The organism is Lutispora thermophila DSM 19022 (assembly GCF_900142105.1).
GTDB classification, from domain to species: Bacteria; Bacillota; Clostridia; order Lutisporales; family Lutisporaceae; genus Lutispora; species Lutispora thermophila.
Genome location: NZ_FQZS01000022.1, coordinates 1 through 45709, shown reverse-complemented (window position 1 = coordinate 45709; position 45709 = coordinate 1). Strand labels below are relative to the sequence as shown.

Here is a 45709-nt window from a genome sequence, read left to right as displayed (position 1 = left end):
CGCTGAAGGCATCTAAGCGCGAAGCCGACTCCAAGATGAGATTTCCCATACCGTTAAGGTAGTAAGACCCCATGTAGACTACGTGGTAGATAGGTCGGAGGTGTAAGTACAGTGATGTATTTAGCTGACCGATACTAATAGGTCGAGGGCTTGATCTAAACTAAGTCTTAGTATTGTGTAGTTTTGAAGGTGCAGACCTTCGAAAAAAAAATATATATATAGCGAATAATCCGGTGACAATGACGGAGAGGCCACACCTGTTCCCATACCGAACACAGAAGTTAAGCTCTCCAGTGCCGATGGTACTTGGACCGAAGGGTCCTGGGAGAGTAGGTCGTCGCCGGGTTTTTTATTTTTTGCATGTCACAGGTTATTCCTATTGGGTCAATCGCTGGTCACTAACCTCTGATCACTAATTTTTGGGTATTCCTCTGGGGTCTTAATTTAAGAACACGGATTCACTATGTAATACCAGTTATAAGGGAATAGAAATATTATTGCTCAGAAATGCAATAGGCAGAACAATCAATATCTTGATAAAGGCTATATTGTCTAGAATAAAAGTATATGTATTTACACATATGCTTTTTTTATATGCTTGTTATCTAATTAATATCCTTTAGTGGTTTAAAAAACCTCAGAGGAATACCAAGCACGTAGCAAGACGGTATAGGAATACCTCATGTAATTTTACATATTTATTTCCCCATTAAATACTTTGCAAAAGGTGAATCAATAGGGATCACAATAGTTGGTTTATTCATTAATGTTTTCTTGTATGCTTCTAAGGTTCGCATAAACTTATAAAATTCCGGGTCTTTATTATAGCTACTGGCATATATTTGTGCCGCTTCTGCATCAGCTGCCCCTTTAATTCTCTCAGCTTCTGCTTGTGCTTTAGATAATATCATATTTACTTCTTTATCTGTTTCAGACCTTATTCTTGATGCTTCTTTCTCACCTAAATTCAAATATTGGGAAGCAATTATTTCCTTCTCAGATTTTATTCTTGTATATACTGCGTCTTTATTTTCATCTGATAGGTACATATTTCTAAATCTGGCATCAATAACTTTGATTCCGTAAACTTCTAGTTCATCACTGATATATGCTGACAAGATTTTATTTAATTCATTATTATTATTAATGATATCGATAAAACTTTGATTAATAGAACTTATTTTCAAATATGAACTAACAGTATTTTCAATTCTTATTTCCGCATTTACATTTGATTGTAGCGTATGGATAAATAGCTTTGGATCATTTATACTCCAAAGTACAAATGTTTCGATGAAAAGGTTTCTATTATCTTTAGTGATAATCTTTAAAGGCTGAGACTCATAGCAGAATATTTTTTTAGAAATAGTCGATGTAGTATTAATTAAAGGTATTTTAAAATATAAACCTGGCTTATCAATCACTTTGATTGTTTTACCAAAAGTTGACACAAACATTATTTCATCTTCCTGAACTATGTGTGCATTTAAAATAATTATAAGTACAATTACTATTGTAGATATGAGTAAAGCAGCTTTTTTTATGGCAGATATAAGTTTATTATCTCTTTTTTTTATATTAATGTTATTAAAATGATTCATTTATTCTCACCTTTTTCTTCTTCAAAAGTAAAATAATTTAATGTCCCTTTATGCGTATCCATTATGTATATATTCGCTCCAGGCAATACTTCTTCAATTGTTTCTATAAGCATCCGTGATCTTGTTACATCCCTGCTAATTCTATATTCTTTATATAACGAATCAAAGATTTCTGTTTCTGATTTTGCTTTATTTATTCTTTCTTCGTAATAAGCTTCTGCTTCCTTAATAATTCGATCAGCTTCACTTTCTGCAGCAGGTATTTTTTGATTCCTATATTCTTCAGCTTTTTTTATTAGAATATTTTTTTGCTCAATAGCATTTGCTACAGTTTCATATGAAGAAATTATATCTTCAGGAGGTCTTGCATCAACTATTTTTACATTCAAAATTTCTATTCCTAACTCGTAGCTTTTTATATTTTCGTCAACATCTGTTTTTATAGAGTTTTGTATTGATAATTTACCATCAGTTAGTATGTAATCCATTTCTGATTTTCCAATTATATTTTTTACAGATGAGATAACTAAGTTTCTAAGTATATGATCTGGATTCTTTGCACTGAATAGATAATCATATGGATCAGATATTCGCCATTCTATTATTAAATCTGTAAACACAATACCATCATCACTCGTTATAGATTGTGATTCATGGTTGTGATAGTTTTTTGTTGTTTCATTAAGTTCATTGAAACCGATTTCCATTATATTTATCTTGCTTATATTTATCACATCCACTTCTTGTATAGGGTATGGAAACTTTAGATGTAAACCTGGGTCAGTAAAGTCAGTTACTTTTCCGAAGGTTCTTAAAATACCTATTTCTCCATCTTTAACAGTATAAAATGATGAAAATATAAAAAATGCTATAATTAATATAAATAAAGTTGCTAATAATTTTGTGTAAGTGAACATTTTACTTATTTGATAAAACTTATTCATAATAGCCACTCCTTGAAATAAATACTTATTTCTAATAATAGACAAACTGTATGAATTTTATACTGTTAAATAAGCTACTACACTTGACAACGATAGCTATATTACATAATATTTGGATTATTAGAAGTAAAAATTTATACTATTTAGTATAGAGGATGAATTCTTGAGTATTTTATTAAAAGCCTTTTAGAAGATGAAAGTAGAGGTGGAGATCGTAATGGTTGACAATGGTATTAAAAAAAACATTTTGGAAAAACTAGATTCTTTAAAAGGAGAGATATTAGATAATACTTTATTAATATCTTATGAAGCTTTGAGTATTATATGCGATATAACAGGAGAAGCAAATAGAGAAGTAGCAATATTCATTAACAGAAGAGGTGAAATAATTGATGCTGTGATAGGAGATTATAATACAGCAGAACTTAGACAGTATAGTGAGAGAAGATCAGAGGACAGTCTAAGCGGTATAAGATGTATACATACACATCCTAATGGTTATGGCATGCTATCAGATATGGATATTTCAGCATTAAAGGCTTTAAAGCTTGATTTGATAATTGCCATAGGTGTTATAAATGGCATTCCTCAAGAGGCATATTATGCATATTTATCTAAAAAGAACTCCGACTATGACACGGTCTGTAAAGGACCTTTTACAATTAATGACTTTTTAAGTATAAATGCACAAGATCTAATAAGTGAAATAGAGAAAAATTATAAAATAAAAAGAGATAATACTTTTTCTGTAGCTAATGATAAAGAAAAAGCCATTTTAGTCGGCATCAATGGACTTGAAGATTTAGATGAATTAAAGGAGCTATTAGACACTGCTGGTGGAATCGAAGTAGGTAGAATTGCACAGAATAAACATACCGTAGATAATGCATACTTAATTGGGAAAGGAAAACTGAAAGAGCTAAAGATGGAGGTTCAAAAAAAAGAAGCAAATCTTGTTATTTTTGATGAAGAACTGACAGGAATACAAATCAGGAATCTGGAAAGGGAGTTAGATGTAAGGGTTATTGATAGAACTCAGTTAATATTGGACATATTTGCAAAAAGAGCTTCATCAAAAGAAGGTAAACTTCAAGTTGAGTTGGCTCAACTTAAGTATATGATGCCACGTTTAATAGGTTTCGGAGTCCAGATGTCCAGAACGGGTGGTGGAATAGGTACAAGAGGTCCTGGGGAAAAGAAGCTTGAGATTGATAGGCGAAGAATAAGAGAAAGAGTAAGAGAGCTTGAAAGAGACGTTGATGAAATTAAAAAGCATAGAGATTTGATAAGAATCAATAGAGCAGATAGTACATTTCTGGTTTGCTTAGTTGGTTATACCAATGCCGGTAAATCAACATTGTTAAATTCTTTATCTGACTCTCAGGTATATGTAGAAGATAAATTATTTGCAACATTAGATCCAACTGTCAGAAAAGTAAGTTTGAAAAGCGGACAGGATGTGGTAATCAGCGATACTGTTGGTTTCATAAACAAACTTCCTCATGATTTGGTTGCTGCATTCAAATCAACTTTGGAAGAAGTAGTTTATGCGAATCTTCTTATCCATGTAGTTGACGGAAGTAATGAAAATTATGAAGAGCAAATAGAAGTGGTAAATAATGTATTGAAAGATTTAGGTGCTGACAATAAACCAACAATACTGGCAATTAATAAAATTGACAAGAATATGTCTATAAACAGCTTATATAGTCTAGAATTGAGAACCAATTCAGATATCATATTCATATCAGCTAAGAATAAGATAAATCTAGATAAGCTATTAGACAGGATAGAACACTATGTGAACTTGAATAATAAAGTATACGAAATGGTAATTCCATATGCAGAGGGAGCTTTACTGGCATATCTACATGATAATGGAAAGATAATAAAAAAGGAATATAGAGAAAATGGAATATATGTTATGGGTGAGTTTGATTCTATTGCATCAGCAAGGGCAAAAGATTATATATGTCAAAATCAAAAGTAATGTTTCTTCATTATCAGGGTTTCTTTATACCTTTTTTAGAAAATATTTCATAAACACCCATAATAAATAGAAATCCGGAGAAAATTCTTCTTAATATTATTGGATCTAATTTTACTGCCATTTTTGAACCAATAATAGCACCAATTATTCCAGATGAGATTAACGGAATAAGCATATTTTTTTCTATATTCCTGTTTTTGTTATGGATATATACTGCTAAAGAAGCTGCAGGAATGAAGGACAGAAGGTTTATGCTTTGAGCTATCTGTTGCGATAATTGAAGAAAAAATACAAGAGCAGGTATAAGGATGGTCCCGCCTCCGATTCCCATGCCGCCAATAATTCCTGCAGCTATACCTATAATTATTTCAATCATCTTATAATCATCCTTATTGCAGCAATTATCATAAAAATTCCAAACAATTTTCTCAATATACTGATTGAAAGTCTGTTTAGCAACTTTGAACCAATATATGCTCCTATTACAGTACCTATTGTTACCTTAAATGTAGTATTTATATTTATAATTCCTGATTTTGCATATATTAAAGAACTTATAATAGTAAGTGGTAGTATTACAGCTATAGCAGTAGCATGAGCATTATGATCTTTTACCTTTGTAAAAAAAACTAAGGAAGGTACCAATATAGTTCCACCTCCGGAACCACATAGACCATTGAAAATTCCAGCGATAAATCCAATGATCCATAGGCTGGTTTTAGATTTTAAATTCATAATAACGCCTCCTGATCTCCTATACTTTATATATGTTTTGAATTATAGGCAACAATATACGTGAGAATTAATTTACAATATGAAATCACAATGATATCATAAAATATGAAAGTTTTTTTGGAGGGATAAGTATGAAAAATATAGAGAAGCAATGTGAGGAAATATGTTCATGGATTAAAGATACTGTGTCTGCTGCAAAAGCCAATGGTGTAGTATTGGGGCTATCTGGAGGTATAGATTCTGCAGTAGTTGCAGCCTTATGCAAAAGAGTTTATCCAGAAGACACATTATGCTTAATCATGCCTTGTTATAGCAATCCAAAAGATGAAGAGGATGCTAAACTAGTTTCAGAAAAGTTTAATTTAAAAGTAGAGAGAATCGTACTAGATCCAGTTTATGATGCACTTAGAAAGCAAGTTGGATCTTTAGATACAGATTCAAAGCTTTTATTAGGAAATATGAAATCAAGATTAAGAATGATAACATTATATTATTATGCAGGTAAAAACAACTACTTAGTTGCAGGAACCAGCAATAGAAGTGAGCTTACAATAGGTTATTTCACTAAACATGGCGACAGTGGATCAGATATTCTTCCTATTGCTGATTTTGTAAAATCGGAAGTGTATGAGTTAGCAAAATACTTGGGAATCCCTGAGGTAATTATTAATAAGGCGCCTACTGCTGGGCTATGGGAAAATCAAACCGATGAAGGTGAAATGAAAATGACATATAGAGAGTTGGATGATTATATATTATATGGCAAGGCAGATGATCACATAAAGAATAGAGTGGATGATTTGTATAAAGCAAGTGAACATAAGAGAAACATGCCTAAGAAGTATGTTAGATAATTTTACTTTTTTAGATGTTTAGGAGGATGATTTTATGTCAGGACATTCAAAATGGGCAAACATAAAACATAAGAAAGGAAAAGCAGATGCTGCTAGGGGTAAAATTTTTACCAAATTGGGAAAAGAAATATCGATGGCAGCAAAATTCGGCGCTGATCCGGAAACAAACGGTAAACTTAGAGATGCAATAGCAAAAGCTAAAAGCCATAATATGCCTAATGATACTATAAATAGGGCTATAAAGCGAGCTACAGGTGAGTTAGGCAATATAGAATATGAAGAAATTACCTATGAAGGATATGCACCCGGTGGAGTTGCTGTTATTGTTAATACTCTTACCGACAATAGAAACAGAACAGCCAGTGAAATAAGGCATATTTTTGATAAAAATGGTGGGAGCCTAGGAGTTACAGGAGCAGTAAGCTGGATGTTTGATAAGAAAGGTCTTATAATTGTGGAAAGGACTGATGATATAGATGAAGAAGATCTTATGATGAAAGCCTTGGAAGCAGGAGCTGAAGATTTTTCATCAGAAGAGGACTCATATGAAATAATTACTGATCCGGATGATTTTTCAGAAGTAAGGCTAGCACTAGAAAGACATGGTGTGCCAATGGCTTCAGCAGAAGTTACAATGATACCTAAGAACACTGTAGAAGTTACTGACGAAGAAGATGTTAAAAAGATTAATAAAATGTTGGACATGTTTGATGATAATGATGACGTCCAGGATGTATACCATAATGCCGAGTTGCCAGATGATGAAGAATAGAAAACATCAATGGTTCAAAGAGTTATGATATAAATTAAGGGAAAATTGAGTTACTGATAATTCTGAACCCCTTTTTTATGAATAAGAAACATACAAAAAGGGGTTATATTATTTTGTTAGAAAATGAAATGAAATTAAATTTTAATACCAGCAATTGTAGCTTTGGTGTAAGAAATAAGTAAATATAAGCAGTGAGTTATTTTACGAACTAAATTAGTTTGACAATTAGTAATCAATATGTAATAAAATATTATACTTTATAGACTTTCATAATAATTTTTTATTCGATAAGCAATCGAGGATTTAATATTTATACATGTAAATAACTTAATTAAATATACTTTTTGTCTAGTTAATAAGTTTGCAGAACTCGTATGCATATGAAATAATATAAAGTATTATACATAAAATTTTACATAAGAAAGGAAGCCTAACAATGAAAGTAAAGAGAAGATTTTTAGCATGTTTAATACTAAATATTATATTATTTAATTCATTATCATTATTATGTTATGCATATGATGATCAAAACAATGATATAACTTATGGTAAATTATATTATGAACAATACGGAATTTTAAAGTATGAAGGACAATTAAAAGATGGAAAGCCACATGGAATGGGAAAAGGATATGATTGGCATAGTGATAGGGGAGCAGTTTTGAGCTATGAAGGTGAATATAAAAATGGACTGCCAGATGGATATGGAAAAAGCTATGATATTTACGGAAACCTAAATTACATAGGTCAATATAAAAATGGAAAAGAACATGGTTACGGAATAAACATATATAATGGTCTTATTGATTATATAGGCGAACATAAAAACGGAAGGAGGGATGGTTGGGGCATAGAATATTTACATAGCCAATTTGAGTATGAGTGTATAAGAATAAATAATAAAAAATCCATGTTACTAACTAAAGATAGAAATAAGGTTCTAGATCCTATTCCTACTGATTTTTCAATAATAAAAATAAAATTAAATGAAAATGAAGCAAAAGAAGTCTATGGGGAAGTAGTTAATGAAGACAAACTGTTGCAGATTCTTGAAAATCGATCTAATCATCCAAAAGATATAGTAAAACTGACTTTAAGTAGTTTGAAGTACGAAGGAGAAACTCAAAACAATTTACGTAATGGGTATGGAAAGCTATACAACAAAGATGGAGAGATAATTTATGCAGGAAGTTGGAAAAACGATTCTATTAATGGATTTGGAGTCACCTTTTTTAATAATTTAGCATCTTATATAGGCGGTTTTAAAAATAATACGCATGAAGGATTAGGTGTATATGCTAGTGGCGATTTAGGAAATGAAGTTTTCACTGAAATTCAAGATGGAGTTAGTAAAACGACAACTATTCATGGAATGCATAAGTCTAAGTATGTTACAAAAGTACCATTACCATTTCCTAAAATTGAGTGGGATAAAAATAAACAAAGTTACTATGGTAATTTTACTAATGGGAAAATTACCATAGTAGATTTAAATGAAAAAGAACTAAAAAAGATAATTAGAGAATATGATAATTTATATGATGATTTTAAAAGTTACTTTGAAAAGTTTAAGAAAAAAGAATCAGAGAGGTTTATACCTAGTGCTTGATTTAAGTAGAACAGAATAAAATTTCTTTATTCTGTTCTCAGACTGAGCACAAAATATTCTCTATCAAAATATGGCTTTAAGTAATAGTTATGTTTGCATAAAATATAAATAATGGTATTGAATATGTATATCATAATGCTGAGGTCCAGATGAAGAATAGAAAAATAATTCTAAAGTGTATAATAATTAGAATTATGGCAATAATAACCTCCATAAGAGTATGGAGGTTATACTTATGTTTGAAGATAAAAGGAGAGGTAAAAAAAGAATTTCTATTCTTGTTATAGGGCTAATGCTATTAATAGTTTTTGCAATTAGTTACTATATTAATATGGATATTGGTGATGAAGCAAACAGCTTCAACAAAACAAATGAAAATTTAAAAATTCCAGACAGCCTAAAAAAAATAAGTAATGTAGAAACTAGTGATGTCATAAATGGAGACAAGACTGCAGAAGAAGATTTTAAACTGCAGGAGAATCACAAGATTAAATATATAACTCTATTCACCATTTGCAAGCATAAGATAGAGAGAGAAACAGATATACCATCTATTTTCATAGGACTTGATAAAGAAGAGTTTATAGAGAAAAATCCTGGGTGGGATTTTTTAGAGGTAGATGATAGAACTTTGACAGTTGTAAGAGAAATAGATACTTATTGTCCTCGTCATTTCATCATAGGTTTAGAAGGACAATATATTGCTATATATTCTTATGATGAAGATGGAGAAAGAGTATTAAATGAGACAACGGATATCAATATAGAAACCTTGACACCTGAAGATCAATCAATATTAGAAAGCGGAATTGTAGCAGATACAGAAGATGACTTAGAACAAAAATTAGAAGGATTCAGTAATTGAATATAGAGGTAAATATCAAGCTTACATTTGATGGTATATCTTAACTTTCTATGAATACTATGAATAAAAAGGGAAATTCTCAACATTTTTATGCCTATTTATATTAACTGCAGCTAATTGCTGCTTTATTTTTTTTTCCAAAAAGGTTATATTATTCATAGCGAATATATGTTTGGATTGGATGTGTTACTTTTGATAATTATGGGGGTAGATCCGGGAATAGCTATATTAGGTTATGGTTTGCTAAGTATGGAAGGTAACAGATTTTGTGTTATTTCTAAAGGGGCTATTACAACAGAATCTACTATGTCCATGCCTGATAGACTTAGCTATATCTATAATGAGTTAAATTTATTGCTAAAAAAATATAATCCTGATGCTTATGCCATAGAGGAACTATTTTTTAATAAGAATATTAAAACTGCGCTTACTGTTGGGCATGCAAGAGGTGTAGCTATCTTAGCTGCATCAAATAATAAAGTGCCCATTTATGAGTACACTCCGCTACAGGTTAAACAAGCAATTGTGGGCTATGGTAGAGCTGATAAAAAACAGATGCAGCAAATGGTAAAGATGTTATTAAATTTGAATGAAATACCTAAGCCTGATGATGTTGCAGATGCTTTAGCGGTTGCTATATGCCATGGTAATTCTTCTAAATACTCAAATCTATTTAAATTATAAAGGAGCATGAACATGTTTGATTATCTAAATGGTGTTGTTGCTGAAACTGGTGAAGGTTTTATTGTTATTGATATAGGAGGAATTGGCTATAAAGTGTTTAGTTCCTCTAATACTATTTTGCATGTAAAAAATGTTAGTAAAGTAAAATTATACACACATTTGCATGTAAAAGAAGATGATATAGTATTATATGGTTTTTTAAGTAAAAACGAATTGGATCTATTTAAGCTGCTTATATCTGTAACAAGCGTTGGACCGAAAGCTGCTTTGGCAATAATGTCCTGTCTAAAACCAAATGATTTAATAATAGCTATTCAAACAAAAAATATCAAAGCATTGACACAAGCCCCGGGTATAGGCAAAAAAATTGCAGAAAGAATTATATTAGAACTAAGAGATAAGATATGTATTGATACTGATGTTATGCTAAACAACGATGAAAAGGTTACAAGCAGTATGTCAGAAGTTATAGAAGCATTGGTGTCTCTTGGATATAGTTATAATGAAGCAGCTTTAGCATTTTCAAAGATTGAGAATAAAGAAAAATCAATAGATAACCTTATAAAAGAAGCATTAAAACAACTTTCACGTATTTAACGGAGGATAAAAATGGAAGAGAGATTGATAACAGCTAATATTTTAAATGAAGATAACGAGAATGAAGTAAGCTTAAGACCAAAATATTTTGATGAATACATTGGCCAAACTTCAGCCAAAGAAAAGCTCAGAATTTTCATTGAAGCTGCAAAAAAGAGAAATGAATCTCTTGATCATGTTCTACTCTATGGTCCTCCTGGTTTAGGTAAAACTTCATTAGCGAATATTATAGCTAATGAACTTGGCTCAAATATTAGAATTACATCAGGACCTGCAATAGAAAAGCCTGGAGACTTAGCTGCAATATTGACTAATCTCAACAACAATGATGTACTTTTTATAGACGAGATACATCGATTGAATAGAAGCGTAGAAGAAATACTTTATCCTGCTATGGAAGATTATGCTATAGATATAATAATAGGTAAAGGTCCAAGTGCTAGGTCTATAAGGCTTGACATACCAAATTTTACCATGGTAGGAGCTACAACTAGAGCAGGTATGCTTACTTCTCCTCTTAGAGACAGATTTGGGGTTATATGTAGGCTTGATTATTATAGTCAGGAAGAGCTATATAAAATAGTAAAAAGATCTGCTAAAATTCTAAACATTCAAATTGAAGAAGATGGAGCATTAGAAATCGCTAAAAGATCTAGAGGTACACCTAGAATAGCCAATAGATTATTGAAGAGAGTAAGAGACTATGCTCAAGTAAAAGGTAATGGTATAATTTCTAAAGATATAGCAGATGCGGCTCTAAAATTGCTTGAGATAGATGAGATAGGCTTGGACAATATAGATGCAAAGATGTTGCTGACCATTATTAACAAGTTTGGAGGGGGTCCTGTAGGACTAGACACACTAGCGGCATCCATTGGTGAAGAATCTAATACAATTGAAGATGTATACGAACCTTACCTTCTTCAGATAGGTTTTATAAACAGAACACCAAGAGGTAGAATGGTAACCGATCTTGTCTATAAGCATTTTAATATAAGCAGATAAAATGAATTTGGTGTACCAAATGAATTGACTATATTTTGTGGCTCAAGTTTTTTAACTTGAAAAGACCTGTTTAATGAAAAATAAAATATAAGTGTAGTTTATTAATTGAAGGATATAAGAGGCTAATGTAGAATATTGAATATGAAAAACAGAGGAAGAGGTATGTAGCATGAGCAAATATATGAAAAATTTATTGATCATTAACATATTAATATTTTTTTTGATATTACTTCCAGTAAATGTCCATGCTTCTTTTGAAGCCCCTGAAAGGATAAGAGTAGGCTTAAATTATAATGCTACAACTGATATAGTAAATATTAGTTCCACTTCTCCAGCTTATGTTATTATAGATGAAGGTAATCCAGTTTCTCTATCAACATCAAGCCCCATCAAGTTGTCTTTCAGATTGGATGGATATTATAATGTAGTAAAAAATGAAATAAAAAGAATTCAATATGTAAAGGCTGTAAAATATGAAGGAAAGTTGTTTGGCCCTTATCATATACAGATAGGAGATAATTATCCTGATTATGAATCAGCAAGTAAATTTTTGAATCAAGTTAAATCTAGTATTTCTGATTCTTATTTAGCATATGATGGAGAATGGAAGATTTGGACTGGCTTATTCTTAGATGAAAAAGAATGCAAAGAAAAAATGAGTGCTTATCAGAACAAGTATAATTCTTTTACATACAAAATAGTAGAACCGGATTCCAATAGAGTACAAATTATAGATAATAAAGATAATAGTGTGATCATGATATATAAAAATCAAGAAATAAGCATAAAACCTATGGATGATACTAATGGCAATAATTTGCTGGAATTTAACAATGTAAAATATCGTGGTAATATATGTATTAAAACACAAGAAAATGGAAGTTTATCTGTTATTAATGATATTGAATTAGATAAATATTTATATAGTGTTGTAGGAAGTGAGGTAAATCCGACCTGGCATATGGAAGCGTTAAAAGCCCAGGCAGTAGCAGCTAGAAATTATGCATTAATAACTATGGGCAAGCACGATACTGAAGGCTTTCATTTATGCAGCACTACTCATTGCCAGGTATACAAAGGTTATGTAAAGGAACATGAAAGAACAAATCAAGCAGTAGAAGAAACAAAAGGAAAATTACTATACTATGAAGACAAACTTGCATCGACTTTCTATCATTCAAGCAGTGGAGGGCATACTGAAAATTCTGAAAACATATGGAATGATATAGTACCATATATAAGAGGAGTGGAAGATCCTTATTCATTAGGAAGTCCTAATGACAATTGGATTCTCGAATTAAATAAAGCTGAAATAAAAAAGAAATTGGAAGAAAATAATATGAATATAGGCGATATAATTGATATAAACATTATTGAGACTAGTGAGTATGGAAGAGTTAAAAAGATAGATTTTATAGGTACTAAAAATAAAATAACATTAGAAAAAGAGAAAGTTAGATACTTATTTGGTACTTCAAATTTGAAAAGTATATGGTATAGTATAAAAACCGATTCAGACATTAATATTTACGATATCTCTACCAATTCCATTCAAGTAAAAAGACCTGCAGGATTAAATGTTATATCATCAGCAGGGTTAAGCACTATAAAAACAGCAAATGGGAAAATCAATGTAAAAGGGTTGTTTGATGTTAAAAATTATAACATAACTCCCAATACTTATATTTTTAATGGCAAGGGTTGGGGCCATGGCTTAGGCATGAGCCAATATGGAGCTAAAGGGATGGCTGAGCAGGGATATAATTATATTGAAATATTGGAATATTATTATACTGGAACAAAAGTAAAATAAGGAGAAGCATATGAATACATCAGATTTTTATTATAAATTACCAGAAGAATTAATTGCTCAAGAACCAATTTATCCTCGTGATATGTCTCGATTAATGATATTAAATAAAGAAAGTGGATGTATTGAGCATAAGATTTTTAAGGATATAATAAACTACTTAAATCCTGGTGATTGTCTCGTTCTAAATGACACAAGAGTTATACCTGCAAGACTATTTGGAAGTAAAGAAGGAACACAAAGTACGATAGAAATTTTGCTTCTGACAAGGAAATCAAAGGATACATGGGAAGTTATGGTAAGACCAGGGAAAAAGGCTAAACTGGGTGCAAAGATTATATTTGGAGATGGACAACTGGTTGCAGAGATAATTGAAATTTCGGATGGTGGCAATCGTATTATTAAGTTTAGTTATGATGGGATTTTTGAAACCATACTTGAAAACTTAGGCCATATGCCATTACCTCCCTATATTAAAAAGGAACTTGAGGATAAGGAACGATATCAGACTGTTTATTCAAAGCATGAAGGTTCAGCAGCTGCACCTACAGCAGGATTGCACTTTACAGATACTTTGCTTCAGGATATAGAAAATAAAGGTATCAAATTGGCTTATATAACTCTCCATGTAGGTTTAGGTACATTCAGACCTGTGAAAGTAAAGAATATCGAAGAACATAAGATGCACTCCGAGTATTATGATATAAACCAGGAAAGTGCGGACAAAATAAACAGTTCTAGAAAAGAAGGAAAGAGAATAATTTGTGTAGGCACCACTTCCACAAGAACATTAGAATCTGTAGCTGATGAAAATGGTATGGTTAGTGCCAAAAAAGGATGGACCGATATCTTTATATATCCTGGTTATAAGTTTAAATGTACAGACGGATTAATAACTAATTTTCATTTACCCGAGTCAACTCTTTTGATGCTTGTTAGTGCATTAGCAGGTAAAGAAAACATTTTGAGAGCGTATGAAGAAGCTATAAAAAATAAATACAGGTTTTTTAGTTTTGGTGATGCCATGTTAATTATATGATTTTTATGGAGGTATGTTTGTGAGGAAAAATCTTGGGTATTGGAAGCATAAGCTTATCAAATACACTTATTACCTGGAAGTTGTATTGGCTTTTTTTATAATTGCTGCTACAATAGTTGGTATGGTGGATTTAGTTAAATACTTAGCATTGATATTGCGCACCAGTCCACTCGAAACTTATAACATATTTCAAAAGTTCTTGGGGCATGTATTGATGCTGGTTGTTGGAGTAGAGCTTGTAATAATGCTTTTATCCCATACAACCTCAAGTGTTCTGGAAGTTATGCTATATGCCATTGCTAGAAAGCTTCTGATTTTTAGTGATACAACATTAGATATAGCAATTGGTATTATTGCAATAGGGATGATTTTTGCCATAAGGAAATATTTATTTACAAAAGAAATAAAACTAGAAGGACATGGTAATGTTTTCTCTGCAGCTACTTCGGTAGCTGATGCTAATACCATTACTGGTTTAAACATACCTGAACATTTAGGTAATACTATTGGTGGAGTAATAGCAAAAATGGCAGAAAACACAAATAGACCTATATATGAAGGAATTGATTATAGAGTTGGTAATGCAAAACTTAAGGTTATTTCTATGAAAGATGGTTTAATTGAGAAAGTTGTTATAGAGAATTTAGATGAATAGAGAGGGAAATATTGTGGCAATAAGATACGAACTAATAAAAGAATGTAAAGATACTAATGCTAGGTTAGGTAGGGTTTACACACCTCATGGTACAATAGAAACTCCTGCATTTATGCCTGTAGGAACTCAAGCATCTGTAAAAGCTATGAGTCCTGATGAGCTGAAAGAAATTGGATCACAGATTATTCTTAGTAATACATATCATTTATATATTCGTCCGGGGCATAAACTTATTGAAGATTTTGGCGGTCTTCATGGCTTTATGAATTGGGATATACCAATACTTACCGATAGTGGTGGTTTTCAAGTTTTTAGCTTAAATGAATTGAGAAAGATAAGCGAAGAAGGTGTAGAGTTTAAGTCTCATTTAGATGGTTCAAAACATTTTTTTACACCAGAGTTTGTTATGGAAATAGAAGAGTCTCTCGGAGCAGATATAATCATGGCTTTTGATGAATGTATACCATATCCATGTGAAAAAGATTATGCAAGAAAATCTATGGAGAGAACGGTTAGATGGCTTAAAAGGTGTAAAAAAGCTCATACCAAAACAGATAAGCAAGCACTGTTTGGAATTGTACAAGGTGGTACATTTAAAGATTTGAGGATAGAAAGCGCTAAAATGACTGTTGATGTTGATCTTCCGGGGTATGCAGTAGGAGGTCTAAGTGTAGGAGAATCTAAAGAAGAAATGTATGAGGTGCTGGAATATACAGTACCATTACTTCCAAAAGACAAACCAAGGTATCTTATGGGAGTAGGTAGCCCTGATTCACTTATCGATGGTGTCATTAGAGGAATAGATATGTTTGATTGTGTTTTGCCTACAAGAATAGCTAGAAATGGTACTGTTATGACATCAAAAGGAAAGCTAGTTGTGAGAAATGCAGAATATGCTAGAGATTCATTACCTTTAGATGAAAATTGCGATTGCTATGCATGCAGGAATTTTTCAAGAGCTTATATCAGGCATCTAATAAAAGCTGGTGAAATTTTAGGTGCTCGTTTAACAACTATACATAATCTTAGATTTTTACAAAATCTAATGAAAAATATCAGAGACGCAATTAAAGAGGATAGGTTGTTAAATTTTAGAAAAGATTTTTTTGATAGCTATGGTTATGAAAAATAGAAAAAGGATTTTTACTTTTTATATTGAATATACAAATTATTATGGAGGAGGGATACATAATGCCAGCGTGGGTCTCAACAATTCTATTGTATGTTTTAATTTTAGGAGTATTTTATCTTTTACTCATCAGACCACAGAGGAAAAAAGAAAAGCAAATTGAAGAGATGAGAAAAAGCATAAAAGAAGGAGACGAAATCCTAACAATAGGAGGCATCTATGGTAAAGTTCTTAATGCAAAAGAAGACACATTAACCATAGAAGTCGGAGCAGATAAAACTAAGCTGAAGATAGCTAGATGGGCTATTGGGAAAAAGCTTGAGTCTTAAGATAAAAAAGTAACTTGATTATCAAGTTACTTTTTTTAATTATAGAGATTTTAATCATTCCTTATTGAAATTTGGCCTGATACCTTCCTAATACAATCCTTTTGAAAGTATCCATTTTTAGACAGAAATAAAAATGTTAAGAAGCTAGCTTATATATGAATAAAACCGATCACAAAGGAATAATGTTTACTGAATATAAATATTATTAGGAGGTGCAATTATGAGAAGTCTAAAGAGAGATTCAATTAAACTGCACGAAAAACAATATGAAAATAAAATTATAATATTTGCAAAATCGATTATTCTTGCATTAATAATTTCTTTGGTCAGTATAATAATATATGCAATTGTATTATCTTTAACCTCTGTTTCTGATGGTACAATGTCCTTAATAACACAATCAATAACTATGATTAGTATAGTAGCAGCAGCAATATACTGTGGTAGAAAAATAAAGAGCAAGGGTTGGCTATATGGAATGATAGTTGGCATTATTTTCATATTAATGATTCTCCCGTTAAGCATTATATTAGGTCAGGTGCCTGTTTTTGATAAATATTTTATTGGAAAAATAATCATGGCATGTTTAGTAGGTATAGTAGGTGGAATAATTGGTGTAAATCTATGATATTACTACTTTCATAAAACTGATAATTATGATATAATTTACAAGAAAAAATTATTAGGAGGCACAATTATGAAATACATAAAGACTATTAATAAGACAACTTATAATGACAGAGTGTTAAATGGAGGTTGCGGTGAATGCCAGAATTCATGCCAATCCGCATGTAAAACTTCATGTACTGTTGCTAATCAAAAATGCGAAAGTTTAACAAATCTAAGAATTGATAAAAATTTATTATCTAGAATTAAATAAAGATTAAATTTTCATTAGGGCAGTAATATGATTTGCATATTACTGCTCTATTTATAATACTTGGAAAAGTATAAAATCCCTTAATTAATACTTTCCGTTAAAAGCATTTCAAGAAAGGTTTCCTTGATTGTTATAAACGCTTTCAAAGGAATCTTTTCTTATTAGTAATAAAATTAATTACCAATGTCTGGTCTTAGCTAAAAATCTCAAAGAAATCTTTGTTTTTCCTTTTACATTGACTCCAATTAGCAAAAGTAATATAATATCCATTGTGAAATTTTAAAAGGGGGAGTACAGATGAATTCGAAAAACATAGTAAAGTTTATGGCAATAGTCATTATAATTGGAATTCTAAGCTATGTTGCAGCCTATGGACTAGATATCGGAAAGTATGAAATAGTTCCTGTAAAAGAATTAATTAAGCTAGGATTAGATTTGAGGGGAGGAGCAGAAGTTGTTCTTGAAGCTCAAGACAATCCAGACGATCCTGTAACGGATGAAAAAATAGAACGGGCTATTGCTACTATAAGAGAGCGTATTGACTCCCTAGGAGTAACAGAGCCTGTAATAACAAGACAGGGAGACAAAAAAATAAGGGTAAGCTTACCTGAAATTCAGGATACTCAAAGAGCTCTTGAAATAATAGGAAAAACAGCTCAATTAAAGTTTGTTGACGAAGCAGGTAATACAGTATTAACAGGAAATGACATAAAAGATGCCAAGGCGGTATATGGATCACAAAGTGCCACAGGTATTCAACAACCAGTAGTATCTTTAGAGCTGACATCAGAAGGTGCAGAAAAATTTGCTATAGCAACTACCAATAATGTCAATAAAATAATAGCTATATATCTTGATGAAAGCATAATTTCAGCTCCAACAGTTGGAGAACCTATAACAGATGGAAGAGCACAGATTTCAGGTAGTATGACTATGGAAGAAGCTGCGGACCTGGCGATGTTAATCAGAGCAGGTGCTTTACCGGTTGAACTTGAAACATTGCAGGTTACAAGCATAGGTCCTGAGTTAGGAGCAAACTCTTTTGAGAAAAGTTTAACAGCAGGTAAAATAGGTATATTGCTTGTATTCATTTTTATGATTCTTTATTATAGATTACCTGGTTTGGTTGCTGATATTGCATTGGTTTTATATATATGCATAGTTTTGTTTGCTTTGGCTGCAATAAAAGCAACACTTACTCTTCCTGGTATTGCAGGTATTATTCTTTCAGTTGGCATGGCTGTTGATGCTAATGTAATAATTTTTGAAAGAATAAAAGAAGAACTAAAACTAGGTAAAAGCTTGAGAGCAGCTATTGATTCAGGTTTCAGAAGAGCCTTCCTTGCAATAATTGACTCCAATGTAACTACATTGATTGCAGCTATTGTTTTGTTCTATTTCGGTTCAGGTCCTATTAAGGGATTTGCGGTAACATTATCTATTGGTATATTAGCTAGTATGTTTACTGCAATAATAGTGACAAAACAGTTGATGAAGCTCATTTCAGGTATAAAAGCTTTATCCAATACAAAATTATATGGAGCGTAGGAGGGTGAAGTTGATGAAAAATATAAAGTTTGTAGAGTATAAGAAAATATGGTTTTCCATAGCTATAGCGATAATCGTAGCAGGCTTAATCTTCACTTTCATAAATGGTGGATTAAACTACGGTATTGATTTTACTGGTGGTACCACTATACAAGCTCATATAGGCAAAGACTTTGATATTTCAAAGGTAAGAGAATTAATTTCTAAATATGATAGTGAAGCAGTAATAACATATGCAGGAAACGAAAAAGAAGATGTTATTATACGAACCAAGGTTGAATTAGACGATGAAAGCCGTAAAGATATTTTGGATAAGTTTGCTTCAGAATATAATATAACATCTAGTAGTATTAACTTTGAAACAATTGGACCAGCAATAGGTGATGAATTGAAGAAGCAAGCTGTTTTAGCTCTTGTGTTAGCAAATATTGGTATACTAATCTACATCACATTCAGATTTGAATTTACATTCGGATTGACATCTGTTATAGCATTAATACATGATGTTACTGTTATGATAATTCTATATGGAATAATGAGAATTCCAGTAAATAGCTCATTTATAGCTGCTATTTTAACTATAGTTGGTTATTCAATAAACAATACAATAGTTATTTTTGATAGAATAAGAGAAAATATGAAAAATGTTAAGAAGATAGATAAAGTTCAACTTGTTAATGACAGTATAAATCAGACATTGACAAGATCTATTAATACTTCACTTACTACTTTGTTGTCAATAGTAGCACTATATATATTAGGTGTACCATCAATCAAGGAATTTTCTCTTCCATTAATAGTGGGTATTGTGGCAGGAACTTACTCATCAATTTTTATTACTGGTCCTCTTTGGACAATAATAAGTTCGAAGAAAAAGGTTCAGTCTGCTCATTAAACTTAAGGTAACAGTCTAGTGACTGTTACCTTAAGTTTTTATGATGTTTGGTATAGTATATAAATTTCCTTTGCATTAAGTGATGTAAGGGAAACTTATGTTCCCATCTAATGAAGGAGTTCAGAGTATGAAGCATTTTTATCTTTATATTTTTATTTAAATATATTATGCTATGTATATAATCATTGAAAGGAAGTGACTAGTTATGCAATTCATAATTGTTATTTCCATGTTATTTGCTTTATTTATAGCACTTTTTGCAATACAAAATGCAACAGTAATTACTATAAACTTTTTATGGTATAAATTTTATTTATCGCAAGCTGTAGTTATCCTGGGATCTGCTTTATTTGGCATTCTCATAATGTTACCTTTTGATATAGTTAAAAGGATTAAGTTAAATATCAAAATAAATGAGCTAAATAGTAAAATAAAGAAGCTTGATGATGAACTGAGATTGACAAAAGAGAAAATCAGCAAAACTGAAGAGCTTGATTTGAAAAATCAAAATGATATTGATAATGAACAATAGATGTAGGTGATAATTTGATTAAAAAATGGCTTACTTATAATAAAGACTATTCCATGCTTGAGGAAATGAAAGAAGAATTAAAAATATCTGAAATTTTGGCTAGAATACTTATTAACAGAGATATAAATACATTAGAAGATGCGGAAACCTTTTTAAACCCGGACATAGACGAACTAGAGGATCCATTTCTTTTAAAAGGAATGGATGCTGCCATAGAGCGAGTATATAATGCAATAAAAACAGGAGAGAAAATATGTATCTACGGAGATTATGATGTAGATGGTATAACAAGTCTTTCCATTTTATATTTAACATTAAAAAAGCTAGGCGCCAACGTAATTTACTATATACCTAAAAGATTAGAAGAAGGATATGGATTAAACATAGATGCCATAGAAAAAATAATTCAGCAGGATGTCGATTTAATAATTACAGTAGATTGTGGTATTCGCTCTGTTGAAGAAGTAAAGTTTATAAATGATTCTAACAAAGAAATAATAATTACAGATCATCATGAATGTGATGAAGAGATTCCGGAAGCATATTCAGTTATAAATCCTCATCAAATAGACTGTTACTATTCATTTAAAGACTTCGCAGGAGCGGGAGTTGCCTTTAAATTTGTTTGTGCTTTAGCACAAAAGTTTAATAGATATGATCTGCCAGAAGATATAATAGATCTCGCTGCTTTAGGTACAGTTGCAGACGTTGTTCCCTTATTAGGTGAAAATAGAATAATTGTCAAAAACGGGTTAGAGAAAATAAGAAATAATCCAAACCTTGGAATAAAGGCCCTTGCTAAGGTTTCTGGAATAGAATTTAATGCTGTTGATACATATCATATTAGTTTTATGCTCGCACCTAGACTTAATGCTGCCGGAAGAATAAGTGATCCTATATTAGGTGTTAAGTTGCTGATTGCTGAAGATGAGGAGGAAGCATTAAAAATTGCTGAAGAATTAAATAAAGCAAACTCTCAGAGACAATCCATAGAAAATCATATACTTAACTCTGCAATTCAAATCATTGATAAAACCATAGATAAAGAAAATGATAGAATTATTGTTGCTGTTGGTAATAATTGGCATATTGGCGTAATAGGAATTGTTGCATCAAAACTAACCGAGAAATATGGATTACCGGTTGTCCTGATTTCTCTTGAGGGTGGTGTTGGCATAGGTTCAGCGAGAAGCATACCAGGCTTTGATTTATATGAGGCCATGAATAAATGCAGTTTCCTTTTTGAGAAATTCGGTGGTCATCAAATGGCTGCTGGTTTAACTATTAAAGAGGATAACATTGAGAAATTAAAATATATGCTAAATGAAATTGCCTGGGAAATGACGGCAAATAAACAATTTGTTCCAGAAATCTTTATTGATTACAAGATTGACAATATTAGCATGATATCGCAGTTAATAGAAGAATTAGAATTGTTACAACCTTATGGTGAAGGCAATCCAGTCCCAATATTTGTGTTTAGAGGTCTTACTATTGAAGAGATAAAATTACTGGGAAACAATAAACATTTGTCATTGAAACTATATGACGGAAATGATACTATTAGGGGAATTGGTTTTAATATCGGATTTATAATTAATTATATTGCAGTTAATGAAAAGATTGATATAATATGTAGTGTAGAAAAAAATCTTTGGAATGGCACAGAGTTTATTCAATTAAACATCAAAGATATAAAAAAAGCCAAATAAATATGGATTTGGAGGCAGAAAACGTGAATTTAGAAAAATATATTAGAGTTATTGAGGACTTTCCTGTAGAAGGTATAAGTTTTAAGGATGTTACAACCCTATTAAAGGATGGAGAAGCTTTTAAGTACGCAATAAAACTTATGGCTGATAAGATACGAGATAAAGATGTTGATATAGTGGTAGGACCAGAAGCAAGAGGATTTCTATTTGGTGCTCCCATTGCCTATGAGTTAGGAGTAGGTTTTGTACCTGTGAGAAAGCCAGGTAAGCTTCCAGGTGAAACTTTAAAATATGAGTATAAGCTGGAATACGGAACTGATAGCTTAGAAATTCATAAAGATGCTATAAAACCTGGAGATAAGGTGGCTGTTGTAGATGATTTATTAGCTACAGGAGGAACAATATTATCTGCTATTAAACTAATTGAGAACCTTGGGGGTATTGTGGTTCATGTAGGGTTTCTAATTGAATTAGAAGAGTTGATGGGAAGAAATGTACTATCAAAATATAATGTTAGTTCAATAATTAAGTATTAGAACTCTGATGCTCCTGGTTAACCAGCTTTGATTCATGGGTATTTAACCTATTGAATGGGGCTATGTTACTCAGGAGATTTTTATATTAATAATATTATATATATTCTAATCAAAAGATGGTGTTAATATGCTCCAAGAATTAATAGAGAAAATAAAAAAATACAATCCAACAGGGGATTTTGAAATAATATATAAAGCATATGAATTTGCTCTGAATGCACATCAAGGTCAAAAAAGAGTATCTGGTGAAGATTATATTATCCATCCCACTGCTGTAGCTGAAATATTGGCTGATTTAAATATGGATAATCTAACTATTGCTGCAGGTATGCTTCATGATGTAGTTGAGGATACAAAATATGACTATAATGACATAAAATTGTTATTTGGTGACGAAGTTGCCATGCTTGTTGATGGAGTTACAAAGCTTGGTAAACTTGAATATAGAACAAAGGAAGAACAGCAAGCAGAAAATCTTAGAAAAATGTTTATTGCCATGGCCAGAGACATAAGAGTTATTTTAATAAAGTTGGCAGATAGACTCCATAATCTAAGAACACTGAAGTATATGTCGAAGGAAAAACAGTATGAAAAGGCGAAAGAAACATTAGAAATATATGCACCTATAGCACATAGGCTTGGAATTTATAAAATTAAATGGGAAATGGAAGATCTTGCGCTAAGATATATAGACCCTGAAGGATATTATGATTTGGTAGAAAAAGTAGCAAAAAAAAGGAAAGAAAGAGAAGAGTATATTAACTATGTAATAGAAACATTGAAAAACAAGAATAAAGAAATGGGTATAGATGTTCAAATAGAAGGTCGTCCCAAAAATTTTTACAGTATTTATAAGAAAATGTTTCAACAGAATAAAACTTTTGAGCAAATCTTTGATCTTACAGCAATTAGAGTGATAGTAGATACTGTAAAAGATTGTTATGGAGTTTTAGGAATAGTTCATACTTTATGGAAACCTATTCCTGGTAGATTCAAGGACTATATAGCTATGCCTAAGCCAAACATGTACCAGTCTTTGCACACTACAGTAATTGGGCCTGCAGGAGAACCCATCGAGGTTCAGATAAGAACATGGGAAATGCATAGAACCTCTGAATATGGAATAGCAGCACACTGGAAGTACAAAGAAGGACGAACATCTCAGAATGATTTTGATGAAAAGTTAAAATGGTTAAGGCAAATGCTTGAATGGCAGAATGAAGTTAAAGACACAAAAGAGTTCATGGAGACTCTAAAAATTGATTTAGTTATAGATGAAGTATATGTTTTTACACCTAAAGGCGATGTTATAGACTTGCCTGTGGATTCTTCACCCATTGATTTTGCATATAAAATTCACAGTGCTATTGGAAATAAGTGCGTAGGAGCAAAAATTAACGGTAAAATTGTTCCTTTGGATTATAAATTACAGAATGGAGATATAGTAGAAATAATAACATCCGCAAATTCAAATGGTCCGAGCAGAGATTGGCTAAAGATAGTAAAAAGTTCACAGGCTAAAAATAAAATAAGACAATGGTTTAAAAAAGAAAAACGTGAAGAGAATATTCAAAAAGGAAAAGATATACTTGATAAAGAAATAAAAAGATTAGGATCAAGTTTATCAATAGCCATAAAAAGTGAATGGCTGGAGACTGTTTATAAGAAGATAGGACTTAATTCATTAGATGATTTGTATGCATCACTAGGTTACGGAGGACTCACTCTGAACCAAGTAATGATGAGGTTAAAGGAAGAAATTAGAAAGAATCAGAAAATTGATATTAAAGATGAAGAATTATTAGATAAGCAGCTAGAAAAACCAATTAGAAAAAAGAAAAGATTAAATACTGGTGTAAAAGTAAAGGGTGTCGATAATATTCTTGTAAGGTTTTCAAAATGTTGTAACCCTGTTCCAGGTGATGAGATATTAGGTTATATAACGAAGGGAAGAGGTGTTTCAATACACAGAAGAGATTGTCCAAATGCCGCTGATTTGCTTAAAGATACAGATAGGTTGATAGAAGTTGAATGGAATACACAAAGTACGGTATCCTATAATGCTGATGTACAAGTTAGAGCTAATGATAGACAAGGATTGCTTGCAGAAATAACTTCAATCATAAATGAGAGTAAAATCAATATTGTATCCTTTTATTCGAGAACTTCTAAGGATAAAGCTGCAAACATAAATTTTGTATTGGAAATAAATGACATAGATCAATTGAATAGACTAATCAGGAAATTAAGGAGAATAGAAGGAGTCATTGATGTTTTTAGAGCAAAACAATAGGAGGAAAGCTAATGAGAGCAGTTGTACAAAGAGTAAAAAGCAGTCATGTGGAAGTAGATGGTAAAATTACTGGGCAGATAAACAAAGGTCTGATGGTTTTGTTGGGAATAAGCGAAGATGATAATATAGAAGATATAGATTATATGGTTGATAAAATAGCAAATCTAAGGATTTTTGAAGATTCTGAAGGAAAAATGAACCTGTCACTTATGGATGTTGGAGGAGAAATTCTTGTTGTCTCACAATTTACATTATATGGTGATTGCAGAAAAGGAAGGCGCCCAAGTTTTGTTAGAGCAGCTAAACCTGAAGAAGCACAGAAACTCTATAATTTATTCATAAAAAAAATGGAAGAGATGAATATTGTTGTTCAAACAGGGATTTTCCAAGCTGATATGACCGTTTATATAGAAAATGACGGTCCAGTTACTTTAATAGTAGATAGTGAAAAAATCATTTAATAGTTACCGTCTATCAGTTATGAATATTATAATCTTAAAGGGAGATGAGTTATTTGAATTTCAAAAGATTGCCTTTAGGAATATATCAAGCAAATTGTTATATAATATGGGATGAAGGATCCAAGAAAGCAGCTGTTATAGATCCAGGAGGAGATTTTGAAGAGTTAAATGAATTTGTTGAAAGCAATCAACTTTCTGTTCAGTATGTATTGCTTACTCATGGACATGGAGACCATATTGGCGCTGTAGCACAGACAAGAGAAAAATATAAAGCAGAAGTGATGATTCATAAAGATGACTATGATATGTTAAAAAATAAAAATAAAAATTATTCTAACCAAATGGGATATAAAGATATTGAATTAGAAGCTGATAAAAAATTAGAAGATGGGGATGTAATAAATCTCGGATCAATAAAAATGGAGATAATTCATACACCTGGACATACAAAAGGAAGCATATGTATAAAATATGATAATATTGTGTTTTCAGGAGACACGTTATTTGCCGGTTCTATAGGAAGAACAGATCTTGGTGGAGGGTCATTTGAAGATATCATTGACTCTATTACCAACAAATTACTAACTTTACCAGATAATACTGAAATTTATCCAGGTCATGGCCCTTCTACAACTATTGGCGTGGAGAAAAAAAGTAATCCTTTCTTAAAAGATTAAAATTAATTAGATAGAGGATTAAGATGATAATATTAAAATTAATAGGACATGAGTACTTTAATGAAGTTTCAGATATAATAAAACTATTTTATGGTAAAGAGTCAATAAAACTTTATGACAACACAGAAAGTTATGTAACCATGCAAGGCAAAATGCTTACCAGTGAACTTATTATAGGGGATTATATTACATCTTTCATTTCATCTTATAAAGATTTAAATAGCAATAATGTAAAGAGATATAATTTTACTAAGAGCGGCAATGTTTTAGATTCTAAAGAAATTAAAAAATCCTTGAAAGTGTCTATGTTTAAACTGTTATCAGATATAACAGGCTATAATATACCTTGGGGAATATTGACTGGTATAAGGCCGGTAAAGATCGTTCATAAGCTGTTTGAGGAGGGAATGAGCAAAGATCAAATTATTGAACACCTGAAAGAAGAGTATTATGTCACTGAAGATAGAGCTATACTTTCCATTAAAGTTGCTCAAGTTGAAAAGAAGTATATAAGTCAAAAGAATAATAAAAAAGTAGGTATCTATGTTGGAATACCTTTTTGCCCAAGCAGATGTAATTACTGTTCTTTTACTTCAAACACCATAGAAAAAAACAGAAATTTAGTTCAGCCTTATCTTGAAGCATTAATGTTGGAAATTAAAACTGTTTCACAATATCTTAGATCAAAAGGTGTTACAGCTCTGAGTGTTTATATCGGAGGAGGTACTCCTACTTCCATTAATGCTGATGAAATAAGCACTTTAGTGCAATGCATTAATGAATTCTGGGGACAGAATGAAGAATTCACTTGTGAGGCAGGGAGACCTGATACCATAACTATAGATAAACTTAAAGCACTAAAAGAAAATGGAATAACGAGATTAAGCATCAATCCCCAAACAATGGATGATAAGACCTTGGTAAGAATAGGAAGAAAGCACACTTCTGCTCAAGTTGCTGAAAGTTTTTATTTGGCCAGAGAAATAGGTTTTGACAATATAAATATGGATATGATTATAGGGCTTCCTGGTGAAGGTTTGGAACAAGTTGAAAATACTTTGGATTGGATGAATAAATTGAACCCTGAGAATGTTACTGTACATACACTTGCCATTAAAAGAGCATCAGTATATAATGAAGTAAATCTTGATGCTGGAAGCAATAATGATATTGCTTATAAAATGATGGAACTTGCGAGAAAAAAACTAGAAATCAATCAATATTATCCTTATTACTTATATAGACAAAAATATATGGCTCAAAATCTAGAAAATATAGGATTTTGCAAAAAGGATAAAGAATGTGTATATAACATGCAAATAATGGAGGAAAAGCAAAGCATTGTTGCTTTTGGTGCAGATGCTGTTACAAAAGCATACTTTCCTGATAAAGACAGATTAGAAAGACAGCACAACATAAAAGATTTATCACTATATATAAAAAATATAGACAATCAAATCAATAAAAAGATTGATCTACTTAGTAATTTGTATTGACAAAAATATGCAGTAAATATATAATGATAAACATTATAAAAGCGATGAAAGGGCTAGTAGATATCAGACGCTTGACAGGGAGAGGGAGCCATTGATTGAGAGCCCCTTAAAGTAGGAAATATCGAAAGACACCCAAGGAGCTTCCAAATTGAAATAATAGTAGATTTGGACGAATTTCCGCGTTAAGGAATAAAGAGATGGATACTATCCAAGCAGGGTGGCACCGCGAGAAAGACCTCGTCCCTGACATATTTTGTCAGAGATGAGTTTTTTGTTTATATAAAGGAAAGTTTGGAGGGATATACATGAAGATTCAAGGACCTAAAGGTACAAAGGATGTTTTGCCTTCAGAATCGTATAAATGGCAGTACATAGAAGGAAAGATAAGAGAATTATGTTCTATAAACGGATATAAAGAAGTAAGAACACCTGTTTTTGAACATACTGAGCTCTTTCAAAGAGGTGTAGGAGAAACTACAGATGTAGTACAAAAAGAAATGTATACATTTTTAGATAAGGGCGGAAGAAGCATCACATTAAAGCCAGAGGGAACTGCTCCTGTTGTTAGAACTTATATAGAAAATAGCGTATATAATGATATTCAACCAACAAAGATGTACTATATAACACCGTGTTATAGGTATGAGAGACCACAGGCTGGAAGATTGAGGGAATTCCATCAGTTTGGTATTGAAGTTTTCGGAACCCAAGATCCATATATAGATGCGGAAGTAATAAGCATAGGGATGACTCTATTTGAATCCCTTGGAGTAAAGGCTTTAGAACTCAGAATAAACAGTGTTGGTTGCCCAAAATGCAGAAAGGAATATAATGCTAAATTAAAAGCATTTCTTAAACCTAAGTTAGATAAATTATGTAAATACTGTCAAGAAAGATATGAAACTAATCCATTAAGGATTTTGGATTGTAAGGAAGAAAAATGTAAAGAAAATTTAACAGATGTACCATTTATGTTGGATAACCTCTGTGATGACTGCAAGAATCATTTTGATGGATTAAAGAAAGGTTTAGAAATTATAGGATTAAACTATATAGTTGACCCAAGAATTGTAAGAGGATTGGATTACTATACCAAAACAGCATTTGAAATAGTATCTAAAGATATAGGTTCTCAAGGAACCGTATGCGGTGGCGGAAGGTATGACGGTTTAATAGAACAATGCGGAGGTCCAAGCACACCTGGCGTTGGATTCGGACTAGGTCTCGAAAGGCTATTGCTAACTATGGAAAATCAAGGTATTACTATACCTGATACAGAAAAAATGGAGTTATACATAGCTGCTATAGGTGAAAAAGCTAATGATAAAGCAATGGATTTGTTGTTTAAACTAAGAAAATCAGGTATCAGAGCTGAAAAGGATTATTTAAACAGAAGCATTAAAGCTCAAATGAAATATGCAAACAAGATAAATGCCAAATATGTTATTGTAATAGGCGATGAAGAAATAGAGAAGGGTATTGTAAATATTAAAGATATGGAAACAGGAAATGTTATAGATGCTTCACTGAATAATATTGCTGACATTATTATTAAAATAAGGAGGTAAACTTATGGCTAAGTATAAAAGAACGCATATGTGCGGAGAATTATCATTGAATAACCTTGGTGAGGAAGTATCCTTAACTGGATGGGTTCAAAAAAGCAGAGATCTTGGAGGTTTATTATTTATTGATTTAAGAGACAGAACAGGAATTTTACAGGTGGTTTTTAATAAAGATATAGATCCTCAGCTTTTTGAGATCGCTCAAAAAGTTAGAGGAGAATATGTAATACATGTATCCGGTAAAATAGGTGCAAGAGCTGAAAATGCAATTAATAAAAGAATGAAGACTGGATACATTGAGGTATTGGCAAATGACTTAACCATTATCAGTAAAGCAGAGACACCTCCAATATATATTGAAGATGATCTAAATGTATCTGAAAATCTAAGGTTAAAATATAGATACTTGGATTTAAGAAGACCTGTTATGCAGAATATATTCTTTGTCAGACATAGAGTAAACAAGCTTATCAGAGATTACTTTGATAAGAATGGATTTATTGAAGTCGAAACTCCTGTATTGACAAAGACTACTCCTGAAGGAGCCCGTGATTATTTAGTACCTAGCAGGGTTCAACCTGGAAAATTTTATGCCTTGCCCCAATCACCACAACTTTTCAAGCAAATATTGATGGTATCAGGTTTTGATAAGTATTACCAAATAGTAAAATGTTTCAGAGATGAGGATTTAAGAGCAGATAGACAACCGGAGTTTACTCAGCTTGATATGGAAATGTCTTTCGTAGATGCTGATGATGTAATGAATATAATAGAAGGCCTTATGAAAGATGTATTTATAAGTATAAAAAATCAGGACATTTCACTACCATTGCCAAGGATGACATATAAAGAAGCCATGGAACGATATGGTTCAGATAAACCGGATGTAAGGTTTGGACTAGAATTGAAGGATTTAAGCGATATACTAAAAGACAGTGAGTTTAAAGTATTTTCAGATGCTCTAAAAAATGGAGGTTGCGTAAAAGCTATAAATGCAGAAGGTTGTGGTGGTAAGCTTAGCAGAAAAGAGATTGATGCTCTCGGTGAGTTTGTGAAGACATATAGAGCAAAAGGTCTTGCATGGATGAACTTTACGGAAGAAGGGCTTAAATCACCTATAGCCAAGTTTCTAAAAGAAGAAGAAATTAGTTCAATAATTGAAAGGATGAATGCAAAGACTGGAGATATAATATTCATAGTGGCAGATAATAAGAAAGTTGTATATGACTCTTTAGGGCAATTAAGGTTAGAACTGGCCAGAAAATTCAATCTGATAGATGAAAATAAAATTGGCTTGCTATGGGTTACAGAGTTTCCTTTGCTGGAATATGATGAAGAAGAAAAACGATATGTTGCTATGCACCATCCATTCACAAGCCCAATGGATGAAGATATTGAATTGTTGGACACAGAACCTTTAAACGTCCGTGCAAAGGCTTATGATATAGTATTAAATGGTTATGAATTAGGTGGAGGAAGCATTAGAATACACGATAGTGAAATTCAACAGAAAATGTTTAACTTATTGGGATTCTCAAAAGAAGAAGCTTGGAAAAAATTCGGATTCTTACTTGAAGCATTTAAATATGGAACTCCACCACATGGAGGTTTAGCTATCGGAATGGATAGGTTAATAATGCTTTTAACTGGTACTGATAATATAAGAGATGTTATTGCATTTCCCAAGACACAAAGTGCAAGCTGCTTGATGACAGACGCACCATCTATTGCTGATGAAAAGCAGTTGGCAGAGTTAAAATTGAAATTTGAAAAAGAGGAATAATAAATATGCCCTGCTTAGTAGAATAAGCAGGGCAATTTTGGAGGTTAACAATGAGCATGTATGAAAGAACTCAGCTTTTAATAGGAGAAAGAGCTATAGAAAAACTGAAAAATAGCAAAATAGCCATTTTTGGTATTGGTGGAGTGGGGTCCTTTTCTGTAGAAGCCTTGGGAAGGTGTGGAGTTGGAAATCTTGTGCTGATAGACTATGATACAATAAATGACTCAAATATTAATAGACAACTTCATGCAACCACTAAAACAGTAGGTAGATATAAAGTAGATGTTATGAAGGAAAGGCTTCTGGAAATAAACCCTGATATCAATGTTACTGCTATTAACAAGAAATACAACCAAGATATTGCTGATGAATTGATAAAAGAAGACTATGACTATATAATAGACGCAATAGATATGGTTTCTGCAAAAATTCATCTTATTGTAACATCCATAAATAAAGGTATTCCTATTATCAGTTCTATGGGCGCCGGCAATAAGCTTGATCCTACCAAATTTGAAGTAACAGATATATATAAAACAGAAATGTGTCCTCTTGCAAAAGTTTTAAGACATGAACTGAAAAAGCGTGGTGTGAAAAAGCTTAAAGTTGTTTATTCGAAGGAGAAGCCTTCTAAAACGACAATAACGATGCCAGATAATCCGTCTAAAAATGTGCCAGGGAGCATTTCATTTGTACCATCTGTAGCGGGCTTGATACTAGCTTCCGTTGTTGTAAATGATATTATCAATGATAAGATGAAAAATGACTATTGACATAATAAGAACATGTTGTATAATTAAGTATATACTGGTAGGGGGTATAATTTGTAATGTTAAATAAAGAAGAACGAAAGCAAGATATATTGAAAAGGCTTAGAAAGATAGAGGGGCAGGTTAAGGGTATACAAAAGATGGTAGAAGAGGATAAGTGTTGTGGTGATATCATGATCCAAATTTCCGCAATAAGATCAGCCATCAACAAGGTTGGAGGCATCATGTTGGACGGATATGTAAAAGAATGTATACCTGAAGCTTATAAAAACAGCAACTCCTACGATGATAAACTAAATGAGTTAATAGATACTATAGTAAAATATGTTAAATGAAGGTAGGCAAAATGTTAGAATTTGGTAAAATTATTGAAGTTGATAATGGTATAGCAAAAGTATTGATAACAAGACATGCAGCATGTGGTGATTGCGGTGCATGTCAGGTAGGAAGAGAAAATCTAAATATGATTCTTACTGTTGAAAATACTGTTGGTGGAAATCCAGGTGATAAAGTTGAGATAGAACTTAAAACTGAGAATTTTCTATTTGCAACTTTGATAATGTATGGGATTCCTCTACTGGGATTGATTATAGGTTTAGTAGGAGGATATTATGCTGCAAAAGCGCTCGGCTATAATGAAAACTTATCGCAAATGATTGCTGCAGTTGCAGGATTATTAGTTATATCTATGAGTTATATGGCTATAAAAATGAAAGAGTCGGCTATAAAAAACATGAATAAATTTAAACCAGTTCTAATTAGAATAGTTAAGGATTAGTTACATGTGAAATAGAAAGGGGTTTAATTATGAACAAAAAAGTTAATATAGTAAATGAAAGTACATTTGAGCAGGAAGTGCTGAACTCAGATAAACCTGTGTTGGTGGATTTTTGGGCTGCTTGGTGTGGGCCTTGTAGAATGGTTTCTCCCATCATTGATGAACTTGCAGAGGAATATGATGGTAAGTTAAAGGTCGTTAAAGTCAATGTTGATGAAAATCCAAAGTTAGCTTCAGAATTCGAGATAATGAGCATACCTTCAGTATTTTTATTTAAAAATGGTAAAAAGGTAGACGGACTTATTGGTGTAAGGCCTAAGCAAATGTTTGAATCAATGATAAACAACCATATATAAACAAAAATGGCTTTGCGCCATTTTTGTTTATATATGGCAAACATTTTATAAAATTTATATTTTATGCTAGGATAATTATGGTTATAAGTATTATAATATAATCAGAAATACAAAAGGAGGTATATCATGGAACTGGAATTAATTAGAAAAGCCGACAACGAAATTGCTGAAGTAATTGAAAAAGAACTTGAGAGACAAAGAAGAAACATAGAGTTAATCGCATCTGAAAATTTTGTTAGTCCTGCTGTTATGGCTGCTATGGGTACAGTTCTAACAAACAAATATGCAGAAGGTTACCCTGGTCACAGATACTATGGCGGTTGTGAAGAAGTAGATGTAGCAGAAAATATAGCCAGAGAAAGATTAAAAAAGATATTTGATGGAGAACATGCTAATGTACAACCTCATTCTGGAGCTAATGCCAATCTTGCAGTTTACTTTTCCGTTTTAGAGCCAGGTGATGTAGTATTAGGCATGAATCTTTCTCATGGAGGGCATTTAACTCATGGTAGTCCAGTTAATATATCAGGTAAATACTTCAAATTTATTGCATATGGCGTAGATGAAAATACAGGAATGATTGACTATGATAAAGTGCTGGAAATAGCAAAAGAAAACAGACCGAAATTGATTGTAGCAGGTGCTAGTGCTTATCCGAGAATAATCGATTTTAAAAAGTTTAGAGAAATAGCAGATGAAGTAGGAGCTATGCTAATGGTCGATATGGCTCACATAGCTGGCTTAGTGGCTGCAAAACTTCATCCAAATCCAGTTCATTATGCTGATTTTGTAACGACAACAACACATAAAACATTAAGAGGTCCAAGAGGAGGAGCCATAATATGTAAGGAGAAGTATGCTAAAGCTATTGATAAAGCAATTTTTCCAGGAATTCAAGGCGGACCATTGATGCATATAATTGCAGCAAAAGCTGTGTGCTTCAAAGAAGCTATGACTGAAGATTTTGCTAGATACCAGAATCAGGTATTGAAAAATGCACAAGCATTATCTCAGACCTTATTAAAAGAAGGATTTAACCTTGTATCCAATGGCACAGACAATCATCTAATATTAGTTGATCTTAGGAATAAGAATATTACAGGCAAAGAAGCAGAACGTTTATTAGATGAAGTAAGTATAACAGTGAACAAGAATACAATTCCTTTTGATCCACAAAGTCCATTTGTAACAAGCGGTATTAGAATTGGAACGCCTGCTGTAACTACAAGAGGATTCAAGGAAGAAGACATGGTGGAAATCGGAAAAATTATATCTCATATAATTTCAAATCCTGATGATATTGAAGCCACAAAGAAACGGGTAAATGAACTTGCAAATAAATATCCTCTTTATTAAATTGATAAATGAGTTTGTACCATTTGTGAATATTGCTATAATAAGAAATAGGATTATCCTATTTCTTATTTTTATTTGGATGTGAATAAATTTGTTTAATGAGGTGTAATAAATGGCTTTAAATATGCTATATAAGTCCATATTAGAGACCATTATTGATAATATCGATGCTGGTATACATGTTGTTGACCATGAAGGGAAAACTATTTTCTACAATAGGGTAATGGGAGAGCTTGAAGGTTTAGAAATTGAGGAAGTCATGGGTAAAAGTATACTGGAAATATTTCCTAGCCTTAACGAAGACACAAGTACTTTATTGACAGTTATGAAATCCAGAAAGGCTATATATAACAAAAATCAGTCATATCTTAACAGTCATGGTAAACAAATCAATACAGTAAACAGTACAATACCATTTAAAATATCTCCTGATAAATATGGAGCCGTTGAAATTGCTAAGGATGTTACAAAGGTAAAAGAGTTATCCGAGAAAGTACAGATATTACAGCAAGTATTAGCTGGGAGAGATCCTAATAAGGAAGAGATTAAAGGTTACACATTCAAATCCATAATAGGAGAAGAAGATGATTTTTTAAATATTGTTTCTTTAGCCAAAACTGCTGCAAAATCTTCTTCTACAGTATTGATTTATGGAGAAACAGGCACAGGTAAAGAACTATTTGCTCAAAGCATACACTACGAAAGTAATAGATGTAATAAACCTTTTATTGCACAAAACTGTGCTGCAATTCCTGAGTCTTTACTCGAAGGAATACTATTTGGGACTGTAAAAGGAAGCTATACAGGTGCAGTAAACAGGCCTGGACTATTTGAACAAGCTCATGGAGGCACAATATTATTAGACGAGATCAATTCAATGGGTCTTCAACTACAAGCTAAATTGCTAAGAGTGCTTCAAGAGGGGTATATAAGAAGAGTTGGTGGACTTAATGATATACCATGTGATGTTAGAATAATTGCAACAACTAATGAAGAGCCTCAAAAATCTGTTGCTTCAGGTGCGTTAAGAAAAGATTTGTATTATAGATTAAATGTGATATATTTACGAATACCTCCTTTAAGGGAAAGAAAATCAGACATACCTTTATTAGCAGAGTATTTTATAAAAAAGTTCAATACAATATTAAATAAAGATGTTTGGGATATTTCAAATGAAGTAAAAAATGCATTTATGCGTTATGACTGGCCTGGTAATGTGAGAGAATTAGAAAACTCTATAGAAGGTGCTATGAATATGGTAACTAAGGATCACATACTTAAACCCCAACACTTTTCTAATATGAAAGAAATATTTGATAATAGAAGAAATGATAATAATTATAGAGTTTTGATTCATGAAGGAATGAGTCTAGATGAGATTATAGAAAATGTTGAAAAAGAATTAATTATTGAAGCCTTGAAGGAATGCTCATTTAACATAACAAAAAGTGCCAATAAGCTCGGTATAAAAAGGCAGAATTTGCAACACAAAATAAAGAAGTATAAAATAAGGATAGAAGACTAATCTATCCTTATGAATACTGGTTTTCTCTTTCTATATATACAATAGTATCTAAAGCCTAGCGTTTTTAACAAGTCTAGGACCTCCATAAAACTATGGCCTAAATCTTCAGGTCTATGAGCATCAGATCCTATAGTGATTATCTCACCACCTAGATCTTTATATAATTTTAGTATTTCCACTGAGGGGTGAAAGGAATTAAGACCATATCTCTTGCCGGAAGTATTGATTTCTATACCTTTACTCATTGGTATTAGATGCTCCAGTATATCTGCAATGTAATCACGATATAAATTAAACTCAAAATCACTTTCGTCGTCAATCAGATATCTTCTTACAACATCAATATGGCCTAATGAATCAAAATCATCAAAGGAAGTAATTGAGTTTTTTAAATCTCTAAAATAAGCTAATATTCCTTCATGATTGCTTCTTCCCTTTAAAAAATCACTTTTATATAGCTCTCTTTTTTCTACCACATGTATTGAACCTAAGACAAAATCTATATCAGGTTTTGAAGAAAAAGAACTGTTTTCTTTAGAAAGATGAGGCTGCATACCTAACTCTAAGCCCTTATAAATCTCAATTTTATTATTAAATTCTAAGATAACATTATCTATATCACCACTGTATTTTTCGTAATCTAATATTCCAACATTATCGGGATAATCAATATCTACGTGATCTGTAAAGCAAACGCCCTTTAAACCTTTTTCGATAGCTGTATTGCATATATTTCGTAAGGTCGCCCATGCATATGAATCGTTTGAATAAATTGAATGAACATGTAAATCGTACAAGTGAATTCTCCTTTGCTATTTTGAGTATTTATATTTATATCACAAATATATTGTATGATTATTGACAAAAAAGGTCAATTGATTACTATATGCAAATATTTTTGCATATAGCCAATATATTTGCATATAGAAATATTTATTTGAAAATTTAGAAGATAATATATTCAAGAATCATTGGAAATATTGCACCTTTTACTGTAAAATATACATTTTATACGAATAATAATCCAAAAGTTATCATTTCATAGCTTGGCACAATAATTGCTATTTAAATTAGTATATAAATGTTATAATTAAAATTTTATCATAGGGAGGATAAATATGGAGAGAGAAAATGTTAAAGTAATTATCTGGGGTTTAGGAGCAATGGGTGGCGGAATGGCAGATATGCTCCTAAAAAAGAAGGGTGTTGAAATAGTTGGTGTTGTAGGAAGAGGAGAAAAAGTAGGAAAAAGCATGTACGATTTTATAAAAACAGAAAGAGGCAATAGACCAGATGTAATTATCGGCACCCATGAAGATGTAATAAAGGAAAAAGCGGCTGATGTTGTACTTATTTGCACAGACTCCTTCACTAGAAATACTTTTGATAAAATAAAATATTGCTTGGAAAGAAAAATAAACGTCATATCCAGTGCTGAAGAAATGGCTTATCCTCAAGCTAAAGAACCAGAATTAGCTGCTGAGATGGATAGAATAGCCAAAGAAAATGGCGTCACAGTTTTAGGAACAGGTATTAACCCTGGATTGATTATGGATTTACTTGTAGTATGTTTGACAGGTGCTTGCATAGATGTTGATCATATAATTGCAAGAAGAGTAAACAGTTTGTCTCCCTTTGGACCGGCTGTTATGCACGAACAAGGTATTGGTACAACTGTAGAAGAATTCAAAGAAGGCGCAGCATCAGGAAAACTTGCAGGTCATGTGGGCTTTAATGAATCTATCCATATGATTGCAGATGCATTGGGTTGGAAATTAAGCAGCGAAGTGAAACAGACCATGGAACCAATAGTTACTAATGTTTATAGAAAAGCTCCTTATGCTGAGGTTCAACCTGGTTATGTAGCCGGCTGTGCAATGAAAGGCTATGGTTATGTTGATGGAGAATTGAAGATTGAAATGGACCATCCACAGCAGATCGAACCTGAGCTTGAAGGTACAGAGACAGGTGACTATATAATTATCAAAGGAACTCCAAACATTAATATGTCAAATAAGCCTGAGGTTCCAGGTGGAATTGGAACAATAGCTATGTGTGTTAACATGATTCCTCATGTTATCAATGCAAAACCAGGTTTGAAGACTATGATAGATTTACCTGTACCAAGAGCAATAATGGGTGATATGAGAGACTTAATCGAGAGAGACTAATTAAGAATTGTATAATTTAATTATCTGTGGTGCAAATATGTTTGCACCACAGATAATTATAGCTAGGAGGGATCTTTTTATGGATATTATTAAAAAAGGGGACTGGATCCAAATACATCAAGTAATACTAAAGCCTGAAGAAAGAGCAGCTCATTTACCTGAAGATACCAAAAAAGTTCCATTAGAACTATGGGTAAAGGGATTCGCACTTGAAGACGGAAAAATCGGAGATGAAATTGAGATTAAGACAGTCACAGGAAGAAAAGTAAAGGGTAAAGCAATAAAGCTTAATCCAAGATATGTTCATGATTTTGGTGATTATGTGCCGGAATTGACTAAAATAGATATGCAACTTAAGGAAATACTTTTCGGAGGTGACTGTGATGAATAGAGATATGTCATATGCTGCCGTTATGGGTAGAAAAAACGAAATAATGAAGAAAGCTATAGGAATAGATTTCGATGCCTTTGAATCTGGTGGTATTAGTTTCGATTACGAAAGAATGATGAGAGAAGCAGGATATAGTTTGGAAGAAATACAGAATATACAATCCAGCACCGGTGTTGGCAACACACCTATTTTGGAATTAAAAAATCTTACTGCTCTGGCAAGGAAATGTGCACCTAAAGGAAAAGGTGCAAGGATATTCATAAAAGATGAAGCTTGTAACCCATCAGGAAGTTTTAAAGCAAGAAGAGCTGCTACAGCTGTGTATCATGCTAAAAAACTTGGTTATAAAGGCGTAATAGCCGCTACAAGTGGAAATTACGGAGCAGCAGTAGCTTCACAAGCCGCAATGGCTGGATTAAAGTGTATTGTTGTTCAGGAGTGTTACGATAGCAGAATGATAGGTCAGCCTGAAATATTAGAAAAACAGAGAGCTTGCGAAGCCTATGGAGCAGAAGTTGTTCAGCTAACAGTTGGACCAGAACTTTTTTATAGCTTCTTGTGCTTGCTTGAAGAAACAGGGTACTTTAATGCATCTTTGTATACACCATTTGGTATAGCTGGAGTAGAAACTCTAGGTTATGAGTTGATAATGCAATTTAGAGAAAAAATAGGCAGAGATCCTGATAAAGTTGTAATTACTCATGCTGGTGGAGGAAATGTGACAGGTACTGCCAGAGGTCTAATAAAAGCAGGTGCTGAAAATGTAGAAGTAGTTGGAGCCAGCGTTGATTTATCAGGGTTGCATATGGCTTCGGATAATGATTTCAATAGAAAATCCTTTACAACTGGTCATACAGGCTTTGGTATTCCCTTCGCTACATGGCCTGACAGATCTGATGTCCCAAGAAATGCCGCAAGACCTTTAAGATATTTGGATAGATATTTAACTGTAAAACAAGGCGAAGTGTTTTATATAACTGAAGCATTATCTGTATTGGAAGGGCTTGAAAGGGGGCCTGCAGGTAATACCTCTTTGACAGCAGCCTTTGCTCTAGCCCAAGAGATGGATGAAGATCAAATCATAGTAGTACAAGAAACTGAGTACACAGGAGCAGGAAAACATCCAATGCCACAGATAAGTTTTGCAAAGCAAAATGGAATAGAAATACTGTTTGGAGATCCTGATACTGAAATACCGGGACAAAACATAGTATTCCCCAATCATCCTTCAAAAATTAAACTTAGAGATTTTGATTTGACTAAAGCAAAAACTTCTTATATAAGAAATGCCATCAATAATTATGGTAAGAATGTAATAAGCAATCAGGATCTTGAGTTTTTAGCTAAGGATACAAAGAGCAATGTAGATTTTGTTCTATCTGTATTAACAGATATTGGAGTAAAAGTAGAATAGCAATTAAGTTAGTAATTAGATAATTTAATGTAAAAATATTGGAGGGATGTTAAGTGAGAAGAGCTGATGATTTTGAAAAGAGAAGAGAGCATCTAAAAGACTTGACAGATGAACAATTAAAAGAAAGATTCTGGGAACTTGCAAATAAAATAGTTGAGCCAATGCTTGAACTGGGCTATAAATATACTACTCCAGCCATAGAAAGAAGCGTTCTTCTAAGAATGGGATTTTCAAGCGTTGAAGTAAAACCAATTGTAGAAGGAGTTATGAAGAAAGGTCTTATGGGTAAAGGTGCAGGAAATGTGGTATGGAGACTCTCTAAAAAACTTGGCATTTCAGTTAGAGAAGCAGGATTAGGACTAGCTGAAGGAAAGTATTGGGACATAGTAGATACTCTTTTTGAAGGAGGGAATAACTAATGAATCTTGATCCAAATAAAAAAATAGATATAAAAGAGCTCTTAAAAGACCTTGAAAACTATAGACCAAGGAGAAGAGGTTGGCATTGGAGAGAGGGAAGAAATGTAAAAAGACAGATAGGAGATTTCGAATATCATGAAACTTTTGAAGGCTTAAAGAACTATGTTCCTCTTCCTGGCAGTAGAGGGTTTGGCTATATTGATCCTCAGCCTGACTGTGTAATAACAACGGAAATAGCATCGGGAAGATTTGAAGATGATATTAGAAGAATGAGAATGGCTGCTTGGCACGGAGCAGACCACATAATGGTAATAAGAACAGCTGGTCAATCTCATATTGATTCCTTACTTGAAGGGACAAACCAAGGTATAGGCGGAATAATGGTTACAAGAAAGCAAGTAAGGGCTACTAGAAAAGCTTTAGATATGATAGAAGATGAAGTAGGTAGACCGATAAACTTCCATTCCTATGTATCAGGAGTTGCTGGTCCTGATATAGCAGTAATGTTTGCTGAGGAAGGCGTAAACGGTGCTCACCAAGATCCTCAATACAATGTTCTCTATAGAAATGTAAATATGATAAGAAGCTTTGTAGATGCATGTGAAGCGAAGAAAGTTATGGCTTGGGCTGATATGCTTCAAATTGATGGCGCTCATAACGCTAACGCTACAGCAATGAAGGCTTGGAAGGTAAGACCTGAGCTTATGGTACAACATGCAATTAACTGCGCATTTTCAAGGAAAGTAGGAATGAAACCAGAGAATATTGCATTATCCACAGTTCCTCCTACAGCGCCACCGGCACCTTGCATGAGGCTGGATCTTCCATATGCTGTTGCTTTAAGAGATCTCTTTAGTGAGTATAAGATGAGAGCTCAGCAAAACACAAAGTATATGGAATCAGATGGAAGAGAAGCAACTGTAACTCATACATTGAATCTAATGATATCAAGGCTCACCAGTGCTGATATCCAATCAACCATAACTCCTGATGAAGGTAGAAATGTGCCATGGCATTATAACAATATTGCTGCAATAAGTACAGCTAAGCAAGCTCTCAATGGTATGGATGGTCTGAGAGAAATGGTTAAATTGGACAGAGATGGAGTCCTCGGCAAAGATGTAAGAGAACTGAAGGAAAGAGCTGTTCTATTTATGGAGGAAATACTTGAAGTAGGAGGTTATTTCAAGGCAGTTGAGCAAGGATTCTTCGTAGATAGTGGATACTATCCTGAAAGAAACGGCGACGGTATTGCAAGACAAATTGATGGTGGTATTGGCGCTGGAATGATTTTTGAAAGAGATAAGGATTACTTTGCTCCTGTATCCGTTCACTATGGATATAATAACATTCCAAAAGAGTTTAAGAAGGCTTCTGATGCAATAGGTGGAGATACCTTTGAAGATCCTACTAAAATTGTTTATATTGACGAATTAGATGAGTTTGACAATGTCAACGTAAGGCTACAAGAATTATCAAGATACTATGATACAAACTATGTAAAACCAGAAGTTGAATGGAGAGCTGACGGTGTTGTTGCTGTAACAATTTTCCTACCTCTTGATGAGAGAACTGCTGAATTTGCAGCTATCAAGTGCGGAGAAAAAATGGGACTTGAAGATGTAACAGTAATACACAAAAACGTTATGCATCCATCAGAAGGTACTTTAGTTGAAATTAAAGGTAAAGTTAAATTTGATATAGATATAAATGAGTTAGTTATTCCCGAAAAGATACCAGTACTATCAGAAGAAGAAATAAGAGAAGATATAGAAAAGAATCCTATGTTTGTAGTAGCTGCAACTGTAGGTGAAGATGAGCATTCTGTAGGATTGAAGGAAACTCTTGACATTAAACACGGGGGAATTGAAAAATTTGGCATCAAATATCTATATCTTGGAACTTCCTGTCCAGTTGAAAAATTAGTTGATGCCGCAATAGAAACAAACGCTGATGCAATTTTAGCAAGTACAATAATAACTCACGATGATGTTCATATTAAGAACATGAGAAAATTACATGAATTATGTGTAGAAAAGGGAATAAGAGATAAAGTAATACTTGTAAGTGGTGGTACCCAGGTTACAAATGAAATAGCAGTTGAAGCAGGAATGGATGCAGGATTTGGAAGAGGATCCCATGGAATTGATGTTGCAAGTTTCCTTGTTAAAAAGAGAAGGGAAATGAAGGCAAATAATGAGAATTGATATATTGGTTGCAGAAATTGGAAGTACAACAACTGTAGTAAACGCGTTTAACCATATTGGAACCCCCTGCCCAGAGTTTATAGGGCAGGGGCAAGCCCCTACTTCCGTATTGGATGGGGATGTTACAATAGGGTTGAAGGGCGCTATTGAAGATTTAAAGAAAAATTTAAATGTTGATGATTTATCCTATGGAGAGATGCTTGCAACTAGTAGTGCAGCCGGTGGCCTGAGAATGACGGTCCATGGACTTGTTTACGATATGACTGTTAGAGCTGCTAAAGAAGCCGCCCTAGGAGCAGGTGGCATAATTAAGATGGTGACTTCTGGGAAATTGAGGAGAACAGACTTAAAAAAAATCAGGGAAATAAAACCAAACATCATTTTAATTGCCGGCGGTGTGGACTACGGTGAAAGAGAAACTGCTTTATACAATATGGAACAGATTGCTACCTTGGGTCTAAATGTTCCGGTTATATATGCAGGAAATATTGAAAATCAAGAGGAAGTTGCTGAAATATGTAATGACGCAGGAATTAAATTGTATTTGGTAGATAATGTATATCCAAAAATTGATATACTAAACATTGAGCCTACTAGAAAAGTAATACAGGATGTTTTTGAAGAGCATATAGTACATGCTCCAGGTATGAGCACAGTAAGAGAAATGGTCACTGGCCCTATAATACCAACACCAGGTTCTGTTATGGAAGCTGCTAAGTTATTAAAGGAAGAATTAGGTGACTTAGTTATATTTGATGTAGGAGGAGCCACCACTGATGTTCATTCAGTAACTGAAGGATCTGAAGAAATAAATAAAATACTCATTAGTCCTGAGCCATATGCTAAAAGAACTGTAGAAGGAGATTTGGGGGTATTTGTAAATCTTAAGCATATAGTTGAAAAAATAGGTTTGGAAGAATTAAAAAAGGATTTTCCTAATGCTGAACAGCTTATAGAAAATGCAAAACCAATTCCGGAAACAGAAGAAGAAAAAAGATTCATTGAAAGATTAACTAAGGAAGCAGTACTAACATCTTTAGAAAGACATGCAGGTAGACTGAGACACATATATGGGCCAACAGGTAAAAAAACTGTAGCAGAAGGAAAAGATCTGACCAATATAAAATATATAATTGGTACTGGAGGAGCACTAACCAGATTACCTAAAAGAGTTGAAATATTAGAATCCATTAAAGAAAATAGAAAAGGTCTTGAGCTATATCCGGGAAACAGTGCCCAGATATTAATTGATAATCATTATATTTTTGCATCTTTAGGAGTATTGTCGAAAAAATATCCTCAAGAAGCGTTAATACTTATGAAAAAAAGTTTAAAAATAAATTAATAACAGGAGGATAAAAAATGAATTATCCTGCTTTGAAAATTGATTTAAAAAAAATAGAAGCTAATACAAGACTTTTAGTTGAAAAATGTGCTGCTTACAATATAAAGGTATCTGCTGTTACAAAGGCTTTTTGTGGAATACCTGAAGTTGCAGAAGCAATGGTAAAAGGAGGAGCAGCATATCTAGCAGACTCAAGGGTTGAAAATCTGATTAAGATGAAACATATAAAACAACCAAAAATGTTACTAAGAATACCTATGTTGTCCCAAGTTAAAGAAGTCGTTGAATATGCAGATATCAGCTTGAATTCTGAATATAAAGTAATAAAAGCCTTATCAGATGAAGCTCAAGAAAAGCGAAAATGCCATGATATTATATTAATGGTAGACTTAGGAGATCTTCGAGAAGGTGTATGGGCTGATGAAGCTGTGGAATATGCAGGAAAAATAATAAAGCTTGAAGGAGTAAGACTTATTGGCATAGGTACAAATCTTACATGTTATGGAGCGGTAATACCTAAAGTAGATAATCTCTCAAAACTGGTTGAAATTGCTGAAAACATTGAAAAAAAGTATGGAGTAAAACTAAGTATAATATCCGGCGGAAACTCAAGCAGCTATTATTTAGTAGAAAATGGGACTATCCCAAAAGGAATTAATAATCTGAGATTAGGAGAATCTGTGGTATTAGGTAACGAAACTGCCTATGGAAACAGAATTGAAGGTACTTATAATGATTGCTTTACTTTATGTGCGGAAATTATTGAATTAAAAGAAAAACCATCGGTACCAATTGGAGAAATTGGTGTTGATGCTTTTGGAAATAAACCTACTTATGTAGACAGAGGTATCAGGAAAAGAGCAATTTTAGCTATAGGCAAGCAAGATGTAAGGATAGACGGACTTACACCAATTGATAAAAAAATTATAATTTTGGGTGCTAGCAGCGATCATATGATAGTAGATGTTACAGATAGTGAAACAGACTACTCCATAGGAGATATAATAGAATTTACAATGGACTATGGAGCTCTTTTATCATTATCAACATCAGATTATGTATATAAAGTTATAGAATAACGTTATTTTAATAAGGAGCCATTTGGCTTCTAAGTTGTAATAAAGTAATATATACAAGCTGACAATGGGAATATTTTATTAAAAAAAGAACTTCCTTTGATTAAATAAATTTTGACGATAAATCTATTTAATCAACGAAGGAGGTTCTTTTTTTGACTAGAATGTTAATAATAAAATATTTTATAATTTAACAGAAATAATTACTGGAAATGTACTAAGTAAAATATAAAATGTATACTAATAAAGATACTGTCAAGATTTTTTCGCAAATTCAATTTTAGCCATTTGGAAGATGTCGGCTATCCGACAATCATATCTTCATTCTCAATAGCATTCATATTTTCGAGATGCTTCATATTAAGATAACGCTTTACTCCCCATTGGGAGCTTGCTACATGACGAAGTCTTGCACAGACAAGCATTAATGCAGATTTACCATCGGGGAATGTGCCGACGACTTTGGTTCGCCGACGGATCTCACGATTAAGACGCTCAATTGTATTGTTGGTTCTGATTCGGTTCCAATGTTCATAAGGAAAGGCCATATAGGTGATAGTCTCTTCTATGCCATCTTCAAGTTTTTGAGCAGCTTCTTTGAGTTTCATATTTCTCAATTCAGCTGCAACCTGTCTGGCTTTCTCCCTAGCTGCTGATTTATTCTCACTAACATGAATTCCTTTGAGCATTTTGGAAACCAGTTTTATTTTCGATTTTGGTGTAACAGAGAATATATTCCGGTAAAAATGTACAGTACAACGCTGATATTTTGCATTAGGAAATATCTCTGGAATTGATTCAAGCATTCCCAGACTTTTATCTCCTATGATAAGTTGTACTCCAGTAAGACCACGGCTCTTAAGCCATTGGAAGAAGTTTAACCAGCTTTCCTTATCTTCCTTCAT

44 protein-coding genes, 2 rRNA genes, 1 pseudogene and 1 other annotated feature are annotated in these 45709 nt (G+C 32.6%); of the genes and pseudogenes, 41 read left to right on the top strand and 6 right to left on the bottom strand.

Going from position 1 to position 45709, the window contains the following annotated elements:
• Both BUB48_RS14190 and rrf read left to right on the top strand, forming a co-directional pair.
• Positions 1–158 (top strand): 23S ribosomal RNA (locus BUB48_RS14190); the annotation flags it as partial.
• A gap of 71 nt (positions 159–229) precedes the next feature.
• Positions 230–346 (top strand): 5S ribosomal RNA (gene rrf / locus BUB48_RS14185).
• 352 nt (positions 347–698) lie between these two features.
• Here rrf and hflC read toward each other — a convergent pair.
• Both hflC and hflK read right to left on the bottom strand, forming a co-directional pair.
• Positions 699–1601 (bottom strand): protease modulator HflC, encoded by a 903-nt coding sequence (hflC, locus tag BUB48_RS14180; protein WP_073026934.1) that lies wholly within the window; start codon positions 1599–1601, stop codon positions 699–701.
• The gene (gene hflK / locus BUB48_RS14175; RefSeq protein ID WP_073026932.1) at positions 1598–2545 is read right to left on the bottom strand and encodes an FtsH protease activity modulator HflK; all 948 of its coding nucleotides are present in this window, start codon (positions 2543–2545) and stop codon (positions 1598–1600) included. Before hflK ends, hflC begins: the two co-directional genes overlap by 4 nt.
• 217 nt (positions 2546–2762) lie before the next feature.
• Between hflK and hflX the strand changes: the two genes are divergently transcribed.
• Positions 2763–4535 (top strand): GTPase HflX, encoded by a 1773-nt coding sequence (gene hflX, locus BUB48_RS14170; protein ID WP_073026930.1) that lies wholly within the window; start codon positions 2763–2765, stop codon positions 4533–4535.
• Between the two features lie 13 nt (positions 4536–4548).
• Here hflX and BUB48_RS14165 read toward each other — a convergent pair whose 3' ends face one another.
• Both BUB48_RS14165 and BUB48_RS14160 read right to left on the bottom strand, forming a co-directional pair.
• Positions 4549–4911: a TSUP family transporter gene (locus tag BUB48_RS14165; protein WP_073026928.1), complete on the bottom strand. Its 363-nt coding sequence runs from the start codon at positions 4909–4911 to the stop codon at positions 4549–4551.
• Positions 4908–5270, bottom strand: a complete 363-nt coding sequence (locus tag BUB48_RS14160; protein WP_073026926.1) for a sulfite exporter TauE/SafE family protein — start codon at positions 5268–5270, stop codon at positions 4908–4910. Before BUB48_RS14160 ends, BUB48_RS14165 begins: the two co-directional genes overlap by 4 nt.
• Positions 5271–5401: 131 nt before the next feature.
• Between BUB48_RS14160 and nadE the strand changes: the two genes are divergently transcribed.
• From nadE to BUB48_RS14005, 31 genes and pseudogenes are all read left to right on the top strand, one after another.
• Positions 5402–6124, top strand: a complete 723-nt coding sequence (nadE, locus tag BUB48_RS14155; protein WP_073026924.1) for an NAD(+) synthase — start codon at positions 5402–5404, stop codon at positions 6122–6124.
• Between the two features lie 34 nt (positions 6125–6158).
• A complete protein-coding gene (locus BUB48_RS14150) occupies positions 6159–6896 on the top strand; it encodes a YebC/PmpR family DNA-binding transcriptional regulator (RefSeq protein ID WP_073026922.1) in 738 nt (245 codons plus the stop codon).
• Between the two features lie 436 nt (positions 6897–7332).
• Complete coding sequence (locus BUB48_RS14145) at positions 7333–8505, top strand: MORN repeat-containing protein (protein WP_073026920.1); 1173 nt, start codon at positions 7333–7335, stop codon at positions 8503–8505.
• A 235-nt stretch (positions 8506–8740) separates the two neighbouring features.
• Complete coding sequence (locus tag BUB48_RS14140) at positions 8741–9370, top strand: BofC C-terminal domain-containing protein (protein ID WP_073026918.1); 630 nt, start codon at positions 8741–8743, stop codon at positions 9368–9370.
• Positions 9371–9562: 192 nt separating this feature from the next.
• Positions 9563–10054 (top strand): crossover junction endodeoxyribonuclease RuvC, encoded by a 492-nt coding sequence (gene ruvC, locus BUB48_RS14135; protein WP_073026916.1) that lies wholly within the window; start codon positions 9563–9565, stop codon positions 10052–10054.
• A gap of 12 nt (positions 10055–10066) precedes the next feature.
• On the top strand, positions 10067–10651 hold the full coding sequence (gene ruvA, locus BUB48_RS14130; RefSeq protein WP_073026914.1) for a Holliday junction branch migration protein RuvA: 585 nt from the start codon (positions 10067–10069) through the stop codon (positions 10649–10651).
• A 12-nt stretch (positions 10652–10663) separates the two neighbouring features.
• Positions 10664–11656 carry a Holliday junction branch migration DNA helicase RuvB gene (gene ruvB / locus BUB48_RS14125; RefSeq protein ID WP_073026912.1) on the top strand — a complete coding sequence of 331 codons (993 nt, stop codon included), beginning with the start codon at positions 10664–10666 and terminating at the stop codon, positions 11654–11656.
• A 169-nt stretch (positions 11657–11825) separates the two neighbouring features.
• Entirely contained in the window at positions 11826–13469 is a 1644-nt protein-coding gene (locus BUB48_RS14120) for a SpoIID/LytB domain-containing protein (protein WP_073026910.1), read from the top strand.
• Positions 13470–13479: 10 nt separating this feature from the next.
• Positions 13480–14505, top strand: a complete 1026-nt coding sequence (gene queA / locus BUB48_RS14115) for a tRNA preQ1(34) S-adenosylmethionine ribosyltransferase-isomerase QueA (RefSeq protein WP_073026908.1) — start codon at positions 13480–13482, stop codon at positions 14503–14505.
• A gap of 19 nt (positions 14506–14524) precedes the next feature.
• Positions 14525–15160, top strand: a complete 636-nt coding sequence (locus BUB48_RS14110; RefSeq protein ID WP_175548432.1) for a phosphate-starvation-inducible PsiE family protein — start codon at positions 14525–14527, stop codon at positions 15158–15160.
• A gap of 10 nt (positions 15161–15170) precedes the next feature.
• Positions 15171–16292: a tRNA guanosine(34) transglycosylase Tgt gene (gene tgt / locus BUB48_RS14105; RefSeq protein ID WP_073026938.1), complete on the top strand. Its 1122-nt coding sequence runs from the start codon at positions 15171–15173 to the stop codon at positions 16290–16292.
• 59 nt (positions 16293–16351) lie between these two features.
• Positions 16352–16618 carry a preprotein translocase subunit YajC gene (gene yajC, locus BUB48_RS14100; protein ID WP_073026904.1) on the top strand — a complete coding sequence of 89 codons (267 nt, stop codon included), beginning with the start codon at positions 16352–16354 and terminating at the stop codon, positions 16616–16618.
• A gap of 220 nt (positions 16619–16838) precedes the next feature.
• Positions 16839–17246, top strand: coding sequence for a TIGR04086 family membrane protein (locus BUB48_RS14095; protein ID WP_073026902.1), 408 nt, complete (start codon positions 16839–16841; stop codon positions 17244–17246).
• A gap of 69 nt (positions 17247–17315) precedes the next feature.
• Positions 17316–17450: pseudogene (gene scfA / locus BUB48_RS14090) on the top strand (six-cysteine ranthipeptide SCIFF); the annotation flags it as partial.
• Between the two features lie 345 nt (positions 17451–17795).
• A complete protein-coding gene (secD, locus tag BUB48_RS14085) occupies positions 17796–19046 on the top strand; it encodes a protein translocase subunit SecD (protein WP_073026885.1) in 1251 nt (416 codons plus the stop codon).
• A gap of 13 nt (positions 19047–19059) precedes the next feature.
• The gene (gene secF / locus BUB48_RS14080) at positions 19060–19941 is read left to right on the top strand and encodes a protein translocase subunit SecF (protein ID WP_073026883.1); all 882 of its coding nucleotides are present in this window, start codon (positions 19060–19062) and stop codon (positions 19939–19941) included.
• Positions 19942–20146: 205 nt separating this feature from the next.
• Positions 20147–20473: a LapA family protein gene (locus tag BUB48_RS14075; RefSeq protein ID WP_073026881.1), complete on the top strand. Its 327-nt coding sequence runs from the start codon at positions 20147–20149 to the stop codon at positions 20471–20473.
• Positions 20474–20487: 14 nt separating this feature from the next.
• Complete coding sequence (gene recJ / locus BUB48_RS14070; RefSeq protein WP_073026879.1) at positions 20488–22185, top strand: single-stranded-DNA-specific exonuclease RecJ; 1698 nt, start codon at positions 20488–20490, stop codon at positions 22183–22185.
• Positions 22186–22187: 2 nt separating this feature from the next.
• Complete coding sequence (locus BUB48_RS14065) at positions 22188–22721, top strand: adenine phosphoribosyltransferase (protein WP_408631052.1); 534 nt, start codon at positions 22188–22190, stop codon at positions 22719–22721.
• Positions 22722–22848: 127 nt separating this feature from the next.
• On the top strand, positions 22849–25014 hold the full coding sequence (locus BUB48_RS14060; protein ID WP_073026875.1) for a RelA/SpoT family protein: 2166 nt from the start codon (positions 22849–22851) through the stop codon (positions 25012–25014).
• Positions 25015–25025: 11 nt separating this feature from the next.
• Positions 25026–25475: a D-aminoacyl-tRNA deacylase gene (gene dtd, locus BUB48_RS14055; RefSeq protein WP_073026873.1), complete on the top strand. Its 450-nt coding sequence runs from the start codon at positions 25026–25028 to the stop codon at positions 25473–25475.
• 53 nt (positions 25476–25528) lie between these two features.
• Positions 25529–26152: an MBL fold metallo-hydrolase gene (locus BUB48_RS14050; protein ID WP_139250001.1), complete on the top strand. Its 624-nt coding sequence runs from the start codon at positions 25529–25531 to the stop codon at positions 26150–26152.
• A 23-nt stretch (positions 26153–26175) separates the two neighbouring features.
• The gene (gene hemZ / locus BUB48_RS14045; protein WP_073026869.1) at positions 26176–27648 is read left to right on the top strand and encodes a coproporphyrinogen dehydrogenase HemZ; all 1473 of its coding nucleotides are present in this window, start codon (positions 26176–26178) and stop codon (positions 27646–27648) included.
• A gap of 35 nt (positions 27649–27683) precedes the next feature.
• Positions 27684–27896: a binding site (T-box leader), on the top strand.
• 57 nt (positions 27897–27953) lie between these two features.
• Entirely contained in the window at positions 27954–29216 is a 1263-nt protein-coding gene (gene hisS, locus BUB48_RS14040; protein WP_073026867.1) for a histidine--tRNA ligase, read from the top strand.
• A 4-nt stretch (positions 29217–29220) separates the two neighbouring features.
• Positions 29221–30996 (top strand): aspartate--tRNA ligase, encoded by a 1776-nt coding sequence (gene aspS / locus BUB48_RS14035; protein ID WP_073026865.1) that lies wholly within the window; start codon positions 29221–29223, stop codon positions 30994–30996.
• A 50-nt stretch (positions 30997–31046) separates the two neighbouring features.
• Complete coding sequence (locus BUB48_RS14030; RefSeq protein ID WP_073026863.1) at positions 31047–31769, top strand: tRNA threonylcarbamoyladenosine dehydratase; 723 nt, start codon at positions 31047–31049, stop codon at positions 31767–31769.
• A gap of 56 nt (positions 31770–31825) precedes the next feature.
• Positions 31826–32101 (top strand): metal-sensitive transcriptional regulator, encoded by a 276-nt coding sequence (locus BUB48_RS14025; RefSeq protein ID WP_073026861.1) that lies wholly within the window; start codon positions 31826–31828, stop codon positions 32099–32101.
• 11 nt (positions 32102–32112) lie between these two features.
• Positions 32113–32544, top strand: a complete 432-nt coding sequence (locus BUB48_RS14020; RefSeq protein WP_073026859.1) for a SoxR reducing system RseC family protein — start codon at positions 32113–32115, stop codon at positions 32542–32544.
• Between the two features lie 29 nt (positions 32545–32573).
• The gene (gene trxA / locus BUB48_RS14015) at positions 32574–32900 is read left to right on the top strand and encodes a thioredoxin (protein WP_073026857.1); all 327 of its coding nucleotides are present in this window, start codon (positions 32574–32576) and stop codon (positions 32898–32900) included.
• 126 nt (positions 32901–33026) lie between these two features.
• Positions 33027–34256 (top strand): serine hydroxymethyltransferase, encoded by a 1230-nt coding sequence (locus tag BUB48_RS14010; RefSeq protein WP_073026855.1) that lies wholly within the window; start codon positions 33027–33029, stop codon positions 34254–34256.
• Between the two features lie 112 nt (positions 34257–34368).
• Positions 34369–35781 (top strand): sigma-54 interaction domain-containing protein, encoded by a 1413-nt coding sequence (locus tag BUB48_RS14005; protein ID WP_073026853.1) that lies wholly within the window; start codon positions 34369–34371, stop codon positions 35779–35781.
• Here the strand turns inward: BUB48_RS14005 and BUB48_RS14000 are convergent.
• Positions 35778–36578: a histidinol-phosphatase HisJ family protein gene (locus BUB48_RS14000; RefSeq protein ID WP_073026851.1), complete on the bottom strand. Its 801-nt coding sequence runs from the start codon at positions 36576–36578 to the stop codon at positions 35778–35780. The two genes, BUB48_RS14005 and BUB48_RS14000, sit on opposite strands and share 4 nt — an antisense overlap.
• A 321-nt stretch (positions 36579–36899) precedes the next feature.
• Here BUB48_RS14000 and ord point away from each other — a divergent pair, with 321 nt between their 5' ends.
• From ord to orr, 7 genes are all read left to right on the top strand, one after another.
• Positions 36900–37952: a 2,4-diaminopentanoate dehydrogenase gene (gene ord, locus BUB48_RS13995; protein WP_073026849.1), complete on the top strand. Its 1053-nt coding sequence runs from the start codon at positions 36900–36902 to the stop codon at positions 37950–37952.
• 79 nt (positions 37953–38031) lie between these two features.
• Positions 38032–38343, top strand: coding sequence for a 2-amino-4-oxopentanoate thiolase subunit OrtA (ortA, locus tag BUB48_RS13990; protein ID WP_139250000.1), 312 nt, complete (start codon positions 38032–38034; stop codon positions 38341–38343).
• Positions 38336–39757 carry a 2-amino-4-oxopentanoate thiolase subunit OrtB gene (gene ortB, locus BUB48_RS13985; RefSeq protein ID WP_073026847.1) on the top strand — a complete coding sequence of 474 codons (1422 nt, stop codon included), beginning with the start codon at positions 38336–38338 and terminating at the stop codon, positions 39755–39757. Before ortA ends, ortB begins: the two co-directional genes overlap by 8 nt.
• A gap of 53 nt (positions 39758–39810) precedes the next feature.
• Positions 39811–40176 (top strand): ornithine aminomutase subunit alpha, encoded by a 366-nt coding sequence (locus BUB48_RS13980; RefSeq protein ID WP_073026844.1) that lies wholly within the window; start codon positions 39811–39813, stop codon positions 40174–40176.
• A complete protein-coding gene (oraE, locus tag BUB48_RS13975) occupies positions 40176–42383 on the top strand; it encodes a D-ornithine 4,5-aminomutase subunit OraE (RefSeq protein WP_073026843.1) in 2208 nt (735 codons plus the stop codon). Before BUB48_RS13980 ends, oraE begins: the two co-directional genes overlap by 1 nt.
• A complete protein-coding gene (locus BUB48_RS13970) occupies positions 42373–43728 on the top strand; it encodes a GlmL-related ornithine degradation protein (protein ID WP_073026842.1) in 1356 nt (451 codons plus the stop codon). Before oraE ends, BUB48_RS13970 begins: the two co-directional genes overlap by 11 nt.
• Before the next feature lie 17 nt (positions 43729–43745).
• Positions 43746–44807, top strand: a complete 1062-nt coding sequence (orr, locus tag BUB48_RS13965) for an ornithine racemase Orr (protein WP_073026841.1) — start codon at positions 43746–43748, stop codon at positions 44805–44807.
• Between the two features lie 299 nt (positions 44808–45106).
• Here orr and BUB48_RS13960 read toward each other — a convergent pair.
• Positions 45107–45709, bottom strand: a 603-nt coding sequence (locus BUB48_RS13960; RefSeq protein ID WP_175548431.1) for an IS256 family transposase, incomplete at its 5' end; no start/stop codon positions are given.

What these genes read in the sequence shown, in the direction of transcription:
- hflC (WP_073026934.1), bottom strand. Translation starts at nt 1,601, where the DNA reads ATGAATCATTTTAATAACATTAATATAAAAAAAAGAGATAATAAACTT.
- hflK (WP_073026932.1), bottom strand. Translation starts at nt 2,545, where the DNA reads ATGAATAAGTTTTATCAAATAAGTAAAATGTTCACTTACACAAAATTA.
- hflX (WP_073026930.1), top strand. Translation starts at nt 2,763, where the DNA reads ATGGTTGACAATGGTATTAAAAAAAACATTTTGGAAAAACTAGATTCT.
- BUB48_RS14165 (WP_073026928.1), bottom strand. Translation starts at nt 4,911, where the DNA reads ATGATTGAAATAATTATAGGTATAGCTGCAGGAATTATTGGCGGCATG.
- BUB48_RS14160 (WP_073026926.1), bottom strand. Translation starts at nt 5,270, where the DNA reads ATGAATTTAAAATCTAAAACCAGCCTATGGATCATTGGATTTATCGCT.
- nadE (WP_073026924.1), top strand. Translation starts at nt 5,402, where the DNA reads ATGAAAAATATAGAGAAGCAATGTGAGGAAATATGTTCATGGATTAAA.
- BUB48_RS14150 (WP_073026922.1), top strand. Translation starts at nt 6,159, where the DNA reads ATGTCAGGACATTCAAAATGGGCAAACATAAAACATAAGAAAGGAAAA.
- BUB48_RS14145 (WP_073026920.1), top strand. Translation starts at nt 7,333, where the DNA reads ATGAAAGTAAAGAGAAGATTTTTAGCATGTTTAATACTAAATATTATA.
- BUB48_RS14140 (WP_073026918.1), top strand. Translation starts at nt 8,741, where the DNA reads ATGTTTGAAGATAAAAGGAGAGGTAAAAAAAGAATTTCTATTCTTGTT.
- ruvA (WP_073026914.1), top strand. Translation starts at nt 10,067, where the DNA reads ATGTTTGATTATCTAAATGGTGTTGTTGCTGAAACTGGTGAAGGTTTT.
- ruvB (WP_073026912.1), top strand. Translation starts at nt 10,664, where the DNA reads ATGGAAGAGAGATTGATAACAGCTAATATTTTAAATGAAGATAACGAG.
- BUB48_RS14120 (WP_073026910.1), top strand. Translation starts at nt 11,826, where the DNA reads ATGAGCAAATATATGAAAAATTTATTGATCATTAACATATTAATATTT.
- queA (WP_073026908.1), top strand. Translation starts at nt 13,480, where the DNA reads ATGAATACATCAGATTTTTATTATAAATTACCAGAAGAATTAATTGCT.
- yajC (WP_073026904.1), top strand. Translation starts at nt 16,352, where the DNA reads ATGCCAGCGTGGGTCTCAACAATTCTATTGTATGTTTTAATTTTAGGA.
- BUB48_RS14095 (WP_073026902.1), top strand. Translation starts at nt 16,839, where the DNA reads ATGAGAAGTCTAAAGAGAGATTCAATTAAACTGCACGAAAAACAATAT.
- secD (WP_073026885.1), top strand. Translation starts at nt 17,796, where the DNA reads ATGAATTCGAAAAACATAGTAAAGTTTATGGCAATAGTCATTATAATT.
- secF (WP_073026883.1), top strand. Translation starts at nt 19,060, where the DNA reads ATGAAAAATATAAAGTTTGTAGAGTATAAGAAAATATGGTTTTCCATA.
- BUB48_RS14075 (WP_073026881.1), top strand. Translation starts at nt 20,147, where the DNA reads ATGCAATTCATAATTGTTATTTCCATGTTATTTGCTTTATTTATAGCA.
- BUB48_RS14065 (WP_408631052.1), top strand. Translation starts at nt 22,188, where the DNA reads ATGGATTTGGAGGCAGAAAACGTGAATTTAGAAAAATATATTAGAGTT.
- BUB48_RS14060 (WP_073026875.1), top strand. Translation starts at nt 22,849, where the DNA reads ATGCTCCAAGAATTAATAGAGAAAATAAAAAAATACAATCCAACAGGG.
- dtd (WP_073026873.1), top strand. Translation starts at nt 25,026, where the DNA reads ATGAGAGCAGTTGTACAAAGAGTAAAAAGCAGTCATGTGGAAGTAGAT.
- hemZ (WP_073026869.1), top strand. Translation starts at nt 26,176, where the DNA reads ATGATAATATTAAAATTAATAGGACATGAGTACTTTAATGAAGTTTCA.
- hisS (WP_073026867.1), top strand. Translation starts at nt 27,954, where the DNA reads ATGAAGATTCAAGGACCTAAAGGTACAAAGGATGTTTTGCCTTCAGAA.
- aspS (WP_073026865.1), top strand. Translation starts at nt 29,221, where the DNA reads ATGGCTAAGTATAAAAGAACGCATATGTGCGGAGAATTATCATTGAAT.
- BUB48_RS14030 (WP_073026863.1), top strand. Translation starts at nt 31,047, where the DNA reads ATGAGCATGTATGAAAGAACTCAGCTTTTAATAGGAGAAAGAGCTATA.
- BUB48_RS14025 (WP_073026861.1), top strand. Translation starts at nt 31,826, where the DNA reads ATGTTAAATAAAGAAGAACGAAAGCAAGATATATTGAAAAGGCTTAGA.
- BUB48_RS14020 (WP_073026859.1), top strand. Translation starts at nt 32,113, where the DNA reads ATGTTAGAATTTGGTAAAATTATTGAAGTTGATAATGGTATAGCAAAA.
- trxA (WP_073026857.1), top strand. Translation starts at nt 32,574, where the DNA reads ATGAACAAAAAAGTTAATATAGTAAATGAAAGTACATTTGAGCAGGAA.
- BUB48_RS14010 (WP_073026855.1), top strand. Translation starts at nt 33,027, where the DNA reads ATGGAACTGGAATTAATTAGAAAAGCCGACAACGAAATTGCTGAAGTA.
- BUB48_RS14005 (WP_073026853.1), top strand. Translation starts at nt 34,369, where the DNA reads ATGGCTTTAAATATGCTATATAAGTCCATATTAGAGACCATTATTGAT.
- ord (WP_073026849.1), top strand. Translation starts at nt 36,900, where the DNA reads ATGGAGAGAGAAAATGTTAAAGTAATTATCTGGGGTTTAGGAGCAATG.
- ortA (WP_139250000.1), top strand. Translation starts at nt 38,032, where the DNA reads ATGGATATTATTAAAAAAGGGGACTGGATCCAAATACATCAAGTAATA.
- ortB (WP_073026847.1), top strand. Translation starts at nt 38,336, where the DNA reads ATGAATAGAGATATGTCATATGCTGCCGTTATGGGTAGAAAAAACGAA.
- oraE (WP_073026843.1), top strand. Translation starts at nt 40,176, where the DNA reads ATGAATCTTGATCCAAATAAAAAAATAGATATAAAAGAGCTCTTAAAA.
- BUB48_RS13970 (WP_073026842.1), top strand. Translation starts at nt 42,373, where the DNA reads ATGAGAATTGATATATTGGTTGCAGAAATTGGAAGTACAACAACTGTA.
- orr (WP_073026841.1), top strand. Translation starts at nt 43,746, where the DNA reads ATGAATTATCCTGCTTTGAAAATTGATTTAAAAAAAATAGAAGCTAAT.